The sequence below is a fragment of the Stenotrophomonas sp. 22DLJC03 genome (assembly GCF_056861405.1).
On the sequence record NZ_JBSPUG010000001.1, the window covers coordinates 903,611 to 960,068 of the forward strand.

Sequence of the window (56,458 nt, forward strand, 5' to 3'; positions counted from 1 at the left end):
GCGTTCGTAGATCTGGATGTTCCAGTCCGGCTGCAGTTCCTGCAGGTAGGTGGCCAGGGTGATGCTCATGATGCCGGCGCCGACCAGTACAACGTCGACGGGCTTGTCGTTGCTGGCGGCGGGCACCGAGCGCTTGGTCAGCGGCCAGTACAGGAACAGTGCGGCGGCCAGCAACAGCAGCACGAGCAGGGCGAGCAGAACCTTGCCAAATTTCTTCATGGGGGCGGGATCGTTGGCGGAGGGGAGGGGGTCAGGATGCGCGAGGGAACGCGAAAGGACGTGAAGAAACAAGGCGTTGCGCCATCCAGTCGCGGATTTTAACCGCTTCTGGTCCTTTTTTGATGCAACGCAGCATCCGGCGTTTCGCGGCACCTTCACCTGGTAGCGCCAGGCCATGCCTGGCGACGCCTTCAATCAGACCAGCTCCAGAATCTCGTCTCCGGCGTCGTCGATCTCACCGGTCGGGCGCCAGCCCAGGCGGCGGTAGAACCCGTGAGAGCGCGAACGCGGGTCTGCCGAACAGGCCAGGAACAGGCGCTGGTGGCCGGCGTCGCGGGTCAGGCTGACCACTTCCTGCAGCAGCTGCCGTCCGATGCCACGGCCTTCGTAGTCCGGCAGCAGGGCCAGTACCAGCACCTCGCCGCTGTCGCGGTCGGCGAAACAGTAGCCGGCCATGCGCTCGCCTTCCCAGGCAACACGACCGATCGAATCGCCTTCGGCGATGCCTGCGGCCCAGCTCTGCTCGGTGATGCCCAGTTCTGCCAGTTGAGCGGCACTGAAGGCGTTCTCGCGGGTACGCCCGCGCAGGTCGATGCAGGCGGCGGCATCGTCGGGGTGGGCATCGCGCACGGAGACGGGCATGCAGGACATCCTTGTAGTGATTGGCCGATCAGTATCCGCATCGCGCATGGACCGGATGTGGAGGTTTCGTGGAGATCCGATGGAGCAAAAAGGGGACGGAGGGGATTAAGTCGTCTTTGTCCCGGATGTCATTTGGGTCTTAAGCGACTTAGTTCCCTCCGTCCCCTTTTGGGTGGCTCTTCATCAGCGCTTGCGCCGCACCAGCGCCGACGACGCCTCCAGCACGGCGCGGGTCAGCAGCGCCATGGTCTGCACGTCACCCTTCCAGTGCTGCCAGTACAGTGGCACGTCCTCCCACGCGCGCTGGCGAACGTAGACCAGGCGTCCTGCGTCCAGATGCCGCTTCACCAGCGGCAGCGGATTCATGGTCCAGCCCATGCCGCCCAGGTTGGCCTGCACAAAGGCACGGGTGGAGGGAATCCACCAGGTCGGTGCGGTGCTGGGCAGGTCGTCGCCGGCCATGCGCCTCGCAAAGCGTGACTGCATATCGTCCTTGCGGTTGAACACCAGTACCGGTGCCGTGGCCAGGGCCTGGGCGGTCACACCCTTGGCAAAATGGCGCTCGCGGAACTCCGGGGTGCAGGTGGCGGCATAGCGGATGCTGCCCAGCGCATGGATCTGGCAGCCCTGCACCGGCTCGTCCAGGGTGGTCACCGCACCCAGCACGGTGCCCTGGCGCAGCAGTTCGACGGTGTGGTCCTGGTCTTCCACGCGCAGGTCCAGGGTGGTGCCGGTGCTCTGCGCGAACTGGAAGGCCGCCTGCGGGAACCAGGTTTCCAGGCTGTCATGGTTCACCGCCACCGGGATGCTGGCCTGCGGCAGGTCCTCGTCGGCCAGGCCCATCCGGTGCAGCGCATCGTGCTCAAGCAGGGCGGTCTGTTCGGCCAGCTGCACCAGCACCTGGCCCTCGGCGGTGGCGGTGGCCGGAGTGCCACGCTTGACCAGCAGGCGGCCGACTCTGTCCTCCAGTGCCTTGACCCGCTGCGAGATGGCCGACGGCGTGACATTCAGCGACTGCGCGGCGCGGTCGAAGCTACCTTCGCGGATCACTGCAGCCAAGGCGCGCAGCTGGGCATGGTCGATACGCATCGAATTAAGCTCCGCTAATGTTGGATTAGTAAGTTTAGCTCGTCTTTTTAATGTTGCGGCGCGACAATGGCGCCAGTTCCGGTGCTGTCCGCCTTCGCGAGGCACCGTCCCCCAAGCAAGTAAAGGCAGTGAATCCCATGTTCTCGGTCATCTCCGCCAGCACCGGCCTCGGTGCCTGGTTCTCTGGTGCAGCCACCGGCATCGGCCTGTTCGCCGTGGTCGGGGCCCAGAGCGCCTTCATTCTGCGCCAGGGCATCCTGCGCAAGCACATCGTGCCGGTGGTCGCCACCTGCGCGGCCATCGATGCCATCTTCATCTTCGCCAGCGTGGCCGGCCTGCGCACGCTGACCTCGGCGCTGCCGTGGCTGACCACCGCAGTGCTGTGGACCGGTGTCGCGTTCCTGGTCTGGTACGCGATGAAGTCGGCACGCCGTGCGATCGCGGGTGGCGGCGGCATGGGCGAGGCTGACAGCGACGACGGCAGCCGCCGCGCGGTGCTGATGGCCGCAGTCGGTTTCTCGCTGATCAATCCGCACTTCTGGCTGGACATGATGGTGATCGGTTCGATCGCCGAGAACTTCGGCAATGCCCGCATGGCCTTCGCGGCCGGCGTGGTCACCGCCAGCTGCCTGTGGCTGACCGCGCAGGGTCTCGGCGCGCGCCTGCTGGCACCGTTGTTCACCAAGCCCAGCACCTGGCGCGTGCTGGATGGCACCATCGCCGTGATCCTCAGCATCCTGGCCCTCACTCTGGCGGTGCGCGGGGTCCATTGACCCGGCGCACGCCCCCCGAACCCACGTCCTGACTCTCTCTCCAAGGTAGTGGTAACGACGGCACCGGCAACGGTGCCGTCGTTTTTTGTGGGGCCGCTTCGTCCACCTCTGGCGGGAAGCATCGGGGCCTGCCTAGAATCGGCGACCAGGACAAGGTGTCCGAAGGAGCAGGGGGAAGGATGCGCAGGACGATGTTGGCGGCTGCACTGGCCGCTCTGGGGTGCGTTGCCATGGGCAGCGTGGGTGCGGTGGATCTGTCGCAGTACGTGCGGCAGGAAGCCTTCACCGACATCAAGATTTCACCCACCGGCGAGTACGTCGCGGCGACCGTGCCGCTGGAGGATGCCACCGCGATCGTGGTGCTGCGCCTCAAGGACAAGCAGATGGTCGGCAATTTCCGGCCACCGGACAAGAATCACGCCTACCAGTTCGATTGGGTCAGCGACGAGCGCCTGCTGATCGGCCTGGCCCAGAAGTGGGGTTCGCTTGACCAGCCCAACCCGACTGGCGAGCTGTACGCGATCAATGCCAATGGCAACCGCGGCGAGCTCTTGGTCGGCTATCGGGTGGAAAGCAAGGGGCCGGGCACCCTGATCCAGCCGAAGAAGGTGGAGGCCGTTGCCGCATTCCTGGCCGATGACCTGCCAGGCGACGAGCGCAATGTGCTGGTTACCGTGTGGCCGCTTGCCGAAGACCCCTTCACCCGTGTCGATCGGATGGACGTGACCAGCGGCCGTCGCTCGCGGGTGGCGTCGTCGCCGGTACGGCGTGGCGAGTTCACCACCGATGGTGCCGGCGAAGTCCGCTTCGTGCACGGCGCCGGCAGTGACAACGTCAACAAGCTCTACTTCCGTGAGCGTTCCGGCGACAACTGGAAGCTGATCAATGACGAAGCGGTCAGCAAGCGCATCGAAACCGCCATCGGTTTCTCCGCTGGTGACGGCCTGGCCTATCTCAATGTCGAGCAGGCGCAAGGGCCCAACGCGATCGTCAGCTGGAATCCGCAGACCGGTGAGCGCGCGACGCTGCTGCGCGACGAGGTGGTCAATCCGTACCGGATCATCCATCGACCCGGGACCCATGTGCCCGTGGGTGCGCTGTACCTCGGGGACAAGCCGCGGACCCGCTTCTTCGACGACAGTTCGGCCGAGGCGCGCCTGTACCGCAGTCTGGAGGCGGCATTCGGAAGCGCGGTCTACATCACCTCCAGTACCCGCGATGGTCGCGTTGTGCTGGTGGAGACCTGGTCGGGCGCGAACCCCGGCGATTTCTATCTGTACGATACGGTGGCACGCAAGGCCGAGCACCTGATCAGCCGCAGTGAGTGGATCGATGTGGACCGCAGTGCCAGCGTGCGCCCGGTTGCATTGAAGGCTCGCGACGGACTGCCGCTGCATGGCTTCCTGACCCTGCCGGCCGGCAGTGATGGGCGCAACCTGCCGATGGTGGTGATGCCGCATGGCGGCCCCTTCGACATCTTCGATTCGGGCCAGTACGACCGCGAGACGCAGATGCTGGCCGCTGCCGGTTATGCCGTGCTGCAGGTCAATTTCCGTGGCTCCGGCAACTATGGCCGTGCGCATACCCAGGCCGGTGCGCAGCAGTGGGGCGCGGCGATGCAGGACGATGTCACCGATGCCACGCGCTGGGCGATCACCGAGGGCATCGCCGATGGCCGTCGCATCTGCATCTATGGCGCCAGTTACGGGGCCTACTCGGCGATGATGGGCGCTGCCCGCGAGCCAGGCTTGTACCAGTGCGCGGCCGGCTATGTCGGTGTCTACGACCTGCCGATGATGTACACCCGCGGCGATATCCAGGACCGCGGTTCAGGTGTGACCTACCTGCGCGAATGGCTGGGAGATCCGGCCAAGCTGGGCGCGGTCTCGCCGGTGAACCTGGCCGAGCGGATCAAGGTACCGGTGTTCCTCGCAGCGGGTGGCGAAGACAAGCGCGCGCCGATCCAGCACACCGAGCGCATGGAAGCAGCGCTCAAGCGCGCTGGTACCCCGGTGGAAAGCCTGTACTACAAGACAGAGGGCCATGGCTTCTACACCGAGGCCCACCGCAGCGAGTACTACGGCAAGCTGCTGGCCTTCCTGTCGCGCAGCCTGGGCGGCAAGACCGCGACCACCGCACCCGCGGCCGGCAAGGACAAGGCGCCCTGACGCAAAGGGCGGCGGATGCTCGATCCGCCGCCCTGGCTTTCCACACGCGCGGAAATTATTTCACCCCGTGCATCATCCGCTTCAGTAGTGGCGCAGCAATGAAGGCCAGCACCGCGCAGCCCAGGCCGATCCACATCAGCAGCCAGAACAGGTGGGCATAGGCGCCGGCCGCGGCCACCATGTCCAGCGATTCGCCTTCTGGCACCTCGATCGCGGCCAGCTTGCCGAACAGCGCGGCCAGCGTCTCCGAGAATGCGGTGGCCAGGAACCAGGTGCCCATCATCAGGCTCATCACCCGCGGCACGGCCAGCTGGGTCACCGCCGACAGGCCGACCGGCGACAGGCACATCTCACCGCTGGCCAGCAGGAAGTAGGCCAGCACCAGCCACCACACGCTGGCCATCTCGCCGGTGGCGCCGACCTGCTGTGCGGCCAGCGCCAGTGGCACGAACGACAGCGCGCCGATCACCAGGCCCCACGCTGATTTCACTGGCTTGCCCGGCTCCCAGCCGCGGCGGTCCATCCAGGTCCACAACGCCGCGAAGGCCGGTGCCAGCAGCACCAGGAACAGGCCGCCCAGGTAGGTCAGCGAACCGGCGGTCTGCGGAATCACCAGGCAGTCGCGCACCAGCAGCACCAGCATCAGCGCAACGATGCCGATGAAGAACGCACGCGGTGCGGTCGAGCCGGGGCGCTGTTCGGAAAGGCGCGCGCTGACCACGAAGCCCAGCGGCGCCAGCAGCAGCGAGATGATCGACCACGGCAGCGGCGTGCCGCCGGTGATCACCAGCGAGGGCACGATGTCCTTGGTCAGCAGGCGGTCGGTGAAGGTCACCCACGAGCCGTAGGACTGCTCGTACATGGTGAAGAACACCAGCGCCATGAAGATCAGCACCATCAGCGCGATCATCTGCTGGCGCTGTACCGGCGTGCACTTGCTGCCGGTGAACCAGGCGAACCAGACCAGTACGCCGCCCAGCACCACCAGCATCAGCATCAGCGCCAGGCTGATTTCACCGCCCAGCGCGAACGCGCCGTTGCCGGCCGCCCACATCAGCCACGCGACCGGCAGCACACCGAGCACCGCGCACAGATAGATGAGCCATTCGCGCGGCAGGCCCAGCACCTTCTGCTTCAGCGCGGCCGGCTGCGGCGGTTCGGCATGGCCCTGCAGGTACTTCTGGCCCCACAGGAACATTGCCAGGCCGGCCAGCATGCCGATGCCGGCTGCACCGAAACCGTACTTCCAGCCGTAGGCCTCGCCGAGGAAGCCACACACCAGCGACGAGAACAGCGCGCCAAGGTTGATGCCGGCGTAGAACAGCGAGAAGCCCGAATCACGGCGCGGGTCGTCCTTGGCGTACAGCTTGCCGACGATGGTGGAGATGTTCGGCTTGAGGAAGCCGACGCCCATGATGATCAGCGCCAGCGACAGGTAGGTCACCCCCAGTGCCGAGGTATCGCGCACCACTTCGCCGTTGACCCGATAGGCGGCGTGACCCTCGAAGGCCATGCCCAGATGGCCGAGCACCAGCAGGATGCCGCCGAACAGCACTGCCCGGCGCATGCCCAGCCAGCGGTCGGCCAGCATGCCGCCGAACACCGGAATGCAGTACACCAGGCCGCCATAGGCACCGAGCAGGTCCAGGCCGGCCTTGTCGCCGAACAGGTGGTACTTGGTCAGATACAGCAGCAGCAGCGCCTTCATGCCGTAGAAGGAGAAGCGCTCCCACATTTCGGTGAAGAAGCAGACGTAGACGCCCTTGGGATGGCCCAGGAAGTCGTTGGAAGCAGTAGCGGCAACGGTCATCGACGGCAGGGACAGCAGGAAAGGGCGCGATTATAGGCCCGTAACCGGCGCCGCACCCGGTAGCGCCGGGCCATGCCCGGCGAACGGAGTCACAGGTACCGCAGCCACGCCAGATCGCGCCTTCGTGCCTTGAACCGCGCGAACGCCCGCGTCGGCGGATACATCACCACCGCCAGTGCACAGGCCACCAGCAGCAGGCCGCTGACCGAATCCAGCGCATACAGCTCGCCGTGGGTCGGGCCCCAGGCCGCCAGCGCCGCCAGGTACAGCCCCTTCAGTACATACAGATGCAGCAGGTAGAAGAACATCGGTGCTGCACCAATATCGGCCAATGGCTGCAGCGCACGTGCCAACGGCGGCCATTCGTACAGGCGCAACAGCAGCAGGCCCACGCCCAGCGTCAACAGCAGGAACTGCAGCGACGGCGGGTACTTGGTGACGTTGAAGATGCTCAGCCAGGTACGCAGCGCGGTGGTCTGGTACTGCCAGGGGGAATCGCCGTATTCGTTGGCGAAGCGCAGCAATGCGAACAGGGCCAGCGCCCCCGCACCGGCCCAGAACAGCCAGCGCCGCCGCTGCTCCGGCGCGCGCTCGCGGGCGAACCACGGTCCCATCAGGTAACCCAGGGCGATCACCCCGATCCACGGCAGCACCGGGTAGGAGGTGCGCAATCGCAGTGTCCCGGCCTCGATCCAGTCGCGCTGGTGCAGCACCTTCCACAGTACTGCCAGCGCGCCATTGCCTTCCACGCGCACGCCGTCGAGCAGGTCATGGCCGGCCACCAGCGCAATTGCCAGCACCAGCAAGGCCGGGCGCGGCAGCCATAGCAGGCCGGCCAGCGCGATCATGCTGAGGCCGATAGCCCAGATCACCTGCAGGTACAACGTGTCCGGCGGCAGCTGGAAGGTCCAGGCGAAGTTGACCAGGGTCAGTTCCAGCACCACCAGGAACAGGCCGCGCTTGAGCAGGAAGGCGGCCGTGGCCCGTCGTGGATCCGGCTGGCGCTGGCCGTACAGCCAGGCCGACAGGCCGGTGAGCAGCACGAACGCCGGCGCGCACAGGTGGGCCAGCAGGCGGCAGGCGAACAGGGCGGGAGAGACCGTGGACGCATCCATCGGGTCGCTGACCTGGTACTGCAGGAAGAAGGTCTCGCGGACGTGGTCGAGCAGCATCAGCAGCATCACGGTGCCGCGCAGCTGGTCGATGGAGGCCAGGCGCGGGGCGGGGGAAGGGGGCATGCGATGCAGGATGTGAAGGGGCAACAGAAAGATATAACATATCAATTGAGTTCATGCCCACTCCGGCTTTGCTGCATCGGTCGGTTGCCCGTGCACGTGCGGGTCCATCGCACCGCAGCATCGGGCCCCATCCTTTGGCACGCTGGACTTGCCGGAGCCTGAACGCTAGCGTGGCAGGGATTTTTTGCCAGCAGGGGCTTTCATGAACCATGACGCTGCGCCCAAGCAGCTCACTTTCCGCGCGGTGGTCCTTGCCATCGTGCTGGCGGTGGTGCTGTCGGCCGCAAACGCCTACCTCGGTCTGTTCGCAGGCCTGACCATCGCCACCGCGATTCCCGCCGCGGTCATTTCCATGGGCGTGCTGCGCCTGCTGGGTGGCGGTTCCATCCTTGAAAACAACATCGTGCAGACCGGTGCCTCGGCTGGCTCGTCGATCGCCGCCGGTGTCATCTTCACCATCCCCGCGCTGGTGATCATGGGCTACTGGCCGGACTTCAAGTACTGGTGGGTGCTGGGCATCGCCGGTCTCGGCGGCCTGCTGGGCGTGCTGTTCTCGGTGCCGCTGCGGCGCTCGATGATCGTTGAAGACCCGCTTCCGTTCCCGGAAGGCAAGGCCGCGGCCGAAGTGCTCAAGGCCGGTGAGAACCCGGGCCCGGGCCTGAAGATCCTCGGCCTGTCGGCGGTGATCGGTGCCTTCGTCAAGCTGGCCGCGGAAAGCGGCATGCGCCTGATTCCCGATGCCTGGGCTACCTCGGCCTACGTCGGCAGCTCCAAGGTCACCGCCTTCATCGGCACCAACCTGTCGCCGGCGCTGCTGGGCGTGGGCTACATCGTCGGCCTGAACGTCGGCATCGTGGTGGTGTCCGGCTCGATCCTGACCTGGCACATCGCCATTCCGATCTACCAGGCGTTCTTCATGAACACCGATCCGGGCCTGGCCGCCTCGGTCGCTACCGCATCCTCCACCGAGGCGGCGTTCGCCATCTGGGGCGCGAAGATGCGCTACCTGGGTGTCGGCGCGATGCTGATCGGCGGCATCTGGACCCTGATCTCGCTGCGCAAGTCGCTGCTCAACGGGGTCAAGAGTGGCTTTGCCGCTGCCCGCAAGAGCGGTGGTCCGGTACTGGCGCACACCGAACGCGACCTGCCAATGAAGTGGATGCTGGTGGCCCTGGTGGTGTTCACCCTGCCGCTGCTGGCGCTGTACCAGGCCATCGTCGGCCAGTGGCACGTGTCGATCCCGATGACCCTGATCATGATCGTCGCCGGCTTCCTGTTCGTGTCGGTGTCGGCCTATCTGGCCGGCCTCATCGGTTCGTCCAACAACCCGGTCTCGGGCATCACCATCTCCACCATCCTGTTTGCTTCGGCGGTGCTGGTGCTGCTGCTGGGCAAGGATGGCCTGCAGCCGGTGGGTGCCTTCGGCGCACCGCTGGGTGCGGTGGCCGCAATCATGATCGGCGCGGTGGTGTGCTGCGCCGCCGCCGTCGGTGGCGACAACCTGCAGGATCTGAAGGCTGGTTACATCGTCGGCGCGACCCCTTGGAAACAGCAGTTGATGCTGGGCATCGGTGCATTCTCGTGCGCGCTGATCATGGCCCCGGTGCTGAACCTGCTGGCCACCGCCTATGGCATCGGCGTCAAGTCCGAGCTGCACCCGAACGCGCTGGCCGCGCCGCAGGCCAACCTGATGGCCTCGGTCGCAAAGGGCCTGTTCGGTGGTGAACTGCCGTGGACCTTCATCGGCATCGGTGCAGTGGTCGGTGCGGCCATCATCGCCTTCGACAGCTGGCTCAAGTCGCGCAACGCGCGCTTCCGCGTGCCGGTGCTGGCCGCCGCGATCGGTATCTACCTGCCGCTGGAGCTGATGGTGCCGATCTTCCTCGGCGGCCTGATCTCCTACCTGGTCGAGCGTTTCCACAAGGTGCGCGCCGATGATGAAGAAGGCCGCGACCGCGTGCACAAGCCGGGCGTGCTGTTCGCTGCCGGCCTGATCACCGGCGAGGCACTGATGGGTATCGCCATCGCCGTGCCGATCGTGGTCAGCAGTCGCGCCGACGTGCTGGCCGTGCCGTTCCACCTGCCGGCCGCGCAGTGGATCGGCCTGGCCGTGCTGTTTCTGGTCGGCTGGCTGATCTATCGCACCGGCAAGCGCGCCGTGGCGTAAGGGCCATGGGGTCGGATCCCTTCCCGCAGGGAAGGGCTCTGACCCCATGCTGGCAGCGTCTGGGGTCAGAGCCGATTCCTCCGGAATCGGATCCGACCCCGGCGTCCCCCCACAAACCCCGCCTCGGCGGGGTTTGCTCGTTGTGGCGGCGCGGCCAACCGCCGCCGGCGGCCATGACCGATGGCCTTGGCAGCCCCGCCCGCACGGGCCTAACATCGGTTTTTTGCCGTCCTGCGGAGACCCCGATGAAACTGCGTCATGCCCTGCTGCCACTGAGCCTGCTGGCTGCCCTGCCCAGCGTTGCCGCTGCCCGTGGCCTGGAAGTCCGCGACATGGTGGCCATGGACCGCGTTTCCGCGCCGGTACTGACCGCAGACGGCGGCACCGTGGTGTTCGCCAAGCGCAGCGTGGACGCCAACCTGAAGGCCTCTACCGCACTGTTCGCGCGCAACCTGCGTACCCGCGATGCAGCGCCGCCGAAGCAGATCACCCCGGCCGGCTGGAACGTCAACTCGGCGTCGCTGTCGGCCGATGGCCAGACCGTGTACTTCCTCAGCGCCAAGAACGGCAGCCAGCAGCTGTACGCGCAGCCGATCAGCGGCGGCACCCCGCGCCAGCTGACTGACTTCCCGGTGGACGTGGACAGCTACCACGTGTCGCCGCAGGACGACCGCGTGCTGTTCAGTGCCGGCGTGTTCCAGGCCTGCGCCTCGGACCTGGCCTGCACCGAAAAGAAGCTGAAGGAAAAGAAGGACGCCAAGGCCAGCGGCCAGGTGTGGGATTCGCTGTTCGTGCGCCATTGGGATACCTGGAACGACGGCCGCCGCAACACGCTGTTCGTGGCGCCGCTGCCGGCAGGCAAGGCCGGTGCGGTCAAGGGCGCCTCGGCGCTGAGCGCGACCATCGATGGTGATGCGCCGTCCAAGCCGTTTGGTGGCAACGATGATTTCGCGTGGTCGCCGGATGGCGCCAGCGTGGTGGCCAGCATCCGCGTGGCCGGCAAGCAGGAGCCGTGGTCGACCAACTTCGACCTGTACCGCTTCGACGCTGCGGGCAAGCAGGCACCGGTCAACCTGACCGCCTCCAACCCCGCCTGGGATGCCGGCCCGGTGTTCAGCGCCGACGGCAAGACGCTGTTCTACCGTGCGATGAAGCGCCCGGGCTTCGAGGCCGACCGTTTCGGCCTGATGGCGATGGACGTGTCCAGCGGCAAGACCCGCGAGATCGCGCCGCAGTGGGATCGTTCGGCGGGCGGCATCACCCTGTCCGCCGATGGCAGCAGCATCTACACCACCGCCGATGACCTCGGCGAACACCCGCTGTTCCAGATCGACGTGGCCAGCGGCAAGGCCACCAAGCTGATCGGCGACGGCAGCGTGACCTCGGTGGACGTGGCCGGCACCAGCGTGGCGATCACCCGCAACAGTCTGAAGAGCATCGACCAGGTGCTGGTGGGTCTGCTGCCGACCGCAGGCGAAGCCATCGGTGAACTGCGCGCGCTGACCCCCGCCGCCGGCGAGGTGCTGAAGGACGTGTCCTTCGGCGACTACGAGCAGTTCGAGTTCAAGGGCTGGAACAACGACACCGTCCACGGCTATGTGGTCAAGCCGCACAACTACCAGGAAGGCAAGTCCTACCCGGTTGCGTTCCTGATCCACGGCGGCCCGCAGGGCAGCTTCGGCAACGGCTGGAGCTACCGCTGGAACCCGCAGACCTACGCCGGCCAGGGCTACGCCGTGGTGATGATCGACTTCCACGGTTCCACCGGCTACGGCCAGGCGTTCACCGATGCGATCAGCCAGCATTGGGGCGACCGCCCGCTGGAAGATCTGCAGAAGGGCTGGGACGCCGCGCTGAAGAAGTACTCCTTCCTCAACGGCGACAAGGCCTGTGCACTGGGCGCCAGCTACGGCGGCTTCATGGTCAACTGGATCGCCGGCAACTGGAACAGCCCGTTCAAGTGCCTGGTCAACCATGACGGCGTGTTCGACCAGCGCATGATGGGCTACGCCACCGAAGAACTGTGGTTCACCGAGTGGGAGCAGGGCGGCACGCCGTACCAGAAGGCCGCGAACTACGAGAAGTTCAACCCGGTCAACCACGTGGCGGACTGGAAGAAGCCGATCCTGGTCATCCACGGCCAGCAGGACTTCCGCATCCCGGTCGAGCAGGGCCTGGCCGCGTTCACCGCCGCCCAGCGCCAGGGCATCGAATCGAAGTTCCTGTACTTCCCGGATGAAAACCACTGGGTGCTGAAGCCGAACAACAGCATCCTGTGGCATGACACCGTCAATGCCTGGCTGAAGCAGCACATCGGCAACTGATGACTGCAGCGCCGCCCTCCGGGGCGGCGCTCTGCTTTCTGGTAGTGCCGGCCGCTGGCCGGCAACCGCTTGCTGCTTCCCACCTGAACGAGATTGCCGGCCAGCGACCGGCACTACCCAGAGCACCTGCATGATCCAGAACGACATCGTCGTCTTCGGTTTGATCGCCGCCACCCTCGGCGCCGTGTTCTGGACCGCCTCGCGCGAGCAGGGGCTGTGGAAGCGTTTCTACACCTTCGTGCCGGCACTGCTGCTGTGCTACCTGATTCCCGGCATCTACAACACCGTCGGCCTGATCGACGGCCAGAACACCAAACTCTACAACCCGATCGCGCGCGACATCCTGTTGCCGGCGGCGCTGATCCTGCTGACCCTGGCGGTGGACATCAAGGGCATCCTGCGGCTCGGCCCGAAGCTGGTACTGATGTATCTGGGCGCTTCGGCCAGCATCATGCTCGGTGCGGTGGTGGCCTTCCTGCTGATGCGCGCCGTGCATCCGGAAACCGTGGCCGGCGATACCTGGGCCGGCATGGCCGCGTTGGCGGGCAGCTGGATCGGCGGCGGTGCCAACATGCTGGCGATGCGCGAAGTGTTCGACGTCAACGCCACCACGTTTGGTCAGTTCGCGGTGGTCGATGTCGGCGTGGGCTATGTGTGGATGGCGGCGCTCATTTTCCTTGCTGGGCGCGCGGCGAAGATCGACGCGCGCAGTGGTGCCGATACCTCGGCGATCGATGAGCTGAAGGAGCGCATCGCGCGCTTCCAGGCCGAGCACGAGCGCATTCCCAGCCTGACCGACCTGATGCTGATCGTGGCGGTGGCTTTCGGCGGCGTCGGCCTCTCGCATGCGATCGGTGCGCCGTTGGCGGCATGGTTCAAGCTCAACGTCAGCTGGGCCTCGCAGTTCAGCCTGGACGCACCGTTTGTCTGGGTGGTGGTACTGTCGACCACGCTGGGCCTGAGCCTGAGCTTCACCCGCGCACGCACGCTGGAAGGCGCGGGTGCCTCGCGGCTGGGCTCGCTGCTGCTGTATTTCCTGATCGCCTGCATCGGGATGCAGATGGATCTGCTGGCGTTGCTGGACCGCCCGTGGCTGTTCCTGCTTGGCATCATCTGGATCAGCGTGCACATCGTGCTGCTGTGGTGCCTGGGCAAGCTGCTGAAAGTGCCGTTCTTCTACTTCGCCATCGGTTCGCAATCGAATATCGGCGGACCCGCGTCGGCGCCAGTGGTGGCGGCCGCGTTCCATCCGGCGTTGGCACCGGTGGGTGTGCTGCTGGGCACGATGGGCTATGCCACCGGCACTTACCTGGCCTACATCGTCGGCATCACCCTGCGCGCGCTGGCGGGGCAGGGTTGATGGGTAGTGCCGGCCGCTGGCCGGCAACCAGGTGATGCTTCACTGGTTCATGAGGTTGCCGGCCAGCGGCCGGCACTACCGATGATTCAGGACGAAGGGATCTGACCCCGGTTCACGGTGGTTCACGCTACCGGCAACCCGCGTTCGATCAACCAAGCTTTCGCGTCTTCCGCGTCCTGCTCGAACCACGCCTTCGTAGATCCCAACCGATACGTATACCCCCACGCATCCATGTCAGCCATCAGCTGTTCGCTGCCGACACCGGGCAGGTGGCCGGCCAGCACGATCTGCAGGTAGCAGGTGGCGTCCTCTTCGGGCACCGAGTCGGTGGCATCGGTATGCACCTGTGCGCGGCGCTCGGGCGGCAGCACGATAAGGTGGCAGGCCTCGTGCAGCATCGAGTGCACAGGCGTGTCATCGCGCACGTACACGTCGCTGGCGATGATGCCGGCCTCGGGCTCGCCCCAGTAGCTGCCGGGAATCGGCGCGCCGGCGGCGACCCGGTGCAGCCGCAGGTCGTGTGCGGCGAGCAGGCGCTGCGCATCGGCGAAGGCGATATCGCCGACGCGGGTGACGTTCGGTTCGGGCGTGGTGTCGGTCATGCAGGTCATGCAGCCCCGCCCATGCAGGCACGGGCGGGGCAGGGGTCAGGGTTTGTCCGGGCCTTCCGGCAGCGCCACGGAGATGTCCAGCACATCGTGCTGGCCATCCTTGACCAGGTCGACCTTCACCGCATCGACGTCGATGTTGACGTACTTCTTGATCACTTCCAGCAGCTCGCGCTGCAGCAGCGGCAGGTAATCGGGACCGCCGCGGTTGCTGCGTTCCTGCGCGATGATGATCTGCAGGCGGTTCTTGGCGGTTTCGGCGGTGGTCTTCTTCGCTTTGAGGAAATCAAACAGGCCCATGCTTACCCTCCGAACAGCTTGCTGAAGAAGCCCTTCTTCTCGACGTTGGTGAAGCGCATCGGGCGTTCTTCGCCGAGGATGCGCGCGACGGCGTCGTCGTAGGCCTGGCCGGCAGCGGACTCGACATCCAGGATGACCGGCTCGCCTTTGTTGGAGGCGTTGAGCACGTCACCCGACTCGGGGATCACGCCGATCGCCTTCAGTCCAAGCACTTCCTCGACGTCGGCGATGCTGAGCATCTCGCCGCTTTCCACGCGCACCGGGGTGTAGCGGGTCAGCAGCAGGAAGGCCGGCACGTCCTGGCCGGACTCGGCCTTGTGGGTCTTCGAGTCGAGCAGGCCGATGATGCGGTCCGAGTCGCGTACCGAGGACACTTCCGGGTTCACCACGACCACGGCGCGGTCGGCGAAGTACATCGCCAGGAAGGCGCCCTTCTCGATGCCGGCCGGGGAGTCGCAGATGATGTAGTCGAAGCCGTCGGCGGCCAGGTCCTTCAGGACCTTGCCCACGCCTTCCTGGGTCAGCGCATCCTTGTCGCGGGTCTGCGAGGCAGCCAGCACGTACAGATTGTCGAAGCGCTTGTCCTTGATCAGGGCCTGCTTGAGGGTCGCTTCGCCGTGCACGACGTTGACGAAGTCGTACACCACGCGGCGTTCGCAGCCCATGATCAGATCGAGGTTGCGCAGGCCGACGTCGAAGTCGATCACCGCCACCTTCTTGCCGCGCCGTGCCAGGCCGCAGGCCAGGCTTGCGCTGGAAGTGGTCTTGCCGACGCCGCCCTTGCCGGAGGTGACTACGATGATTTCAGCCAAAGGACTTCTCCTGATGATTCTGTTTGGGTGCTGCGTCAGTCCAGCGCAGCGATCTTGATCTGGTCCTGTTCCAGCCACACCTGCACGGCCTTGCCGCGCAGGGTGTCCGGGACATCGTCCAGTACCTTGTAGTGGCCTGCAATGGCGACCAGTTCCGCATGGAAATCACGGCAGAAGATGCGTGCCGCGGTGTTGCCCTGGGCCCCTGCCAGCGCGCGGCCGCGCAGGGTCCCGTAGATATGGATGCTGCCGTCGGCGATGACTTCGGCGCCAGCGCCGACGGTGGCCATCACGGTCAGGTCGCAGTTTTCCGCGTACAGCTGCTGGCCCGAGCGCACGTTGCCCAGCTGCATGCGGCCCGGTTGCGGTGCGGCCGCATCGGCGACCTTGGCTACCGGCGTGGCCGGTGCCGGCTTCGGTTCGGCGCGCGCGGCCCGGCGCGGTTCCGGTGCGGGCGGTGGCGGAGCCGGTTCGGCCTCGGCACGTTCGTACTGGGCGCGGAACTTGGCCAGCAGCGGCAGTCCGAGCTGCTGCGAGAGCAGGTCGACCGCGCTGGTGCCATAGGCCAGTGCCACCGGCAGCACGCCGGCACTGCGCAGGCCATCGACCAGCGCCTGCGCGGTGGCCACGTCCGGCACCTGGCTGAGGCCGCCGAAGTCGAGGATCACCGCCGCGCGGCCGAACAGCTTCGGCGCGCGGGTCACGCGCTCGTGCATTTCCTGTACGAGGCGCTCGACATCAAGGGTGCGGATGCGCAGGTTGGCGATGCCCACCTGGCCGATCTTCAGTTCACCGGCCTGTTCGTAATCGAAATTCACCGCCACGCTCAGGTCCCCGTCGGCCGCTGTGCCTGTGCCGGCAGCTGCCGGGCACGTGTCCATGCCACATCCGGCAGCTTGTCACCGTAGGTCTCCTGGACCCACGGGTAGCTGCACAGTTCCTTGGCCAGCATGCTGGCGCGCACATCGACGTGCGGCATGGTGTTCTGGCCCAGCTCGCGGAAGCCGAAGCTGCCGTGGAAGAGCAGGGCGGCATCGGCGCCGTGGTCGAGGAAGACCTCGCAGGTCATCTGCGGATAGCGCAGCTCGGCGAAGCTCTGCGCGTCGGCATAGAACGCACGGCCGACGCCACCGCCGCGACGGCGGCTGGCGACCACGATGCGGTCGATATAGAAGAACGGGGTGTCCAGTTGCTGCTTGAACCAGGCGAAGTTGCTGCTGTCGTGCTGGCTGTCGCTGCCGAAGCCGATCAGGAAGCCGGCCAGGTTGCCGTCGCGCTCGGCGACGCGGAAATATTCAGCGGTTTCATAGAACAGGCGCAGGCGTGCCGCATCCAGGGGAAGGATGGCCAGGCCAGCGTTGTTGTTCAAAGCCAGGACGGAATCGAGCTCGTGCTCGCGCACGTCGCGGATGACAATCGACATTGTGACTCCGTGGGGTAACGCGGTTGGTCCATCAAAGGACCCTGCGCACGATTATTGCATGCCCGGGGTGGGCTGCGGCATGAACAGGCGACCGGGCGGGCATGACTTCCGTGGGGTGCGGGACGCAGGCTGGGCCCGTAGAGTGCTGGCATGTTGGGAGTCCTCAGCCATACACGCGTCCTCCGCCTGGCCGGCCTGTTCACCTGGGTCATGGTCGGACTGCCGCTGGCGTATTCGCAGTTCGAGAACCTGCACAGCCGCAACGACATGGGCGGTTGGGCGATCCTGCTGTTCGTCGCCTATCTGTCCTTCGGCACCGCCTACTACTGGCTGACCCGCATTCTGCGCAGCGACAGCCATACCACCTGGCTGGACCGCGGGCTGCTACTGCTGTTGACCGTCTCGGCGCTGGCGGTGAGCTTCCTGAGTGGCTCGGGCCTGGGCAGCATCCTGATGATGGTCGCCGCCGGGGTCATTCCCTGGATGCTGTCGGTGCGGCTGGGCGTGCTGTGGCTGCTGGTCAGCCAGCTGGCGGTGGCCCCGGTCTACTACATGCTGCTGCGCTTCCCGCTGTTCGAGGCGGTGATGCAGTCGCTGCTGTACGGCGGCTTCTCCATGTTCATCTTCGTGACCAGCCTGGTCGCCCGGCAGCAGACCGAGGCCCGCGACGAGCAGCGCCGGCTGAACGCGGAGCTGCGCGCGACCCGCGCCCTGCTGGCTGAAAGTGCCCGGGTCAACGAACGCACCCGCATTTCGCGCGAGCTGCACGACCTGCTCGGCCACCAGTTGACCGCGCTGACCCTGAACCTGGAAGTGGCCAGCCACCTGGCCGAGGGCCAGGCACTGGAGCATGTAAAGCGTTCGCATGGCCTGGCCAAGCTGCTGCTGGGCAACGTCCGCGAGGTGGTCAGCCAACTGCGCGAGACCGGTGCCATCGACCTGGCTGCCGCGCTGCGGCCGCTGACCGAGAACGTGCCCTCGCTGGACATCCAGCTGGAGATCGAGGACTCGCTGAACGTGGAGGACCCGCAGCGGGCCCACGTACTGCTGCGCTGCACCCAGGAGATCATCACCAACGCCGTGCGCCATGCCGGTGCGCGCCACCTGTGGATCAAGGTGTACCGTGAAGCCCCCGACCGGGTCGTGATCGAGGCCCGCGACGACGGTGTCGGCGCGGAAATGGTCAATGTCGGCAATGGCTTGCGCGGCATGCGCGAGCGCCTGCAACAATGTGGTGGCCAGCTGCAGGTCGAGACCCGTCCCGGCGAAGGCTTCCGCCTGCGGGCGACGGTGCCGGCAACGGTGCTGGTGGCCGCCCTTACCAAGGTTCCTGAAGGAGTGCGTTGATGATTCGCGTCTGCCTGGTCGACGACCAAACCCTGGTGCGGCAGGGAATCCGCTCCCTGCTGGCGCTCGACGACGGTATCGAAGTGGTGGCCGAAGCCGGCGATGGCCGGCAGGCGGTTGAGCTGATCCCGCAGGTGCGCCCGGACGTGGTGCTGATGGACATGCGCATGCCGGTGATGTCCGGGCTGGAGGCGCTGCAGATGCTGTCCCGGCAGGAACAACTGCCGCCGACCATCATCCTCACCACCTTCGATGACGATCAGCTGGTGCTGGCCGGGCTCAAGGCCGGTGCCAAGGGCTACCTGCTCAAGGACGTGACCCTGGCACAGCTGGTCGGCGCCATCCGCACGGTGGCCGACGGGGGCTCGCTGGTGCAGCCGGCGGTGACCCAGCGCCTGTTGTCCGGCCTGGAGCACATGCGCAACGACTTCGTCAGCCTGGATCGCCCGGATCCTTTGACCGACCGCGAGACCGAGATCCTGCGGCTGATGGCCAGTGGTTTCTCCAACAAGGAGATCGCCAATTCGCTGGGCGTGGCCGAAGGCACGATCAAGAACCACGTGTCCAACATTCTCTCCAAGCTGGGCGTCCGCGACCGTACGCGTGCCGTACTGAAGGCGTTCGAACTGCAGCTGGTCTGAGGAAAATCGTTCCCGGACAACGACTTGGACCGCAACCCCGGACCCTGGCCGGGGTTGACCCCTACATGCCGGGCACCGGTATGCGTTACCCTTCGAATTCTTTGTCCATACAAATACGCAGCCGGCAGGGAAACCGGTGCGCCAATCCCGATAAACAATGCCCGCGAAGCCTGCTAGGATTGGCGCTTCGCTTCAATCAACCCGGCCGTGGGATCGGCCCCGGAGACTCTCTGAATGACCCGTATTATCGAGTTCCTGATCGCCTTGGGGATCGTGGCTGGCCTGTTCGTCATCATTGGCGTATGTCTGCCGGGCGAGCGTCACATCACCGAAAGCATCGAGACCAACCGCAAGATGACGATCGTGTACGACACGGTCAGCAGTCTGCGCCGCTTCAAGGACTGGAACCCGCTGGTACTGCGCGATCCCGCCGTTGAACTGAAGCTGTCCGGCCCGGTCTCCGGTACCGGTGCCACCCTCGACTTCACCTCCAAGGACCTGGGCACCGGTTCCTGGAAGATCACCGAAGCCGAGGAAAACAAGCGTGTTGTGATCAACATCGACGACGCCACCAAGGGTCACGACAAGGTCACCACCTTCACCCTGGAGCCGACCGGCAAGGGCGGTCGCAACGTCAAGATCACCCAGGACTACTCGGTGAAGTACGGCTTCGACCTGTTCGGCCGTTACGCCGGTCTTTATGTCAGCCGCCAGATCGGCGACGACATCAAGATGGGCCTGTCGCGCATGGCCAACATGCTGGCCAGCGTTCCGAACGTGGACTACCGCACCCCGGAAGCCCCGCTGACCGATCTGGCCATTGTTGAAGTTCCGGCCGAAGACCTGCTGGTCGTCAACGCCGGTAACGTGGACCGCGGCCAGGACAGCATCACCAAGTCCATCAAGGACAACCAGGAGTGGATCAAGCGCGTGATGGAGGCCAATGGCCTCGAAGCCGCCGGCCCGTTCCGCATCATCACCACCGACTTCGGTGCTGAGAAGTACGCCTTCGACATCGCCCAGCCGGTGAAGAAGAAGGGTGCTGAAGGTGCCACTGCTGAAGCCCTGACCGTCAAGATCGACGGTGGTGCTCCGGTCAAGTACGTGCACGTTGCTCCGCACCGTTCGGCACATGCGGCCTACACCGGCCACATGGCGGGTCTGGACGTGGCGCGCAGCGGCCTGCGTGCCTGGGCCGTGACCTCGGGCAACGAAGTCATCGACCGTCCGTACGAAACCTGGAAGGACGGCCTCGACAAGTCGTTCACTCCGGAAGCCACGTACGACATCTACTGGGCCGTCAAGTAAGCCTCGGCTGACCCATGTAGTGCTGGACACGAAAACGCGCCGCTTCCTGCGGCGCGTTTTTTTTCATCCCGCGCCCGGCATCGGGCGCTGCGCAAGGAGCAGTCATGTTCAATGTTGAACGACGCGCACGTAAGCCCTCGCTGCTGGCCTGCCTGGGGGCGTTGCTGGCGGCGGCTTCGATCGGTCTGTCCGCCTATGCTTCGCACGGTGTTGCCGATCCGCTGGCGCAGCAGCATCTGAACATGGCGGCGTTGTATGCGTTCGCGCATGGCGCGGTGCTGGTGGCGCTGGGGCCACGTGCGCAGGGCGCGATCGCGCACCTGGCGCTGTACGTGCTGCTGCTGGGCGTGCTGCTGTTTTCCGGCAGCCTGGTGGGCGGCGCGTTGTGGCAGTGGCCGACGCGGCTGGCGCCGATCGGTGGCACCAGCATGATGGCCGGATGGGTGCTGCTGGCGATCAATGCGTTGAGGCGGTAACTGAGTCGAGATTGTCGCTTCAATCCATGCTGATGCGATCTGCACCGTTCATGGGCGTTACTTTTCTTTTCGCGCGAAAAGAAAAGTAACCAAAAGAAGCGCGCCGCCGGCCGCGAGCCGGTGCTGCGCACCGGTGCCCTGTGCTCCTCGGCCCGTCGAGGGGCGGTGCGGGAACTCGCTGCGCTCAGACGCCCGCACCTCTTCGCCCTCACCGGACCTGCGGTGCTCGGCTCGCTTGAAGGCGGACCCAACAGCCGCGTGCTGATCCGTTATAGAGGCTTCGAGCAAGGCGACCCGCTTCTGCCTGTGCTCTCTTGTTCCATTCCGTGGCGGACGCACGCGGAATCTGTCCGTGGCCGGGCGGGTGGGTTGCGCAGGAGCGTAAGCGCCATGGATGGCGCGCCCGAGCCTACAGAGACGTATTGACTGCGTCTCCTGTGCAGCCCACCCGCTCGGATAGCTCCATGGAGTTCGCCTTGCGGCCGCCACGAGGGGCTCAGCCGTTGGCCGGTCCCCAGCACCAATGCCACGGTTCGTAGACGATCCCGTGCGGGTTGTCGCGCGGGTAGCTCAAGTGGAAGCCATGCTCGCCGGCATGTGCCTGCAGCCACGCGAACGCGTCGGTGGCTTCGAACGATTCTTCGGCCGGCGCATCGCCCGGTGTGCCGATGTCCAGCGCGTGGCCGCTGTGGTGTTCGCTGAAACCCGGCGCGGCGTTGACCTTCAGAATCTCCGCCACGCTCAAGCCGCGCGCCAGCTTCCGTTCGAAGATGCCCAGCTGGTAAGCATGGCTGCGGAAGCCGGAGATCGCGTCCAGCGCAATGCCGTCCCGCGCGGCGTGCAGGCGCATGCGACGCCAACCCTGCGCGGCACCGCGGCGCAGCCACAACGGACGGGCGAAACGATCACGGCCGGCGAAGTGCAACAGGCAGGGCTCGGGTTCCAGTGGAAGGCCGCTGTCGTCTGCATAGCGCTGTGCATCCAGACCCAGCTGCTGCAGGCGATGCTGCAGCCCGGCCAGCGGCAGCCATTGCTCTTCCAACGCAGCGCCGAACGGGCGTGCCACTGCCGCGTCCAGCAGCGCCAGCGCTTCCTCGACCCCGGGCTCGCGCGGCAGGCTCGGCACCAGCGAGTGCACGCCATGCGCCAGTACCGCCGCAAGGTAGCGGCCATCGCGTTTGCGTCGCAGCACCCAGCGCGCACGCGCCAGCAGGCGTGCATCGAGGTTGCTGCGCGCGCGCAGCAGGTTGGCGGGCCACAACTCGATGGCTTCGATATTGATCAACAGCGGCGTGGTGCGGTGCATCGATCCAGCTTACTGCGGCAGCGCGGTGGCGGCCACCTTGCGCAGGGCATCGAGCAGCACCTGCGGCCGGTCCAGGCTGAGCAGCAGCGTGCTGCCATCGCTGACCGGAAGAGCGAGAACACGTGCACGGTCGGTGACCAGCGCGAAACCCTTGCCACCGCCCTGCAGGCGGAAATGGCCGGAATGGAAGCCGGGCATCGAATAGCCGTTGGTCTTGAAGCGGATGCCATAGCGACGATCACGGCTGAGATCGACCACCTCGGCCTGGTCCAGCCGCAGCTGTGCCACCGGCACACGCCGACGGTACATCGTCGAGCGCACATCCAGCACGTCACCGGCCAGTTCCACCCGGCGCCGGAAGAAGGCCGTGCCCAGCCCGATGCCCATCAGCGCGATCACCACCAGGCTCCACGCTGCGCTGCCACCCATCCGGAACCAGGGCGGGGAGAGCGTCACTTCGATCCAGGGCGCAGTGGCCGGTGCCTTGTACAACTGCGCATACACGCAGGCCACGAACGCCACCAGCAATGGAAGGAGCACCCAGAGCACGCGCAGCGGCGAGCTCTCGGCCACTTCAAACGGTTTCGGATCGCTGCCGATCATGGCTCAGGATTCCTTCTTGAACACCAGCATGGCCGGGCGCATCGGCGCGGGGATGATGATGTTGACCAGTTCCCAGCCCAGCTGGCCCTGCCGGCCCAGCTCGGCCTGGACATCCTCGGCCTTGAGTACGCCCATCATGGAGGTCTTGACCTCGATCGTCTGGTAGCTCCAGCGCTTGCTCATTCCTTGTCCTCCGGCGATGCCTTGGGTTTGGGCAGGCGTCCTGCCTTGCGCAGCGCGTCGCGCAGCACGTATTCGATCTGAGCGTTGAGGCTGCGCAGTTCGACATCAGCCCAGCGCTGCGCCGCGGCCAGGACCTCGGCATTGATGCGCAGCGGATAGGCTTTCTTCTCACTCATGGGGGCTCCTGGCGGGGCGGTGGGGCGCCCCGTTGCGAGGGTGGCTCAGTACAGCGAGCCGGCGTTGACGATCGGCTGGGTGCCGCGGTCCGAGCACAGCACGGTCAACAGGTTGCTGACCATGTGCGCCTTGCGTTCCTCATCCAGCTGCACCACGCCATTCTTCTGCAGTTCGGCCAGTGCCATCTCCACCATGCCGACCGCACCGGCAACGATGCGCGTACGTGCGGCGATCACCGCATTGGCCTGCTGGCGCTGCAGCATCGCCTGGGCGATTTCGGCGGCGTAGGCGAGGTGGCTGATGCGTGCGTCGATCACCTGCACGCCGGCATCGGCCAGGCGCTCGGCCAGTTCGTTCTTCAGGTGCTGGGAGATCTCGCTGGCATGGCTGCGCAGCGCGAGCTGGCCTTCTTCGTGCTGGTCGTAGGGATAACTGGTGGCCATCGCACGCAGCGCCGATTCGGACTGGATGTGCACGAAGCTCTCGTAGTCGTCCACGTTGTAGACCGCTTCAGACGCATCGACCACCTGCCACACGATCACCGCAGCGATCTCGATCGGGCTGCCATCGAGCTCGTTGACCTTCAGCTTGCCGCTCTCGAAATTGCGCACGCGCTGGCTGACCCGGCGCTTGCTGTAGAAGGGGTTGTTCCAGCGCAGGCCGTTGTCCTTCACCGTGCCCACGTATTTGCCGAACAGGCTCAGCACGGCCGCCTGGTTGGGCTGGACCGTGTACAGGCCGGCCAGAGCGAAGATCGCCAGCGCCGCCACCAGGATGCCGACCAGCATCAGCAGCAGGTTCGGGGAGCCGGTGCTGGCCTTGGCTGCCACCCCCAGTACGAACAGGGCGCCGCCGGCGAGGGCGACAAGCAGGGCGCCGGCCAGCGTGCCGAGGCCGTTGAGGGAAGACAGCGACTTCTCTTTCATGGCGGTACGTCCTTGAGGGTTCGAAATGAAGATATCAAAGTGATATCACATAAGGGCGACCGTTCGTCGGATGCCATGGCCTGGGTGCCCGGCCAGCTAGAATGCCCACCCGCCTTCACATTGCTGCTGGAACCGCCATGGCCAAGCTTGGAACTCCGTTGTCCCCCTCTGCCACCCGCGTGCTGCTGCTGGGCTCGGGCGAACTCGGCAAGGAGGTGGCCATCGAGCTGCAGCGGCTGGGCGTGGAAGTGATCGCCGCCGACCGCTATGCCGATGCCCCGGCCATGCAGGTGGCGCACCGCTCGCACGTGATCGACATGCTGGATGCGATGGCCCTGCGTGCGCTGATCGCCCAAGAGCAGCCACACCTGGTGGTGCCGGAGATCGAGGCCATCCACACCGAGACCCTGGTGCAGCTGGAACAGGAGCAGGGCCTGCGGGTGATCCCGACCGCACGCGCCGCACGCCTGACCATGGACCGCGAGGGCATCCGCCGCCTCGCCGCCGAAACCCTGGGCCTGCCGACCTCGCCGTACCGCTTCGTCGATACCGAAGCCGAGTACCGTGCAGCCGTGGCTGCCATCGGCCTGCCGTGCGTGGTCAAGCCGGTGATGTCGTCCTCGGGCAAGGGCCAGAGCACCCTGCGCAGCGAGGCGGACATCGCCCCAGCGTGGGGGTACGCACAGACCGGTGGTCGTGCCGGTGCCGGTCGCTGCATCGTGGAGGGCTTCATCGACTTCGATTACGAGATCACCCTGCTGACCGTGCGCCATGCCGGTGGCACCTCGTTCTGTGCGCCGATCGGCCATCTGCAGAAGGACGGCGACTACCGCGAGAGCTGGCAGCCGCAGCCGATGTCGAGCAAGGCGCTGGCGCGTGCCGAAGAGATCTCGCGTGCGATCACCGATGACCTCGGCGGCTGGGGCCTGTTCGGCGTCGAGTTGTTCGTGAAGGGCGACGAGGTGTGGTTCAGCGAAGTGTCGCCGCGCCCGCACGACACCGGCCTGGTGACGCTGGTATCGCAGGAACTGAGCGAGTTCGCGCTGCACGCGCGCGCCATCCTCGGCCTGCCGATTCCGGTGATCCGCCAGAGCGGACCGTCGGCCTCGTGCGCGCTGCTGGCGCATGGTGAGGGCGTGCCGTACTTCAACAACGTCGCCGCCGCACTGCAGGTGCCGGATACCGCCGTGCGCCTGTTCGGCAAGCCGAGCGTGCATGGTCACCGCCGCGTGGGCGTGACTCTGGCGCGCGCGGAAACCATCGACGAAGCGCGCGCCATCGCGCGTGACGCCGCCGACGCCATCGGCGTCGAACTTCGCCCGTAAAACGGTAGCGCCGGGCCATGCCCGGCGACCGCATTTCGGTGGGTACCGACCGTTGGTCGGTACCCCATCGACACCGGTTACGGCTTCACATCCATCCACACCAGGTGGTGGTCGCTGCCGTGGGCGATCTTCGCTTCCGGGCTTTCATTGGCCGGCCAGAACACGCCGCTGCCGATGTACTCGAAACCGGTCGAGGGCAGCACGTAGTCCAGGCGCATGGTGCCGGACTTCGGGCCGAAATCGCCGGTGGCGTGGAATGGTGCGCCCTTACGCTCGATGCCCTTGGCCGCATAGGCCAGGCTGGTCTGCTCGGCGCCGACGCTGCGCGGGGTGGGGTAGCGCAGCACGCGGGCGTTCTCGATCAGTTCGACGATCGCCTCATGGCGGCCATCGCCGTCGACGGGGTCGTTGTTGAGGTCGCCGAGGATCACGAAGCGCGCGTCCTGCGCCAGGCCGCCGCACTGGCCCTTGTCGTCGCACAGCCACGGCTTGTCACCCTTGGACAGGTATTCCTGCCACAGGCGCAGTTCGTCGTGGTTGCGCGCCGCGTTGCGCTTTTCCGGGCCGTCGAACACCGGCGGGGTCGGGTGCGAAACCAGTGCATGCACCACACCGGCCGGGGTCTTCACCGGCACGTCCCAATGCGACTTCGACGACAGCCGCAGCTGTGACCACACGTGGTCGTTGTAGAAGCTCTTGCCGGTGCGCGGGTCGACCGGACGGATCGCGCCCGGCATCGCGCTCCACTTCAGCAGCTGGAAGCTGCGCACCTTGGCTTCATCGATCGGGTAGCGCGACAGCACCAGCATGCCGTACTGGCCTGGGTGCAGGCCGTAGCCCCACGCATCGTTGCCGCGGCTGCGGCCTTCGCCGCCGACCACGCCGTTGTTGTCCAGGTCCAGGCCGCTGGGCACGCCGGTGTTGACCGGGGCCAGGTAGCGGTAGGCGAAGTGCAGCGGCTTGCCGCCGCCGGGCTGGGCCACTTCCAGGTAGCGTTTCTGGAACAGGTCGGCGGCGCGGTGGGCGTCGTCGAAATCGAATTCGTTCAGCAGCACCAGGTCCGGGCGCGCCTGCTGCAGCACCGCGGCGATCTTGCGCGCGTGCTCGCTGTCGCCTTCCAGCTCCTTGATCAGGCCACCGGTCTCATCGGAGTACAGCGAGGTGTTGTAGGTGGCCAGGCGCAGCGCAGCGGACGGCTTTTCGGTCATCGCAGGGGAAGTGGCGAAGGCGGGGGCGGTGGCGCCGCAGAGCAGGGCCAGGGCGAGGATCTGGGGTCGGAGGTTCATGCGCCGTATTGTGCACCCGGCCCGGTGTCAGTGGTTTGTCAGCGTCCGTCCAGTTCGTCGTCGAAATCGTGCCAGCGGCGGCCGTCGTAGGCTTCCAGCGGTCGATAGCGCCGTTTGTAGTCCATCTTCTGATGCCCGCGGATCCAGTAGCCCAGGTACACGTGCGGCAGGCCCTCGCGGCGGGCCCATTCGATCTGCTGCAGGATCGCGAAGGTGCCCAGCCCACGCGCGGCATGGTCCGGGTCGAAGAAGGTGTAGACCGCCGACAGGCCATGCTCGGTGACGTCGGTCACCGCCACCCCCAGCAGCTGGCTGGGCTGGCCATCTTGGCCCGGCAGGCGCATTTCCATGAAGCGGGTGTGTGACCAGCTGCCGATCAGGAACTGCTCGAACTCGTGCGGGCCGTGGTCATCCATGCCGCCATTGGCGTGGCGATGGGTGAGGTAGCGGTGATACAGCGCGAACAGGTCGTCGCGGGCGGTGGCGGCGGTGATCCGCACTTCCAGGTCTTCATTGCGGGCGGCACAGCGGCGCTGGCTGCGGTCGGGGGCGAAGCGAGCCACCGGAATACGCACCGCCACGCAGGCCTGGCAGTGTGCGCAGTGCGGGCGGTAGACCAGGTCGCCGCTGCGGCGGAAGCCCCAGCTCAATGCCAGCGGGTACAGGCCGCCGAGACGACGGTCGTGCGGGTCCAGCACCAGGTCGCGTGCCACCCGGTCCGACCAGTACCCGCAGGGGTGCTCGCCGGTCTGGAAAAGTCGCAGTTCGTCGTCTCTGTCGCCGTGAATCGCCATGGGCACAGCATAGCCCCAGCCTGTCGCAGTGGCGGCGACTGTCCGCCGGATGAATGGAATCGGCAGCGGCGTCAACCGATGTCGCGCCCGGGCGTTGTTGTCTCCCGAGGGTGAAGTGATCACCCCGACGCAATCCCCATCCCCAGGAGTGACCCCATGATCCGTACCCCCCTGCTGCTGGCCCTGCTGCTCGGCACTTCCGCTACCGGTATCGCGCTCGCGGCCGACACCCCGACCACGCCGGCGCAGCGCCCGGCCAAGCTGGACACCAACGGCGACGGCGTCATCGACCGCAGCGAGGCCGCTGCCAACCCGCGCCTGGCCGCGAAGTTCGACGAGCTGGACAAGAACAAGGACGGCAAGCTCTCGCGCGATGAGCTGCCGCGCTGGCAGCATGGTCGCCGTGGTGGCCACGGCGGTGAGCGCTGGGCCAAGCTGGACGTCAACAAGGACGGCCGCATCAGCCGTGAGGAAGCCAAGGCCGATCCGCGCCTGGCCGCGCGCTTCGACCAGCTCGACCTCAACAAGGACGGTTACCTGGACAAGGCTGACCGCGAGCTGCGCATGAAGCAGCGTCGTGATGCCTGGTTCGCCGCCGCCGACACCAACAAGGATGGCCAGCTGAGCAAGGCCGAGTTCGATGCCGCCAAGGGCCCGATGCACGGTGGCCCGCGCCACGGCGGCCCGCGTGACGGTGCCGCGCCGAAGCCGCAGCGCTGAGTTTCATTGCAATGATCGACGACAACGCCGGCGCACTGCCGGCGTTGTCCGTTACAGGCGGCCGCTGCGTGCCAGCGAATACAGCACCAGCGCGATGACCATCAGGTTCATCGCGATGATGCCGGTGCGGCCATACATGGATTCGTACTTCCAGTTGGTCCCGGTGCGCCCGCGCCGTGCCGAATCGCGCGCGATCATCGGTGCCATCACCCGTTGCAGCGGCACCAGGCACTGGTAGTTGACCACCCCCAGGCCCACGGCCAGTACCGTCAGCTGTGCCCAGACCGGTGTCTGCAGCAGTACCGCAAGCAGGATCGCCAGGCACCAGAACATGCCGGTGATGATGTTGAGGTAGAGGAAGCGGCGCACGTCGGCGCGCTCGGACGCTGTTTCGGTGTACGACATCAGGAAGCGTCCGCCCAGATAGCTGCCGATCGCACCACCGACCACACCGCCAATGACCGCCCCCCAGCTTTCGGCCGGCAGCACGTGCAGTTGGCCCAGCGTGGCGGTCAACGAGCCCATCGCGGTTCCGCCCGCAGCGCTGGCGCCGCCGAGGCCAAGCTTGCTGCCGCCGATGCCGACGCCGGTGCCGAGCAGGATCGCGGCGCTGGCCGTGCCGGGCGCGGCGACCAGCACCATCGACACCACGGCGGTGGCGAATGCCGCGCTCGGCGCACTGCTGCGGGCGAATTCGCCGAAGCGCTGCAGCAGGCCATCGCGCACCAGCGCGCGGGCGCGTGACAGGCGCTTGCGCACGGCCGCATCACTGAGCCCGAGCAGGTCGGCCACCTGCTGCGAACGCTGGCCTTCACGGTAGTACAGCAGCAGCACTTCGCGGCTGTCGGCCGGCAACGCGGAAATGATGTCCTCGGCGGCGATCTCTTCTTCCACCCGCTGCAGGCGGTCGGCTGCCCCCGGGGTTGGATCGGCGGCCATGCCCAGTGCCACTTCGGCCGCCTCGCCGGTCAGTGGCCGGCCGCGCTGCGCGCGCAGCCAGTCGCGGGCGAGGTTGCGGGTGATCTGCCGCAGCCAGGGCAGGAAGCTGGTCGAGCTGCGCAGCTGATGCAGCTGCTGCCAGCCCTTCACGAACGCTTCCTGGGCGATGTCCTCACTGGCCTGGCGGTCGCGGGTAATGGCCAGCGCGATGGCGGTGACCGTGTTCTGGCAGGCCAGCACGATGCGGCCATAGGCATGCTGGCAGCCGCCAGCGGCCGCAGGCAGTTCGCGTTCCAGGGTCTGGTCGATCAATGCGGCGAAGGTCGTCATGGCGGCGGCTCTCCTGCTGGGATTGTGTCCCATGACGGAGCCGCGTGCCGGTTTGTGACCGGTCATTTGTCACGGTAGCGCCGGGCCATGCCCGGCGGCCCTTCTACAGGGCGACACGGCTGCTGATGCAGGCCGCTGCGCTCGCCGGGCATGGCCCGGCGCTACCGCACCCGGTTACTTTGCGGGCTGGATCCGGACCCGCACTTCTTCCTCTTCCGGTGCCGCCTGCGGGGCCGGTTGCGTCGGCTGCGGCTGGGCCTGCGGGGCAGCGGCCGGTGCGACCGGCGCCGGGGCGCCCCGATGGCGCAGGCCGATCACCAGCGCCACGCCGGCGATGATCACCAGCAGGCCGATGCGGATGCGCCAGGCCCAGCCGCGGCCGCCGCTGGGGGCGGCGACGTCATCGCGGAAAGCGAACTCGGCGGTGGGATGATCGCGGCGGGTGGTGTCGAGCAGGCGTGCGTCGCGCAGGATCTCGCGGGCGCGCGGCTGGTCGTCGGCACGCACGATCCACACAGCGGGGTAGGCGTTGGCGTTGCCCAGTTCGGTATAGCTGAACTGGCCACGTCGACGGGTCTTGTACGAGCGCCCATTGGTCACCTTGACCTCGATGCCATGCTCGCGCAGGAGCTCGGCGACGCCTTCGACGGTTTCCACGCGCTGGCTGCTGAAAATCTGACGCATCGGATCAATCCTTGGCCGGCACGGCGGCCGCTGCTGCCTGGTCGGGAACGACGCGGATCAGGCCTTCCTGCGCGGTACTGGCGACGAGTACGCCGTTGCGGGTGAAGAACTGGCCGCGGGCCAGACCGCGCGAATCCTGCGCGCTGGGGCTGTCCAGCGAGTACAGCAGCCAGTCGTCGGCGCGGAACGGGCGGTGGAACCAGATCGCGTGGTCGAGCGAGGCCATCTGCACGTGCGGGTGGTAGTAGCTGATGCCGTGCGGGAACGTGGCGGTGCCCAGCAGGTGGAAGTCCGAGGCATAGGCCAGCAGTGCCTGGTGCAGCTCGGGCGCATCGCCGACCGGCTCGCTCAGGCGCAGCCACACCTGGTGGTAGGGCGGGCGCTTGGGCGGATTGAGTTCATCGCGCGGATAGACATGGCGGAACTCGAACGGGCCGCCGCGCGACAGCCAGCGCTGCACCTTGATCGGCAGCCGTTCCAGCACTTCAGCCGGCAGCGGGCGGTTCGGCTCGATGTCTTCCGGCTGCGGTACTTCGGGCATCTTGTGCTGATGCTCGGCACCGGTTTCGGCCTGCTGGAACGAGGCCGCGCAGAAGAAGATCACCTTGCCGTGCTGGATCGCAGTGACCCGGCGCACCGAGAAGCTGCCGCCGTCGCGGGTGCGGTCCACGTCGTAGACGATCGGGTGGTCGATGTTGCCGGCGCGCAGGAAGTAGGCGTGCAGCGAGTGCACGTGGCGGCCGTTGTCGACCGTGGCCTGCGCCGCAGCCAGCGCCTGGCCCAGCACCTGCCCGCCGAACACGTACTTGGTGCCGATGTCGCGGCTCTGCCCGCGGAACAGGTTGTCCTCCAGCCGCTCCAGGGTGAGCAGGTCGATCAGCTCGGAGACGACGGGTTCGGGCGTGTCGTTCAAGGGGGCGGCCACAGCAATGAAGAAGGCCCGATTATACCGGTCAGGGGTCAGATCCCTTTCGCATTGCGAAAGGGATCTGACCCCGGGCGCCACCCCGGGCGCGGGCGACCGTTACTTGCCCAGCCGGGCGACCAGCGCCTGCAGGGCGTTCTGCGCATCCGGGGCGAACCAGGCCTCGACGAAGCGGTCGAGCTGGATCAGGTCCGGTTGCAGCGCCACGTGCAGGTCGGCACGGGCAATCGCGCGGGTCAGCAGCATCGGCTGGCGCGGTTGCTTGAGCAGGTTCTGCAGCCAGGCCACCGCACGTGCCACCACCAGGTCGCCCTCGGCCAGTTCATCGACCAGACCGATCTGCACGGCCTGTTCGGCAGGCACCAGCGAACCGGTGGTCAGCAGGACGCCGGCGCGGTGCACGCCGACTGCGCGGCGCAGCAGGCGCTGGATGCCCTCCGGCGCGATCAGGCCCACCTGCACTTCGTTCAGGCCGATCGCATACGGGCGCGACGGATCGGCGCTGCGCGCCATCACCCGGTAATCGCAGCACAGGGCCAGCACGCAGCCACCGGCCGGCGCGTGGCCGGTGATCGCCGCGACCACCGGAATGCGGCTCTCGGCCAGCGTGCGCACGGCGCCGAAGAAAGCGTTCCAGGTGTCCAGAAGCTTGTGCTTGTCATCGCCATGCGAGAGCAGGTGCGGCACGTCCATGCCGCCCGTGAAGACGCGCTCGCTGCCCGACAGCACGATGCCGTGCGCGTCTTCAGCCATGGCCAGCTCGATGGCATGGATCAACTGCCGGCACAGTTCGGTGTCCAGCGCGTTGACCGGCGGCCGCGCCAGGCGCAGTTCGCGGATGGGGCCATGGTTGATCACCTCGATGAGCGTCGTCATGCTGCGGTCTCGTTGCGAAGAAGGAACCTGGGCGATGATAACCAAACCATTCGTTGGCGTACTGTTGGTTCTGTGTGCGGCCGCAGCATCGGCGTCGGCGGCGGAACCGGACTGCGTCAAGGTGGAGCAGGGCTGGGCGCGGCTGCCGCCGAACCCGGCGATGCCGATGACCGCCGGCTACGGCGTGATCCACAACGGCTGCAGCAAGGCGGTGGCGATCACCGGGGCGACCAGCAGCGGCTTCGCTGATGTGTCGCTCCACGAGACCACGATTGTCGATGGCGTCAGCCGGATGCGCGCGATCGAGCGCCTGCCGCTGGCACCGGGCGCGCGCGCTGAACTCAAGCCCGGTGGCCTGCACCTGATGCTGATGCAGGGCAAGGGCCCGTTGAAGGAAGGCCAGGCGCTGCCGCTGCGGCTGCAACTGGAAGGCGGCAGTGAAGCGAGCGCGACGCTGACCGTGCGCAAGGCTGCCCCGTGAGGCACTGCCCGTTCCGCCGGGCCATGCCCGGCGAGCGCGTAGCGCGGTGAGGCTTTACGACCAGTCGTACGAGAACAGCACCGTGCGGCTTACCGGCTCGTACAGCATCACGATCGCATCGGCGCCAGTAGCGCACCAGTTGTAGCCGGCCACTTCGGCCACTGCGAAGAACGTGTTGCCATCGCGGCGGATGATTGCCAGCTCCGCATCATCCGGCGCATGCCGGTCGTTGGCGGCGTCGGTGAATTCCAGAGTGAAGGCGTTCGGGATGTCAGCCGTCTCGATCCAGTTGCCGCAGGAAATCTGTCCCCCCAGCGTATCCAGATAATCGCGCTCGCTGGGCTCACCCTTGCCGTAGCGCGAGTAGCAGGCGAGGCGACCGTGCGTGGCATGGTAATCGCGGGCCTTGGCGTAGCTCTCGCGCATCTGCGCGATGTGCTCCTGCGCATCCTTGTCCTGCACCGCATCGCCGATGAAATAACCCTCGTTGCCGAGGAAGCGCATCTCGTTGCAAGCGGTCAGCTCGAAGGCGATCCAGTTGGTGCCGGTGAACGCGTTGTGGTGCTCTTCGGTGGTCTCGCCGATGCAGCCGTCATACGGCTCGATCGGGCACAGCATCGTTGCCACCTGGCCGGCCAGTTCCGGGCGCAGTACGCCCAGGTCGATCTTCAGCAGCGGCAGCAGGTGCTGGCCGAGCCAGGCCTGGTCGGCAGTGAAGACGTCGACGGGGAAGGGGACCATGCCGGGCAGCAGGTCGCGCAGTTCAGTCTGGTGGATCATGTCAGTCCTTTGAACGGGATCGGTAGCGCCGGCCGCTGGCCGGCAACCTCATTGCCGCCGAAGCGTGCCGACCAAGGTCGGCACCTACCAGGGCATTTCAGCTGGAGGCGCTGCGGATCGCGTCCGGCAACGGTGCGCTCTTGCCGGTCTGCGTATCCATCCACACCACCACCACGTTGCCATCCGAATACAGCTTCGACTCGTCCTGCTGGTCGACGATGCGGTGGCCGATGGTCACGCTGCTGTTGCCCAGGCGCTCGACGAACAGTTCGACCAGGATGTCGTTGGGCCATACGATCGGCAGCCGGTAGTTGACGTTGGTCGCGGCCACCACCGGTGCGATGCGGTCGGTCATCGACACGCCTTCCACACCCAGCATCCAGCGCACGCGCGCTTCTTCCAGGTAGGAGATGTACTTGGCGTTGTTCACATGGCCCATGCTGTCCATGTCACGCCAGCGCACGCTGATCGGAACGCGTGCCAGGATCTTGTGCTCGTTGCTCATCAGGCATCCTTCTTCTTGCGGGGCGAAGCGGTCTTGCTGGCCTTGCCGGTGCTCTTGGCAGCGGCCGCCTTCTTCGCCGGCTTCTCCGGCTTGACCTTGCGCGGCGGGCGCGCATCGGGCTTGTTGGCTACAGCGGCGGGCTGGTCCGGGCGCGCGCTGGTGGAGGGCAGCATGCGGGCCAGGAACTGGCCGGTATACGACTGCGGGCAGGCCGCCACGTCTTCCGGCGTGCCAGTGACCAGGATGGTGCCACCGCGATGGCCACCTTCCGGACCGAGATCGACGATCCAGTCGGCGGTCTTGATCACGTCCAGGTTGTGCTCGATCACCACCACCGTGTTGCCTTCGTCGCGCAGCTTGTGCAACACGCCCAGCAGCGCTTCGATGTCGTGGAAGTGCAGGCCGGTGGTTGGCTCGTCGAGGATGTACAGGGTGCGCCCGGTATCGCGGCGCGACAGTTCCTTGGACAGCTTCACGCGCTGCGCTTCACCGCCGGACAGCGTGGTCGCACTCTGGCCCAGCTTGATGTAGCTCAGGCCGACGTCGACCAGTGTCTCCAGCTTGCGCGCGATCGACGGCACGGGCTCGAACAGCTTCAGTGCATCCTCGACGGTCATTTCCAGCACGTCGCTGATGTTGAAGCCCTTGTAGACGATCTCCAGCGTCTCGCGGTTGTAGCGCTTGCCGTGGCAGACATCGCAGGGCACATACACGTCCGGCAGGAAGTGCATCTCGACCTTGATCAGACCATCGCCCTGGCAGGCCTCGCAGCGGCCACCGCGCACGTTGAAGCTGAAGCGGCCCGGCGAGTAGCCGCGTGCACGTGCTTCGGGCACCTGGGCGAACAGTTCGCGCAGGGGGGTGAACAGACCGGTGTAGGTGGCCGGGTTCGAGCGCGGGGTGCGGCCGATCGGCGACTGGTCGATGTCCACCACCTTGTCGAACAGGTCCAGGCCATCGATCTCCTTGTAGGGAGCGATCGGGTGCGAGGCACCGTTGATCTCGTTGGCAGCCAGCGAGAACAGGGTGTCGTTGATCAGGGTCGACTTGCCCGAGCCGGACACGCCGGTCACGCAGGTCAGCAGGCCCGATGGAATCGCCAGGTCCACGCCCTTCAGGTTGTTGCCGCTGGCGCCGCGCAGGTGCAGCGTCATCTTCGGGTTCGGCTTGTGCCGGCGCGCGGGGATCTCGATCGCACGCTTGCCGGACAGGTACTGGCCGGTCAGCGAGCGCGGTGCCTCCAGGATGTCCTGCAGGGTACCCTGGCCGACGATCTCGCCGCCATGCACGCCCGCGCCCGGACCGATGTCCAGCACGTAGTCCGCCAGGCGGATCGCGTCCTCGTCATGCTCGACCACGATCACCGTGTTGCCCAGGTCGCGCAGGCGGGTGAGCGTACCGAGCAGGCGTTCGTTGTCGCGCTGGTGCAGGCCGATCGATGGCTCGTCGAGCACGTACATCACGCCGACCAGGCCGGCACCGATCTGGCTGGCCAGGCGGATGCGCTGTGCCTCGCCACCGGACAGGGTGTCGGCCTTGCGCTCCAGGGTCAGGTAATCCAGGCCGACATCGACCAGGAAGCCGAGGCGTTCGCCGATCTCCTTGACGATCTTCGCGGCGATCTCGCCACGCCAGCCCGGCAGGCTCAGTTCACTGAAGAACTTCAGTGCCTCGTCGATCGGCAGCACCACCAGCTCGGGCAGCGGGCGGTCGGCCACGAACACGTTGCGCGCGGCCTTGTTCAGGCGCGCGCCGTTGCATTCCGGGCACGGCCGTTCGCTGATGTACTTGGACAGCTCCTCGCGCACCGCCGGCGACTCGGTTTCCTTGTAGCGGCGTTCGAGGTTGGGAATGATGCCCTCGAAGCGGTGCTTGCGCTGGGTACGGCCACCGGCTTCGGTGAAGTAGGTGAAGGTGATCGCTTCATCGCCGCTGCCATACAGCACGGCTTGCTGCACGCTGTCCGGCAACGAATTCCACGCCGCGTCGACATCGAACTTGTAGTGCTTGGCCAGCGAGGCGATCAGCTGGAAGTAATAGGCGTTGCGACGGTCCCAGCCACGCACGGCGCCGGCGGCCAGCGACAGCTCCGGGTGCACGACCACGCGCGAGGGATCGAAGAACTCGGCCATGCCCAGGCCATCGCAGCCGGGGCAGGCGCCCATCGGCGCATTGAACGAGAACAGGCGCGGTTCCAGCTCAGGCAGCGAGTAATCGCAGACCGGGCAGGAATACTTGGAGGAGAACAGCGTCGGCGTGCTGTCGGCGGTGTCCAGGCTCTGCACCGAGGCCATGCCGTCGCCCAGCTTCAGCGCAGTCTCGAAGCTCTCGGCCAGGCGCTGCTTGATGTCCTCGCGCGGGCGGAAGCGGTCGATCACCGCTTCGATGGTGTGTTTCTGGCGCAGTGCCAGCGCTGGCACCTCGTCGATCTCGTACAGCTCGCCATCCACGCGCACGCGCACGAAGCCCTGCGCGCGCAGCTGGTCGAACACCTGGGCGTGCTCGCCCTTGCGGTCGCGGATCACCGGCGCCAGCAGCATGTAGCGCTGCTCCGGATCCAGCGTCAGCACGTGGTCGACCATCTGGCTGACCGTCTGCGCTTCCAGCGGGTAGCCATGGTCCGGGCAGCGCGGAGTGCCGACGCGGGCATACAGCAGGCGCAGGTAATCGTAGATCTCGGTGATCGTGCCGACCGTCGAACGCGGGTTGTGCGAGGTCGACTTCTGCTCGATCGAGATGGCCGGGGACAGGCCTTCGATGTGGTCCAGGTCTGGCTTTTCCATCACGCTCAGGAACTGGCGCGCATAGGCCGACAGCGACTCGACGTAGCGGCGCTGGCCTTCTGCATAGATGGTGTCGAACGCCAGCGAGGACTTGCCCGAACCGGACAGGCCGGTGATCACGATCAGCTTGTCGCGGGGCAGGTCGAGGTCGAGGTTCTTCAGGTTGTGCGTCCGCGCGCCGCGGATGCGGATGAAATCCATCGCCATGGGGGATCCGGTTGTGGGGGCGTTGGCTGGATGCCGGGCCAGCAGGGAACGGCAATCGGTCAGCCTACCGAGGTGACCAGATGGGGGCAATGGGCGACAATGCCAGCCCGGAGTCTCACCTGCTGAGACCGCCCGACAGGCGGGGGTCAGATCCCTTTTCACACGGTGAAAAGGGATCTGACCCCGTTCCGGCCCGGCCTCCAGAGCCGTTCAGGGGTTGACTTGACCCGTCCCCGGTGGTCCACGTACAATTCCGCTCCTGTCCGCCCTCGATGGCGGCAGTCCATAGACCACAATAACTACAGAGGAAGTCTGGTCATGTACGCAGTACTGGTCACCGGCGGTAAGCAATACCGCGTGGCGCAGGGCGAAAAGCTCCGCATTGAAAAGCTCGAAGTCGAAGTCGGCAGCGAGATCAAGTTCGACAACATCCTGCTGCTCGGCGACAGCGATGGCATCAAGATCGGCGACGCCCTGAGCGGCGCTGCGGTCACTGCCACCGTCCTGTCCCAGGGTCGTGCTGACAAGGTCCGGATCATCAAGTTCCGTCGCCGCAAGCACCACATGAAGCGTCAGGGTCACCGTCAGTACTACACCGAAATCGAGATCACCGGCATTGCCGGTGGCAGCAAGTAAGGAGATAGGTCATGGCACATAAAAAAGGCGTAGGCTCTTCGCGCAACGGTCGCGACTCCAACCCGAAGTACCTCGGCGTCAAGATCTTCGGTGGCCAGGCCATCGAAGCCGGCAACATCATCGTGCGTCAGCGCGGCACCCAGTTCCACCCGGGTTCCGGCGTTGGCCTGGGCCGTGACCACACCCTGTTCGCCCTCGTGGACGGCAAGGTGGAGTTCTCGGTCAAGGGCGCCAAGAAGCGTCGCACCGTCAGCGTCGTGTCGGTCGAAGCCTGATAAGGCTTGGCTGGCTGCCATGCCCCGGCATGGTGTTGCTGGTCGAATCGCACGCTGCATGAAGAGCCCCGCTTCGGCGGGGCTTTTCGTTGGAATCAGTGGTACAACGGGCACGGCCCGATCGCGGGGCGCAGCCCCGGCAGCCGGAGCACATCCGGCCCGACATTCAAGCAAGGCGGCGGCACGCAGGCCGCGCCCATCGCAGGCATCGAAACAATGAAACTGGTAGACGAAGCAGAAATCGAAGTGTTCGCCGGCAACGGCGGCAACGGCTGCATTGGCTTCCGTCGCGAGAAGTTCATTCCGCTCGGCGGCCCGGACGGCGGCGACGGCGGTGCGGGCGGCAGCGTGTACATCCGCGCCGACGAAAACCTGAACACCCTGGTCGACTTCCGCCATGACCGCATCTTCAAGGCGCAGCGCGGCGAGAACGGCATGGGCCGCCAGGCCTATGGCAAGGGTGGCGAAGACCTGACCATCACCGTGCCGGTTGGCACCGTGATCATCAATGTGGCCACCGACGAAGTCATCGGCGACCTGACCCGGCATGGCGATCGCCTGCTGGTGGCGCAGGGCGGTCGTGGTGGCCTCGGCAACATGCACTTCAAGAGCTCGACCAATCGCTCGCCGCGCCAGGCGCTGCCGGGCGAGCCGGGCGAAGAGCGCACGCTGAAGCTGGAGCTGAAGCTGCTGGCCGATGTCGGCCTGCTCGGCTTCCCCAACGCTGGCAAGAGCACCCTGATCCGTGCCGTTTCGGCGGCGACGCCTAAGGTGGCCGATTACCCGTTCACCACGCTGTACCCGAACCTGGGTGTGGTGAAGGTGGAGAACTACCGCAGCTTCGTGATTGCCGACATTCCGGGCCTGATCGAAGGCGCCGCCGACGGTGCCGGCCTGGGCGCGCAGTTCCTGCGCCATCTGCAGCGCACCCGCCTGCTGCTGCACCTGGTGGACATTTCCCCCATGGAAGGCGGCGTGGAAGGCATTTCCCCGGTCGAGCAGGTACGTGCCATCGAGCGTGAGCTGGAGAAGCATGACCCGGAGCTGCTGCAGAAGCCGCGCTGGCTGGTGCTGAACAAGGCTGACCTGATGTTCGAGGACGAGGCCAAGGCTGCGGCCGAGCAGATCGTCGCTGAGCTGGGCTGGAAGGAGCCGTGGTTCCTGGTTTCCGCGCTGGGGCGCGAAGGCACCTTCCCGATCATGAGCCGGATCATGGCGTTCTTTGATCGCCAGAAGGAAGATGAGCTGGAAGCTGCCCGCAACGCGTAACGATGACGTTGTGGTTCCGCGTGAAAAACCCGGCTTCGGCCGGGTTTTTTTGTTGTTGGGGTCAGATCCCTTTTCCGCTGGAAAAGGGATCTGACCCCGGGCGTGCAGGCAACAAAAAACCCGGCCGAAGCCGGGCTTTTGCGTGCTGCCGGAACCGAAGCCCCGGCAACCAACCGGATCAGGCGGCCGCGAGGGCCTTGATGCGGTCATTCAGGCGGCTCTTGTGGCGGGCAGCCTTGTTCTTGTGGATCAGGCCACGCGCGCTGAAGCGATCCAGGATCGGCTGGGCAACGGCGAAGGCGGCTTGGGCGCCGGCGGCATCGTTGGCGTCCAGCGCCTTGATCACTTTCTTGACAGCGGTGCGCAGCATCGAGCGCTGAGCCACGTTGCGCGCGTTGCGCACGACGGTCTGCTTGGCGCGCTTCTTGGCGGACTTGATATTGGCCACGGTGGTGGTTTCCTGAAAAAATCGGTGTTATGGGAACAGCTAGCTAGCTAGTATGATGGCCCGAGAAATGCACGTCAAGTCGATTGTCAAGAGGGACGCTGAGTGAGTTCACCGAAGATGTTGCGAGGCCTGCTGTCGTTCAGCAGCATGACCATGGTCTCGCGGGTGCTCGGACTTGTCCGTGACCAGGTGATCACCACCACGTTCGGCACCAATGCGGTTACCGATGCGTTCTGGGTTGCCTTCAGGGTACCCAATTTCCTGCGGCGATTGTTCGCCGAGGGCTCCTTCGCCACCGCATTCGTGCCGGTGTTCACGGAAGTGAAGGAAACCCGCAGTCACGCCGAGCTGCGCGAGCTGATGGCCCGCACCGCCGGTACCCTGGGCGGCATCCTGATGCTGGTGACCGCGCTGGCGCTGATCTTCGCCCCGCAGCTGGCCTCGGTCTTCTCAAGTGGCGTTGATACCGACCCGGTGAAGCAGGGCCTGCTGGTCGACCTGTTCCGCCTGACCTTCCCGTTCCTGCTGTTTGTCTCGCTGACCGCACTGGCCGGTGGTGCGCTGAACAGCTTCCAGCGCTTCGCCATGCCGGCGCTGACCCCGGTCATCCTCAACCTGTGCATGATCGCCGGTGCGCTGTGGCTGGCCCCGCGGTTGGGCGGTACCCCGGAAAAGCAGATCCTGGCCCTGGGCTGGGCGGTGCTGGCCGCAGGCATCCTGCAGCTGCTGTTCCAGCTGCCCTCGCTGAAAGGCATCAACCTGCTGACCCTGCCGCGCTGGGGATGGACCCATCCGGGCGTGCGCAAGGTGATGACGCTGATGGTGCCGACCCTGTTTGGTTCCTCGGTGGCACAGATCAACCTGCTGCTGGACACCGTCATCGCCGCCAAGCTGACCGACGGCTCGCAGTCCTGGCTGTCGCTGGCCGATCGCTTCCTGGAGCTGCCGCTGGGCGTGTTCGGCGTGGCGCTGGGTACGGTGATCCTGCCGGCGCTGGCTCGTCATCACGTGAGCACCGACCGCGAGGGCTTCTCGCGCTCGCTGGACTGGGGCCTGCGCATGACCCTGCTGATTTCGGTGCCAGCCATGCTGGGCCTGCTGCTGCTGGCTGAACCGCTGATCGCGACCATCTTCCAGCACGGCCAGTTCAGCGCCTTCGATACCCGCATGACCGCGCTGTCGGTGTACGGCTTGAGCTTCGGCCTGCCGGCGTTCGCCTTGCTGAAGGTGGTGCTGCCGGCGTTCTATGCGCGCCAGGACACCAAGACCCCGGTGCGCGCCGGCGTGGTCGCACTGGTGGCCAACATGGTGTTCAACTTCGCCCTGCTGGCGGTGCTGTACCAGGTGATGGTGCCCGACGAACTGAAGGCGCAGGGCGTGATGGCCGCCATCGGCAAGCAGCCGGGCCTGCACCTGGCGCTGGGCATTGCCAGCGCGCTGTCCAGTTACCTGAACCTTGGCCTGCTCTGGTACTGGCTGGGCAAGACCGATGTCTACCAGCGTCGGCCGGGTTGGGGCGGCTATCTGGTACGCCTGCTGCTGGCCTGCGCGGCCATGGTCGGCGTACTGCTGGCCCTGCTGTACTGGCTGCCGGGCTTCTCGGCAATGGGTGCATGGGAGCGGATCGGCGCACTGGCACTGCTGGTCGGTGGCGGTGGCGCGACCTATGCGGTGGCCATGGTGGCGATGGGCTTCCGCCCGCGCGACCTGCGCGGGCATTGATCACGGCCCGTGGCGGCTATACTTCAGGGTTACACCATTGAAGCGGCGGCCCCGGTTGGGCCGGAACGAGAGTTGATGAGCAGGCTGTTCAGAAGCGTCGAGGGCGGGGAGCTGTTCCCCAACGGAAGCGTGGTCTGTATCGGTGCATTCGACGGCCTCCATCTGGGCCATCGTGCGCTGGTCCGCCACGCGGTTGCCCGCGCGCGCGCCTTGGGCGTGGCCGCGGTTGCCGTGGCGTTCGAGCCGTTGCCGCGTGAATTCTTCGCCCAGGGCACGCCGCCGCCGCGGCTGACCCTGGCGCGCAGCAAGGTCGAGATCCTGCGCGAGCTCGGCGTCGATGCGATCGGCCTGCTGCGTTTCGACGCAGCGATGGCGGCGATGCCGGCCGAGACGTTCGTGCGCCAGCTGCTGGTCAATCGCCTGAGTGCGCGTGAGGTCTGGATCGGTCCGGAGTTCTGTTTCGGCAACCGCCGTCGCGGCGACCTGGCCCTGCTGCAGAAGCTCGGCGCCGAGCTCGGTTTCAGCGCTGGCGAGATCGAAGCGGTCGACCTGCATGGCGAGCGCATTTCCAGCACCCGCATCCGCCAGCTGCTGCAGGACGGCGACTTCGCCCGTGCGGGCGACCTGCTCGGCCGCCCGTATGCGATCAGCGGCCGGGTGGTGCGTGGGCGCCAGCTTGGCCGTACGCTGGGCTTCCCCACTGCCAACCTGCGTTTCCCGAAGACCCCGGCGTTGTCGGGCATCTACGCAACCTGGGTGCACGGCGTGTTCGACCAGCCGTGGCCTTCGGTATCCAGCTTCGGCACGCGGCCGACAGTGGAGGGTGTGGAGCCGTTGCTGGAAGCCCACCTGTTCGATTTCCAGGGCGATCTGTACGGGCGCCACATCGAAGTCGAATTCGTCGCCAAGCTGCGCGACGAAGAAAAATTCAATGATCTGGCGGCGCTGACCGACCAGATGCACCGTGACGCCGAACAGGCGCGCGCCATCCTTTCCGAACATAGATTGCGAGCCACTGCGTGAGCCAGGACTACAAGACCACCCTGAACCTGCCAGCCACCGAATTCCCGATGCGCGGCGACCTGCCCAAGCGCGAGCCGGGCATTCTGGCGCGGTGGGAAGAGCAGGGGCTCTACCAGCAGCTGCGCGACAACGCCGCCGGCCGCCCGCTGTTCGTGCTGCACGACGGCCCGCCGTACGCCAACGGCCGCATCCACCTGGGCCACGCGGTCAACAAGATCCTGAAGGACATCATCGTCAAGTCGCGCTACCTGGCCGGCTTCGATGCGCCCTACGTGCCGGGTTGGGACTGCCACGGCCTGCCGATCGAGATCGCGGTCGAGAAGAAGTGGGGCAAGGTCGGCACCAAGCTCGACGCCGTCGAGTTCCGGCAGAAGTGCCGTGAGTTCGCCGAAGAGCAGATCAACATCCAGCGCGTGGACTTCAAGCGCCTGGGCGTGACCGGTGACTGGGACAACCCGTACAAGACCCTGAGCTTCGACTTCGAAGCCAACGAGATCCGTGCGCTGGCCAAGGTCGTGGCCAACGGCCACCTGCTGCGTGGTGCGAAGCCGGTGTACTGGTGCTTCGACTGTGGCTCGGCGCTGGCCGAGGCCGAGATCGAGTACCAGGAAAAGGAATCGCCGGCGATCGACGTGGCCTACACCGCGCGCGACGCGCAGGCCATCGGCCAGGCGTTCGGCGTGAGCGTGCCGGCCGATGTCGAAGTGGCTGTGCCGATCTGGACCACCACGCCGTGGACGCTGCCGGCTTCGCTGGCCGTTTCGCTGGGCGCGGACATCCGCTACGTGCTGGCCGAAGGCCCGGCCAACAACGGCAAGCGCCGCTGGCTGGTGCTGGCTGCCGCCCTGGCCGAGCGCGCACTGCAGCGCTACGGCGTGGAAGCGGTGGTGCTGCACGGTGAGGCGGACGGTTCGGCGCTGGAAAACCAGCTGCTGGCGCACCCGTTCTACCCGGAGCGCGGGATCCTGGTGCTCAACGGCGAGCATGTGTCCGATGAGGACGGTACCGGTGCGGTGCACACCGCCCCCGGCCACGGCCAGGAAGATTACGTGGTCAGCCAGAAGTACGGCCTGCTGGACAAGTACAACGCCGGCCAGGTGACCCCGATCGATGGCCGTGGCGTGTACCTGGAATCGACCCCGCCGGCCGGTGACGTGGTGCTGGCCGGCCAGCACCTGTGGAAGGCGCAGGAGGCCATCGTCGGCGTGCTGCGCGACAACGGCGCGCTGCTGGCCTTCCACCCGATCCGCCACAGCTACCCGCATTGCTGGCGCCACAAGACGCCGGTGGTGTTCCGCGCCACCCCGCAGTGGTTCATCTCGATGGACAAGGCCAACCTGCGCAACGATGCGCTGGCCGCCATCGACAACGTGGGCTGGTTCCCGAGCTGGGGCAAGGCACGCATCCAGAGCATGGTCGATGGCCGCCCGGACTGGACCATCTCGCGCCAGCGCACCTGGGGCGTGCCGATCGCACTGTTCACTCATCGCCAGACCGGCGAGATCCACCCGCGTTCGGTGGAGCTGATGCAGCAGGTCGCCGACCGCGTCGAAGCCGAGGGCATCGACGTGTGGTATTCGCTGGATGCCGCCGAACTGCTGGGCGCTGAAGCGGCCGACTACGAGAAGGTCACCGACATCCTCGATGTCTGGTTCGACTCGGGCGTGACCCATGAAGGCGTGCTTGCGGCGCGTGGCTTCGGCAAGCCGGCCGACCTGTACCTTGAAGGTTCCGACCAGCACCGCGGCTGGTTCCAGTCCTCGCTGCTGACCGGCGTGGCGATCGACAAACGCGCGCCGTACAAGCAGTGCCTGACCCACGGCTTCACCGTGGACGAGCACGGCCGCAAGATGTCCAAGTCGCTGGGCAACGGCATCGAGCCGCAGGACATCATGAACAAGCTGGGCGCGGACATCCTGCGCCTGTGGATCGCCTCGGCCGACTACAGCAACGAGATGTCGCTGTCGCAGGAAATCCTCAAGCGCAACGCCGACGCCTACCGCCGCCTGCGCAACACCGCGCGCTTCCTGCTCGGCAACCTGGACGGTTTCGATCCGGCCCAGCACCTGCAACCGCTGGACCAGATGGTCGCGCTGGACCGCTGGATCGTGCATCGCGCGTGGGAGCTGCAGGAGAAGATCAAGGCGGCCTACGACGGCTACAACATGGCCGAGATCGTGCAGCTGCTGCTGAACTTCTGCAGCGTGGACCTGGGCTCGCTGTACCTGGACGTGACCAAGGATCGCCTGTACACGATGCCGACCGATTCCAGCGGTCGCCGTTCGGCACAGAGCGCGATGTACCACATCGCCGAAGCATTCACCCGCTGGGTCGCGCCGATCCTAACCTTCACCGCCGACGAGCTGTGGGGCTACCTGCCGGGCGAACGCGCCGAGCATGTGCTGTTCACCACCTGGTACGACGGCCTGGCGCCGCTGCCGGCCGATGCCCAGCTCAACGCCGCCGACTTCGACCAGCTGCTGGCCGTGCGCGAGCAGGTGGCCAAGGTGCTCGAGCCGATGCGTGCCAACGGCGCCATCGGTGCCGCGCTGGAAGCGGAGATCACCATCGCCGCCAGCGAAGAGCAGGCCGCGCGCTGGCAGCCGCTGGCCGATGAACTGCGTTTCCTGTTCATCAGCGGCGACGTGCAGGTGCGCCCGGCAACCACCGACGAGGTATTCGTCAGTGCCCAGCCGACCACCAAGGCCAAGTGCGTGCGCTGCTGGCACCACCGCGCCGACGTCGGCAGCAACGCCGACCATCCGGAACTGTGCGGCCGCTGCGTGAGCAACATCACCGGCGCCGGTGAAGTGCGGAGCTGGTTCTGATGGCCGCGCCCCGTCCGCATCCGAACGCCCTGGTCTGGCTGCTGCTGTCGGCGGCCATCATCGGCCTGGACCAGTGGTCCAAGGCGTGGGTCCTGTCGAGCCTGCCGGAGTTCCAGCCGGTGGTGGTCATCGACGGCTTCTGGAACTGGTACCGCACCTACAACACCGGTGCGGCGTTCAGTTTCCTGAGCGACGCCGGTGGCTGGCAGAAGCACTTCTTCACCGTGCTGGCGATCGCCATCAGTGGCCTGATGGCCTGGTGGCTGCGCGGCACCGCCCGTGGCAACTGGAAGGCGGCGGTGCCGTATGCGCTGATCATCGGCGGCGCCATCGGAAACGTGATCGACCGCCAGGTGCACGGCCACGTGGTCGATTTCATCCAGTGGTACGTGGGCAGCTACACCTGGCCCTCGTTCAACATCGCCGATTCGGCCATCGTGGTCGGTGCCGTCGGCATCGCCCTGTTCGGCCTGTTCGACGGCAAGTCCGCCAAAAAGGCGGATAATGCCAATCCGAAACCGTAAGCCGGCCGCTGCCGGGAGACTGAACTGATGGATGTGCTGCTCGCCAACCCGCGTGGATTCTGTGCCGGCGTCGATCGTGCGATCGAGATCGTCAAGCGCGCGATCGAAACGCTGGGCGCGCCCATCTATGTCCGCCATGAGGTGGTGCACAACCGCTTCGTGGTCGATGACCTGAAGCAGCGCGGCGCGATCTTCGTCGAAGAACTCGACGAAGTGCCGGACAACAACACGGTCATCTTCAGTGCGCACGGCGTGTCCCAGGCCGTGCGCCAGGAAGCCGAACGCCGTGGCCTGAAGGTGTTCGACGCCACCTGCCCGCTGGTGACGAAGGTCCACTTCGAAGTTGCCCGCCACTGCCGTGCCGGCCGTGACGTGGTGCTGATCGGCCACGCCGGTCACCCCGAAGTGGAAGGCACCATGGGCCAGTGGAACCGCGAAGCCGGTACCGGCCAGATCTATCTGGTGGAAGACGTGGAGCAGGTTGCCACGCTGCAGATCAAGCAGCCGGAAAACTTCGCCTACACCACCCAGACCACGTTGTCGGTGGACGACACGCGCGGCATCATCGATGCGCTGCGCGAGCGCTTCCCGGCAATGCAAGGGCCGAAGAACGACGATATCTGCTACGCCACGCAGAACCGCCAGGATGCCGTGCGCGACCTGGCCAAGCGCTGCGATCTGGTGCTGGTGGTCGGTTCGCCGAACAGCTCCAACTCCAACCGCCTGAGTGAGCTGGCCCGCCGCGAAGGCGTGGAGTCGTACCTGATCGACGGTGCGCACGAGATCGACCCGGCGTGGGTGGTGGGCAAGCAGCACATCGGCGTGACCGCTGGTGCCTCGGCGCCGCAGGTGCTGGTCGATGGCGTGCTGGCGCGGCTGGCCGAGCTGGGTGCCAACGGCGTCGGTGAGCTGGATGGCGAGCCGGAATCGATGGTGTTCGCACTGCCGAAGGAACTGCGCCTGCGCCTGGTCGACTGACCGGGCCTGACTCTGGTGGGTGCGAACCTTGGTTCGCACTGCCGGATGGCGTTTTGCCACATCAGGCCGGAGCGCCACCGACCATGACCTTCGGCCATGGGGCCGCGCACTCGACAGGCCTAGCATCAAAGGTTCTACCGCTGCTGGAACCTGCCCGATGAAGATCCGTGCCCTGGTGATGTCCGTGCTGTTCGCGCTGGCCGCCACGCCTGCGCTGGCGCAGACCTCGCCACAGGCGAACGCGGCGGCCCCCGGCCTGCTGCGCATCGATGTGGACGCGCGCGATCTGGCCCGGCGCATCTTCAAGGTGACTGCCACGGTGCCGGCCAAGCCCGGCCCGATGACCCTGCTGTACCCGCAGTGGATTCCAGGCAACCATTCGCCGACCGGCCCGATCGACAAGCTGGCCGGCCTGCGTGTGACTGCCAACGGCAAGCCGCTGGCCTGGCAGCGCGACCAGTTCAACGTCTATGCGTTCAAGGTGAACGTGCCCGAGGGCGTGAGCGAGATTGTCGCCCACTTCGATTTCCTGTCCTCGCAGGGCGGCAGCCAGGGCCGGGTGGTGATGACCCCGGAAATGCTCAACCTGCAGTGGAACGCCAACTCGCTGTATCCGGCCGGCGTCGATGCGCGGCAGCTGCAGGCGCAGGCCAGCGTGACCCTGCCCAAGGGCTGGTCGTTCGCCACCGCGTTGGAGACTGCGCGCCGCGACGGTGACACCGTGGTGTTCAAGCCGATCTCCTATGACCACCTGGTCGATTCGCCGCTGTTTGCCGGCGAGCACCACCAGCGCATCGACCTCGACCCCGGCGCGAAGGTGCCGGTGCATCTGAACGTGTTCGCCGACGACGCCAAGTCGCTGAAGCCGACCGACGAACAGATCAAGCTGCACCGCGCGCTGGTGCAGCAGGCCGACAAGCTCTATGGCGCGCGCCATTACAACCACTACGAGTTCCTGCTGGCGTTGACCGACCGCCTCGGCGGCATCGGTCTGGAACACCACCGTTCCAGCGAAAACAGCGCCGAGCCGGGCTACTTCACCGAGTGGGAAAAGAGCGCGTGGATGCGCGATCTGCTGCCGCACGAATACACCCACTCCTGGAACGGCAAGTACCGCCGCGGCGCGGACCTGGCCACTGCCAACTTCAACGTGCCGATGGGCGACAGCCTGCTGTGGGTGTATGAGGGGCAGACCCAGTTCTGGGGACAGGTGCTGGCCGCACGCTCGGGGCTGTGGTCCACCGACCAGGCACGCGACATGCTGGCCAACGTGGCCGCGACCTACGACCGCGGCCGTCCGGGCCTGGCCTGGCGCCCGCTGCAGGACACCACCAACGACCCGACCATTGCTCAGCGCCGTACGCTGCCTTATCGCAACTACCAGATGAGCGAGGACTACTACTCCGGCGGCCAGATGCTGTGGCTGGAAGTGGAGGGCAAGCTGCGCGAACTGAGTGGCAACCGGCGCAGCCTGGACGACTTCGCACGTGCGTTTTTCGGCGTCGGTAATGGCGATTGGGACGTCAATCCGTACACCTTCGATGATGTGGTCGCGACCTTGAACGGCATCGCGCCGTATGACTGGGCGACGTTCCTGCGTGGGCGTCTGGACGGCCATGGTTCGTTGACCGGCGGCCTCGAACTGGCGGGCTGGAAGCTGGTCTATCGCGATGCCCCGAACGATGCCTACAAGGCGCAGGAGAAGCGCGCCAAGGCCGCGTTGCTGGCCTATTCGCTGGGCGCGACCGTGCTCGACAACGGCACGGTCGGTGACGTGATCTGGGACAGCCCGGCGTTCAACGCCGGTCTTGCACCCGGCATGAAGGTAATCGCGGTTGGTGGCCGCGAATACAGCAGCCAGCGCTTGAAGGATGCAGTGGCGGCCGCAGCAAAGGACAAGGCGCCGATCGTGTTGCTGGTGAAGCAGTTCGATCGCATCGAAACGATGAGCATCGCCTACCACGGTGGCCTGCAGTATCCGGTGCTGGAGCGCATTGCCGGCAAGGCTGACCGCCTCGCAGAGCTGTGGAAGGCGCGATGAAACCGCGCGCCCGCGATGGTCTGATCCTGCTGATGGCAATCCTCGCCATCGTCGGGGCCTTCCTGCAGGGTGATGGGCGCTGGCTGCACTGGCTGGCCAAGCCGGCCACCACGCTGCTGATCGCTGCCATCGCCTGGCGCGTGCACGATCCCGCACAGCCGTTCTACCGCCGCGCGGTGCTGGCCGGCATGCTGCTCTCGTGCGTGGGCGACATCGCGCTGATGCTGCCGGTGGACGCGTTCGTGCCGGGCCTGGTCGCCTTCCTGCTGGCGCATGTCTGCTACATCGTCGCCTTCCGGGACGGCCTGCACGCCGGTCGTAGCCTGGCCAGCGCCAGTGTACTGCTCGGTGCGTTTGCCGTGCTCAACGTGCTGGGCCTGTGGCCGCACCTGCCGGCGCCGATGCGCATTCCGGTACTGGCGTATGTGGTGGTGCTGGCGTCGATGGCGGTGCTGGCCCTGGCACGGCAGTGGCGCAGCCCGCAGCCCGATGCCGTGGAAGCCCGAAGCGCCCGCTGGGCCGCGGCAGGTGCATTGCTGTTCGTGGCCAGCGATTCACTGCTGGCCTGGGACCGCTTCGCCGGCGGCCTGCCGCTGGCCAGCCTGCTGGTGTTGTCCACGTACTACGGCGCGCAGTACGCCATCGCGCGCTCGGTGAAGTAGCAGAAAGGGGACGGAGGGGATTAAGTCGTATGTGGCATCAGGTCGTATGCGACTTAATCCCCTCCGTCCCCTTTTTTTGCGTCGGCTACCGGCGGCTCACACCGCGCAGGGCACCCTGCGCATCGAACTGCAGGCGCACCGATTCGCGGTCTCCGGCGATTTCATCCGGCAGCCACACCAGCTTGCCCGCCTTGCGTACGACCACGTAGACATGGCCGACTTCGGAGGCTGGGTTCTGCAATGCGTTGCGTTTTTCCTGAAGCGCCTGGGCTACGCGTGGCACCGCATCGAAATCGATGTGGGCCAATGGCGCGCTGCTGCGCTGCAGGCTGATGGTCGGCGCGAACTGCTGCGGGTTGACCGGGTTGCCCTTGCGCCACTGGCCGCGTTCGAAATGGTAGCTGTCGACGTGGGTTGGCTGTTGGGGGTCGACCAGATCGAGGTTGATGCGCCCGTCGTCGTAGAAGTGGATGCTGTGGAACACGGTCAATCGCTGTCCGGCCAGCGCCGGCAGCTGCTCCAGCGCCTGGCGTGCGGCCTGCAGGTAGTCTGCATCGAACAGACGGTTGCTGCGTTCGGGAATGGAAATCGGCCGTGAATCGGGAATCGGCGCAAGCGATGCGGGATTCTCGCGCGACGGCTGCGTACCGGTGGGGGCTGGCAACCGGTCGCGCTGCACCGAATACCCCAGCGTTTCGCTGATCGTCTGCAATCCGCCGCCAGCAACGGCCACGCCCGCCAGTACCAGCAGCACCAGCGAGAACACCAGTCGGGTGGGGGGAGGCTGTTTCATACCTCCTCCATGCGTACGTTTCCACGATCATCCGGGTCGTACAGCAGCGTCACGTGCTCGCGCGGGATGTTGGCCAGTTCGATCAGCGGGATGAAGCGACGCACGCTGGCCTGCCGCACAGCGCCTTCGCGGTCGGTGTACTCCAGCTGGAATTCCACCTGCGGCTGTTCGTTGAGATAGGTGCCGGTCTGGCGCACCTTCAGCACCCTGGCCTCCACACCGATGCCACGGTACTTCAGCGCATCGCCACGTGCATCGGCCTGCAGCAGTCGGCCGAGCAGGCGCAGGCCCAGTGCGTAGCCGCACAGCACCAGCGGGCACACCAGCAACGGGTGGCCGAACGACAGGAAGGTCCAGCCCAGGCCTTCGCTCTGCAGCCGGTAGGTGAATACATAGGCACTGGCAACCACCACGATGGCGATGCCACCGCCGATCCCACGCCGCCACAGGCTGGCAACATCCAGCTCGGGATGGGCGCCGTCGAGCACCACGTTGGGGAATTCGCCTGGCGTGCGGCTCAGGCGTGCATCGAGGTGATTGCCGACGACGAAGCGCTGCAGCTGGGGTTTGCTGTCGACCACCAGCATCTGCTCGCTGATCGGCGTGCCGGACAGGTTCTGGAAGGCCAACTGCAGCTTCCACTGCGCGAAGCCACGCACATGCACGCCAGTCTGTTCGGCCTGCTTGATCAGTGTAGTGCGTGGCTCACCGTTGGCGAGGATCGAGCGCACCCGATGCAGGGCACGTGGTGGGCCGAGCAGCAGGTAGTGCAGGAAGGCGAGCAGCAGGACCAGCCACAAGGCCAGCGACAACGCCAGCAGCAGCACTGCCAGCCACGGTGCACTGCGATCAGCCAGCGCCACCGGCCATGACGTGCCGAAATAGAGGATGCAGGGAAAAGGCAACGCGAAGAACAGCAGGAACGCGCCCCAGAACCAGAGATAGGCCTTCATGGGGTGGAGGTGGCAGACCGGTGGAGCAGGGCGCGTAGGTTACTACGCTTCAGCGGAATTGCAGGGTCAGCAGATAGTATCGGCCGAGTGGGTCGTCCAGCCCCGGCATCTGTCCGCCGTTGCCGACCAGATAGTTCACCGGCTGCGTGTCGAGCACGTTGTGCACATCCACCGCGGCGACAATGCGGGGGCCCAGCCGGCGTGCGAGGTGCAGGTTCCAGCGAAGCTGCCGCGGGTTCATGCAGTGGCTCAGTTCGATCTGCTCCTGCGGGCACTCGGCACCGGGCAGCCACGCACGCGTGCGTCCGGTCTGGTTGCCACGCAGCGCGATATCCCAATTGCTGTTCTGCCATTGCACGTTCAGTACGGCGGCGATCTCCGGCGTCACATGGCCGCGCAGGTCCACCGCAGGCTCATGGTCGCGGCGACGACGCAGTTCCTGCTGCTTCAATGCATCGAGCGAGAACAGCCACTGGCCGTTGCTGCCGGCATCGATACGGTACTCGCCGCGCAGCACCCAGTTGCGGGACGTGGTGCGCCCGATGTTGTCGAAGGACAGGCGCAGGCTGCGCAGCTGGCCGTCTTCGTCCAGCTGCCAGGTGCTGCGGTTCCACGCTGCGTCGGATGGCTGCAGGGCCAGGATCTCGTTGCGCAGTTCGACGATGTTGTGGGTCAGCGACAGTGAGAAGGTGTCGTTGGGTGTCCAGGTGGCGGCCAGCGAATGACTGCGCGAGCGCTCGGCTTTCAGTGCGTCGTTCTCCACCACCTCGGCGGTGACGCTGCAACGACCATCACTGATGGTCATCGCGCATTCCGGCAGCGCGCTGGAGGCGGGCAGCGTGATCGAGCCGAAGTAGCCGGGCGGTCGCCGCTGTTCAAACAGGCTGGGAGCGCGATAGCCGCGTCCACTGGCCAGCAGGAACGACCACTGCGGCGTCGGGCTCCAGCGCAGGCCGGCCCGGGGCGAGAACGCCATGAAACCGCCATCACGATCCCAGCGAGCGGCCAGATCCGCGCGCAGCGTGGGCGCAAGCGGCAGGCCGAGCTCGGCGTAGACGCCGCTGCTCTGCCGCGACAGGCGACGTTGCTGCTGTGGCAGCCCCAATGCGAGGTCACCCTGGCTGAGCAGCGCGTCGGGACGCGATGTCCAGCGCTCATGGCGCAGGTCGATGCCGGTGGCCAGCTGCGCAGGGCCACCGGGCAGCGGCATCAGTTCGCGCTGCATACCCCACCAGCCCTGCCATTGTTCGGTACTGCCGCGGTTGCGGATCGATGGGAACAATGTCTCTGCTTCGGCGGCAGGTGGTGCGTCGAAGCCGGGCAGGAACCGTCGCGACTGCGTGGCTTCCAGCAACCGGGTCGCACGTACGGTGCCTGCGGTGGACAGCGTGACTCCGCTGCGTTGGCCGCTGATTCCCGCTTCCCAGCTGCGCCGGCCCTGGTCGCGGCCGATGCCGAAGGTGACATCCGTATCGGTGGCGCGAACGCTGGGGCGCACATTGCCGGCTTCATGCATGACGCTGTTGAAGGTGATTCCGCGCGCGACCACGGCGATGGCGGTTGGACCCAGGTCGAAGCGCTGCCGGTTGTGGCTGGCGCGTGCTTCGACATAGGCATAGCGTCCTTCACCGCGTTCGTGCCGGTAATGCAGGTAGGCCGATGCGGTATCCGAGGCCGGTTGCAGCGAGCGCGGGCGGGCACTGTCGAACCAGCAGCCATCCTCGCGGCGCTTCAACGGGGGCTCGCAGCGCCGGGCCGGCACGTACCAGTTGCCGAAGATCGCGCCGATCGGATACAGCGAGGTTTCCGCATGCCAGTCGCGGCGATCACCGGCCACATGCTCGACACGATGCAGGTCAAGGCCCGCAAACCAGCGGTCGCCGTTCTCGCGCAGGCTACCGGTGGCTGCCTGCACCCGGTACTGCCCGGCATCGCCGCGGCTGCTGAGCCCGGTCTGCAGCATGGCTTCGGGACCATCGGCCTGATCGCGCAGGATGATGTTGACCACGCCGGACATCGCGTCGGCACCGTAGATGGCGGAGGCGCCACCGCGGACCAGTTCGATGCGATCGACGAAGCTCAGCGGAATACCGCCCAGGTCGGTCAGCCCGCCTTGTTCCAGCGACACCATTGGATAGCGGGGCAGGCGCCGGCCATTGACCAGGAACAGCGTCGCTCGCGGCCCCATGCCGTCGAGACTGGTTGTCGCGGCCGCTCCCACTGGCAGGTACTGCGAATCGCCGCTGCGCGAGGTGCTCATGGCCGGATGGCCGTTCATGCCCGGCAGGTGCCGCAACAGGTCGAACAGGTTGCCGTAGCCGCTGCGCAGGATGTCGTCGCGGTCGATGGTGGTGACCGGCAGCGTTGTCTGCACCGAGGTGCGCGGCAGGCGGCTGCCGGTGACGTGGATCGGTGCCAGTTCCACCTGCGGTGCTGCATCGGGCGCGTTGGGCACGGTGCGTATGGCGTGGGCCGCTGCCGGGGCTTTCGATACCTTGGCCGGTAGTTCGGCGTGAACGCGGCGGATGACAAAGGCGCCTGAGGATGTGCGCAGGATGTTCACCGGCAGGCCGCCGACCAGCTGTTTCAGCGCGGTTGCCGTATCACGCTGGCCATGGCTACCGTTGGTGCGCAGCCCCTCCAGCTCACGTGCATCGAACAGCAGGGCGGTACCGCTCTGCCGTGCCCATTGCTGCAACGCCGGGACCAATGGTCCGGCGCCCACATCGATCTCCAGCGTGCCGGCAGGCTCGCTGGCATCGGCCACCGGTAATGCCGCTATACCCACTGCCAGATAAAGCAAGGCGCGGAGCAGCCCCCACTGCAGCGCACCCGGACCTGCCTTCACTGCCGGCCTCCTCAGTACGTGCGGCGCAGTTCCAGCGCGCCATCCGGGCGCGTCTGGCCAGCAACGGACCAGCCCAGTTCCAGTGCGGACAGCAGCTCCTGTGCATCCCCCGCGCGGAACGTGCCACTTACCGCCAGATCGGCGATCTCCGGATCGGCGATCACCAGCGGCGTGCGGCCATAGCGGTTCATGCGCTCGACCACGATGGACAGTGGCGTGGCATCAAAGACCAGTTGCCCGTGCAGCCACCCTTCGGCGGCCGCGTTGGATGACAGCGCTGGGCCAGGCTGGATGCGCCCGGAGGGCAGCACCTGCAGCTGCTGGCCAGGTGCCAGCATGTGCTGGGCCGTGCCGCTGCTGACTTCCACTGCGCCCTCCAGCAGTGCGACCTCGACCAGGCCATCGTGCAGGCGCTCGACCTGGAAGGTGGTGCCGATGTCGCGGATCGTGCTGTTGCCAGCCTGCAGCCGCAGTGCCTTGCTCGATGGCGCCACCTGCAGCTGCAGGCGTCCGCGCTCCAGATCCAGTTCGCGATGTCGCCAGCCAAAGCTGGCGCGCAGCGTGGTGCCAGCATCAAGCGTGGCCACGCTGCCATCGGCCAGGGTCAACTGGCGCGGCAGGCGGGTGTCATTGGCGTACAGCTGCGGTGTCGGATTGCCATCCACCGCAACCATCCAGCCGATGCCGATGGCCAGGCAGATGCCGGCGGCCGCGGCCAGGCCGGGCAGCAGGCGACGGCGGGCAGGTCGCGCGGCGCGCGCTGCGGCGGTCCGCAACCAGGGGTCGGTGGCCAGCCCTTCGCCCTGCTGGAACAGGGTCTCGGCCTGTACCCAGGCTTTGACATGGGCAGGGTCCTCAGCCAGCCAGTCTTCGAACGCTTCACGCTCGTCCGCTGTGCAGTCCGGGGCTTCCAGCCGCGCCACCCAGGTGCTGGCGCGTTCGAACACCGAGGCGTCTTCCATGTGCCGGTGGCGGCTCATTCAGCGTCCCTGTCGTTATGCAGTGGATCCGGCCCCAATTCCTGGCGCAGGCCCTGCAGGGCGCGGGCAATATGTTTTTCCACGGTCTTGGCAGTGATTCCACAGTGCCGCGCAATCTGTGTATAGCTCATGCCGGTGATCCGGTTGAGCAGGTACACCTCGCGCGCGCGCTCGGGCAGTTTGAACAGGGCCTGCCGGAGCAGGGAAAGCATCTGCCCGGACTCGGCCTGGCGCAATGGATCGGGCGAGGTACTGGAAGGCTCGTCGCTGCCATCGTGCTCGGCCAGCGGCAGGTGCGGCCGCGACTGCGGCGAACGGCCGCGGTCTGCCAGGCGGTTGCGGGCGATACGATACAGCAGCAGGCGCAGTTCGTCCGGGCCCTGCGCGCGATAGCGGATCAACCGCTCCATGCAGTCCTGTGCGATGTCCTCCGCATCTTCCGGCCCGACCCCTCGCGTGCGCAGGAACGCGCACAGCGGCGCGCGTTCTTCGCGTATGAACGCGATGAAGGCATCCGCAGGCGCAGGCAGCTGCGGCGCGCGATGGAGCAGGGGGGACGGGGTGGACAGGGCAGGCCTCGCGTGTCGGTGGCAGATGCGTCATCGAGTTTTACGCGACGATGACCGGATGGGGAAGAGTGTGCATCGATCGAATTCTCATTGTGAATATATTCATCTTTCGGCGCCGGATCCACTGGGGGAGATCGCCCCGCTGCGGCGTTGATCGTTCTACCCGCGTGTTGCGGGTGGAGAGAGAACACATGAAGTATTCGAAGTTGAGCCTGGCCCTGGCCGGGCTGATGGGTGTCGCCACCATGTCCGTGGCTGATGACGTCATGGCAATGAATTATCACGTGCTGGGCGATCGCATCTTCCTGAGTGGCGACGTGACCTACGCCGACGTGGTGTCCCTGCCGGCACTGCTGGCCAAAGCGCAGGCCGAAGGCCGGCCGATCCGCGAAGTGGTATTGCGCACCTCCAATGGTGGCGCGTTGATCGCCGGCGAGTGGCTGCAGGGAGTGATCCGCACCTCCGGCCTCAACACCATCGTGTCCGGCAACTGCATTTCATCCTGCTCGATCATGCAGTCCGGTGGTGTCGAGCGGTATCTGGCCGGCGACCTGCCGATCATCGACTCGGTGCAGATCCACGCGGCGAGCAGCGGTGGCAAGGTGATCTACACGCCGTCGCCGCGCATGACCCAGATCTACACCGGCAACTATGGCGGCGGCATGGATGCCGGCCTGCTGCACAAGGCCATGTATGAAGTGGTACAGCCGAACGGGCTGCTGGTGTTCCGCGATCCAGCCCGCAGCACGGGGGCCTCCATCACCTTTGATCCGGATGGCAGCGGCAGCAAGCTGGAATCATTCCCGGGCCAGGACATCTACAGCAACAGGATCATCACCGCCAACGGGTACCGCGATCCGGGCGACACGTTGAATGTGAGCGCGAACGTGAGCGGCGATATCAATCCAGGCTACCTGCGTACCGGACGCCAGCTGCAGGCCTTCGTCGATGATGATTTCGCGCGCTGGAATACCGACTGGCAATCCACCTACATCAACCTTGCGCAGAGCATCTACAACGCTTCGAGCCGCGGCCCGCAGGGCATCGGCCCGCTGTCGGTGCAGGGTTACCTGAATGACCCGGATATCCAGGACCTGCTGCTGTCCAAACTGCGTCTGGCGGATCTGGATGCCTCTACGCTGGACAACGCCATGGGTGTGATCCGCGTGACCAATGGCGCCACCTGGCGCACGTCCGCTACCACGGGTGCGGACTTCATGCTGGTGGACAACGGCACCATCGCCCTGGAAGGCGGTGCCCTGCGCGCCTCGGAAGTGCGCGTGCTCGGGGCTGGCATGCTGGTTGGCCACGGCGACGTTGCCGGCACGGCGATGGATCTCAATGCACTGGGCGAAGGCACTGGCCCTTCCTACC

At 66.3% G+C, this 56,458-nt stretch carries 53 protein-coding genes (2 of these 53 cut by a window edge); 23 read left to right on the top strand and 30 right to left on the bottom strand.

Going from position 1 to position 56,458, the window contains the following annotated elements; translation table 11 throughout:
* From mqo to AC13GA_RS04225, 3 genes are all read right to left on the bottom strand, one after another.
* Window positions 1-219, bottom strand: the 5' portion of a protein-coding gene (gene mqo, locus AC13GA_RS04215) for a malate dehydrogenase (quinone) (protein WP_426354024.1). The gene continues 1,482 nt to the left of window position 1, outside the view; only the first 219 of its 1,701 coding nucleotides appear in the window; its start codon is at window positions 217-219; the stop codon falls past the left edge of the window.
* Between the two features lie 195 nt (window positions 220-414).
* The gene (locus tag AC13GA_RS04220; protein WP_046985232.1) at window positions 415-861 is read right to left on the bottom strand and encodes a GNAT family N-acetyltransferase; all 447 of its coding nucleotides are present in this window, start codon (window positions 859-861) and stop codon (window positions 415-417) included.
* Window positions 862-1,044: 183 nt separating this feature from the next.
* Window positions 1,045-1,950 (bottom strand): LysR family transcriptional regulator ArgP, encoded by a 906-nt coding sequence (locus AC13GA_RS04225; protein WP_046985233.1) that lies wholly within the window; start codon window positions 1,948-1,950, stop codon window positions 1,045-1,047.
* Window positions 1,951-2,087: 137 nt separating this feature from the next.
* Here AC13GA_RS04225 and AC13GA_RS04230 point away from each other — a divergent pair, with 137 nt between their 5' ends.
* Both AC13GA_RS04230 and AC13GA_RS04235 read left to right on the top strand, forming a co-directional pair.
* A complete protein-coding gene (locus AC13GA_RS04230; RefSeq protein ID WP_099480437.1) occupies window positions 2,088-2,723 on the top strand; it encodes a LysE/ArgO family amino acid transporter in 636 nt (211 codons plus the stop codon).
* A 179-nt stretch (window positions 2,724-2,902) separates the two neighbouring features.
* Window positions 2,903-4,891, top strand: a complete 1,989-nt coding sequence (locus AC13GA_RS04235) for an alpha/beta hydrolase family protein (protein WP_136638365.1) — start codon at window positions 2,903-2,905, stop codon at window positions 4,889-4,891.
* Between the two features lie 55 nt (window positions 4,892-4,946).
* Here the strand turns inward: AC13GA_RS04235 and AC13GA_RS04240 are convergent, their stop codons facing one another.
* Window positions 4,947-6,701: a peptide MFS transporter gene (locus AC13GA_RS04240; protein WP_426354021.1), complete on the bottom strand. Its 1,755-nt coding sequence runs from the start codon at window positions 6,699-6,701 to the stop codon at window positions 4,947-4,949.
* An 89-nt stretch (window positions 6,702-6,790) separates the two neighbouring features.
* Entirely contained in the window at window positions 6,791-7,939 is a 1,149-nt protein-coding gene (locus AC13GA_RS04245) for an acetyltransferase domain-containing protein (protein WP_482997585.1), read from the bottom strand.
* Window positions 7,940-8,141: 202 nt separating this feature from the next.
* On the opposite strand from AC13GA_RS04245, the gene AC13GA_RS04250 reads away from it, so the two are divergent.
* From AC13GA_RS04250 to AC13GA_RS04260, 3 genes are all read left to right on the top strand, one after another.
* Window positions 8,142-10,106, top strand: a complete 1,965-nt coding sequence (locus AC13GA_RS04250) for an OPT family oligopeptide transporter (RefSeq protein ID WP_004148011.1) — start codon at window positions 8,142-8,144, stop codon at window positions 10,104-10,106.
* Between the two features lie 245 nt (window positions 10,107-10,351).
* Entirely contained in the window at window positions 10,352-12,430 is a 2,079-nt protein-coding gene (locus AC13GA_RS04255; RefSeq protein ID WP_482997586.1) for a S9 family peptidase, read from the top strand.
* A 130-nt stretch (window positions 12,431-12,560) separates the two neighbouring features.
* Entirely contained in the window at window positions 12,561-13,790 is a 1,230-nt protein-coding gene (locus tag AC13GA_RS04260; RefSeq protein ID WP_136638364.1) for a DUF819 family protein, read from the top strand.
* Between the two features lie 122 nt (window positions 13,791-13,912).
* Here AC13GA_RS04260 and AC13GA_RS04265 read toward each other — a convergent pair whose 3' ends face one another.
* The 5 genes from AC13GA_RS04265 to AC13GA_RS04285 are packed head-to-tail and all read right to left on the bottom strand — an operon-like array spanning window position 13,913 to window position 16,933.
* Window positions 13,913-14,392, bottom strand: coding sequence for a hypothetical protein (locus AC13GA_RS04265; protein WP_295377483.1), 480 nt, complete (start codon window positions 14,390-14,392; stop codon window positions 13,913-13,915).
* Window positions 14,393-14,437: 45 nt separating this feature from the next.
* On the bottom strand, window positions 14,438-14,698 hold the full coding sequence (gene minE / locus AC13GA_RS04270; RefSeq protein WP_004148073.1) for a cell division topological specificity factor MinE: 261 nt from the start codon (window positions 14,696-14,698) through the stop codon (window positions 14,438-14,440).
* A gap of 2 nt (window positions 14,699-14,700) precedes the next feature.
* A complete protein-coding gene (gene minD, locus AC13GA_RS04275; protein WP_004148075.1) occupies window positions 14,701-15,510 on the bottom strand; it encodes a septum site-determining protein MinD in 810 nt (269 codons plus the stop codon).
* A 35-nt stretch (window positions 15,511-15,545) separates the two neighbouring features.
* Window positions 15,546-16,391: a septum site-determining protein MinC gene (gene minC, locus AC13GA_RS04280; protein ID WP_046985239.1), complete on the bottom strand. Its 846-nt coding sequence runs from the start codon at window positions 16,389-16,391 to the stop codon at window positions 15,546-15,548.
* A complete protein-coding gene (locus tag AC13GA_RS04285) occupies window positions 16,337-16,933 on the bottom strand; it encodes a GNAT family N-acetyltransferase (protein ID WP_004148078.1) in 597 nt (198 codons plus the stop codon). Before AC13GA_RS04285 ends, minC begins: the two co-directional genes overlap by 55 nt.
* Window positions 16,934-17,083: 150 nt before the next feature.
* Here AC13GA_RS04285 and AC13GA_RS04290 point away from each other — a divergent pair, with 150 nt between their 5' ends.
* From AC13GA_RS04290 to AC13GA_RS04305, 4 genes are all read left to right on the top strand, one after another.
* Window positions 17,084-18,280: a sensor histidine kinase gene (locus tag AC13GA_RS04290; RefSeq protein WP_046985240.1), complete on the top strand. Its 1,197-nt coding sequence runs from the start codon at window positions 17,084-17,086 to the stop codon at window positions 18,278-18,280.
* Complete coding sequence (locus AC13GA_RS04295) at window positions 18,280-18,921, top strand: response regulator (RefSeq protein ID WP_004148082.1); 642 nt, start codon at window positions 18,280-18,282, stop codon at window positions 18,919-18,921. The genes AC13GA_RS04290 and AC13GA_RS04295 overlap by 1 nt, the downstream gene beginning before the upstream one ends.
* Before the next feature lie 234 nt (window positions 18,922-19,155).
* A complete protein-coding gene (locus tag AC13GA_RS04300) occupies window positions 19,156-20,229 on the top strand; it encodes a polyketide cyclase (RefSeq protein WP_253078420.1) in 1,074 nt (357 codons plus the stop codon).
* A 104-nt stretch (window positions 20,230-20,333) separates the two neighbouring features.
* On the top strand, window positions 20,334-20,705 hold the full coding sequence (locus AC13GA_RS04305; RefSeq protein ID WP_046985242.1) for a DUF423 domain-containing protein: 372 nt from the start codon (window positions 20,334-20,336) through the stop codon (window positions 20,703-20,705).
* A 496-nt stretch (window positions 20,706-21,201) separates the two neighbouring features.
* On the opposite strand, the gene AC13GA_RS04310 is transcribed toward AC13GA_RS04305, so the two are convergent.
* Genes AC13GA_RS04310 through AC13GA_RS04330 form a run of 5 tightly spaced genes read right to left on the bottom strand, consistent with a single transcriptional unit; the run spans window position 21,202 to window position 23,900 of the window.
* On the bottom strand, window positions 21,202-22,011 hold the full coding sequence (locus AC13GA_RS04310) for a M15 family metallopeptidase (RefSeq protein WP_482997587.1): 810 nt from the start codon (window positions 22,009-22,011) through the stop codon (window positions 21,202-21,204).
* 9 nt (window positions 22,012-22,020) lie between these two features.
* Window positions 22,021-22,614 carry a PH domain-containing protein gene (locus tag AC13GA_RS04315; protein ID WP_482997588.1) on the bottom strand — a complete coding sequence of 198 codons (594 nt, stop codon included), beginning with the start codon at window positions 22,612-22,614 and terminating at the stop codon, window positions 22,021-22,023.
* 3 nt (window positions 22,615-22,617) lie between these two features.
* Complete coding sequence (locus tag AC13GA_RS04320) at window positions 22,618-22,797, bottom strand: DUF4177 domain-containing protein (RefSeq protein WP_004148133.1); 180 nt, start codon at window positions 22,795-22,797, stop codon at window positions 22,618-22,620.
* Complete coding sequence (locus AC13GA_RS04325; protein ID WP_482997589.1) at window positions 22,794-22,973, bottom strand: type II toxin-antitoxin system antitoxin; 180 nt, start codon at window positions 22,971-22,973, stop codon at window positions 22,794-22,796. The genes AC13GA_RS04320 and AC13GA_RS04325 overlap by 4 nt, the downstream gene beginning before the upstream one ends.
* A 45-nt stretch (window positions 22,974-23,018) precedes the next feature.
* Complete coding sequence (locus AC13GA_RS04330) at window positions 23,019-23,900, bottom strand: SPFH domain-containing protein (protein WP_004148136.1); 882 nt, start codon at window positions 23,898-23,900, stop codon at window positions 23,019-23,021.
* A 137-nt stretch (window positions 23,901-24,037) separates the two neighbouring features.
* Between AC13GA_RS04330 and purT the strand changes: the two genes are divergently transcribed.
* Window positions 24,038-25,225 (top strand): formate-dependent phosphoribosylglycinamide formyltransferase, encoded by a 1,188-nt coding sequence (gene purT, locus AC13GA_RS04335; RefSeq protein ID WP_482997590.1) that lies wholly within the window; start codon window positions 24,038-24,040, stop codon window positions 25,223-25,225.
* Window positions 25,226-25,302: 77 nt separating this feature from the next.
* Here the strand turns inward: purT and AC13GA_RS04340 are convergent, their stop codons facing one another.
* Both AC13GA_RS04340 and AC13GA_RS04345 read right to left on the bottom strand, forming a co-directional pair.
* Window positions 25,303-26,511 (bottom strand): endonuclease/exonuclease/phosphatase family protein, encoded by a 1,209-nt coding sequence (locus AC13GA_RS04340; protein WP_482997591.1) that lies wholly within the window; start codon window positions 26,509-26,511, stop codon window positions 25,303-25,305.
* A gap of 38 nt (window positions 26,512-26,549) precedes the next feature.
* Entirely contained in the window at window positions 26,550-27,305 is a 756-nt protein-coding gene (locus AC13GA_RS04345; RefSeq protein ID WP_482997592.1) for an arginyltransferase, read from the bottom strand.
* Window positions 27,306-27,461: 156 nt separating this feature from the next.
* Between AC13GA_RS04345 and AC13GA_RS04350 the strand changes: the two genes are divergently transcribed.
* Window positions 27,462-28,025 (top strand): EF-hand domain-containing protein, encoded by a 564-nt coding sequence (locus AC13GA_RS04350; protein WP_253079758.1) that lies wholly within the window; start codon window positions 27,462-27,464, stop codon window positions 28,023-28,025.
* 51 nt (window positions 28,026-28,076) lie between these two features.
* On the opposite strand, the gene AC13GA_RS04355 is transcribed toward AC13GA_RS04350, so the two are convergent.
* The 4 genes from AC13GA_RS04355 to AC13GA_RS04370 form a co-directional block, all read right to left on the bottom strand.
* Entirely contained in the window at window positions 28,077-29,294 is a 1,218-nt protein-coding gene (locus AC13GA_RS04355) for an RNA polymerase sigma factor (protein WP_482997593.1), read from the bottom strand.
* A gap of 174 nt (window positions 29,295-29,468) precedes the next feature.
* Window positions 29,469-29,978 carry a pathogenicity-like protein gene (locus AC13GA_RS04360; RefSeq protein ID WP_046988009.1) on the bottom strand — a complete coding sequence of 170 codons (510 nt, stop codon included), beginning with the start codon at window positions 29,976-29,978 and terminating at the stop codon, window positions 29,469-29,471.
* 4 nt (window positions 29,979-29,982) lie between these two features.
* Window positions 29,983-30,903, bottom strand: a complete 921-nt coding sequence (gene tesB, locus AC13GA_RS04365; RefSeq protein ID WP_004148214.1) for an acyl-CoA thioesterase II — start codon at window positions 30,901-30,903, stop codon at window positions 29,983-29,985.
* 99 nt (window positions 30,904-31,002) lie between these two features.
* Complete coding sequence (locus AC13GA_RS04370; RefSeq protein WP_012510409.1) at window positions 31,003-31,779, bottom strand: enoyl-CoA hydratase/isomerase family protein; 777 nt, start codon at window positions 31,777-31,779, stop codon at window positions 31,003-31,005.
* Window positions 31,780-31,813: 34 nt separating this feature from the next.
* On the opposite strand from AC13GA_RS04370, the gene AC13GA_RS04375 reads away from it, so the two are divergent.
* On the top strand, window positions 31,814-32,260 hold the full coding sequence (locus tag AC13GA_RS04375) for a copper chaperone PCu(A)C (protein ID WP_136638359.1): 447 nt from the start codon (window positions 31,814-31,816) through the stop codon (window positions 32,258-32,260).
* Between the two features lie 54 nt (window positions 32,261-32,314).
* On the opposite strand, the gene AC13GA_RS04380 is transcribed toward AC13GA_RS04375, so the two are convergent.
* The 3 genes from AC13GA_RS04380 to uvrA all read right to left on the bottom strand — a co-directional run bounded on the left by AC13GA_RS04380 (window position 32,315) and on the right by uvrA (window position 36,535).
* Window positions 32,315-33,040 carry an enolase gene (locus AC13GA_RS04380; protein WP_482997594.1) on the bottom strand — a complete coding sequence of 242 codons (726 nt, stop codon included), beginning with the start codon at window positions 33,038-33,040 and terminating at the stop codon, window positions 32,315-32,317.
* A gap of 97 nt (window positions 33,041-33,137) precedes the next feature.
* A complete protein-coding gene (locus AC13GA_RS04385; protein ID WP_136638357.1) occupies window positions 33,138-33,545 on the bottom strand; it encodes an acyl-CoA thioesterase in 408 nt (135 codons plus the stop codon).
* Window positions 33,545-36,535, bottom strand: coding sequence for an excinuclease ABC subunit UvrA (uvrA, locus tag AC13GA_RS04390; RefSeq protein WP_136638356.1), 2,991 nt, complete (start codon window positions 36,533-36,535; stop codon window positions 33,545-33,547). The genes AC13GA_RS04385 and uvrA overlap by 1 nt, the downstream gene beginning before the upstream one ends.
* A gap of 318 nt (window positions 36,536-36,853) precedes the next feature.
* Between uvrA and rplU the strand changes: the two genes are divergently transcribed.
* The 3 genes from rplU (at window position 36,854) to cgtA (ending at window position 38,715) form a co-directional block, all read left to right on the top strand.
* Window positions 36,854-37,171: a 50S ribosomal protein L21 gene (gene rplU, locus AC13GA_RS04395; RefSeq protein WP_004148331.1), complete on the top strand. Its 318-nt coding sequence runs from the start codon at window positions 36,854-36,856 to the stop codon at window positions 37,169-37,171.
* Window positions 37,172-37,182: 11 nt separating this feature from the next.
* Complete coding sequence (rpmA, locus tag AC13GA_RS04400) at window positions 37,183-37,446, top strand: 50S ribosomal protein L27 (protein WP_004148333.1); 264 nt, start codon at window positions 37,183-37,185, stop codon at window positions 37,444-37,446.
* A 216-nt stretch (window positions 37,447-37,662) separates the two neighbouring features.
* Window positions 37,663-38,715 carry an Obg family GTPase CgtA gene (gene cgtA, locus AC13GA_RS04405; RefSeq protein WP_482997595.1) on the top strand — a complete coding sequence of 351 codons (1,053 nt, stop codon included), beginning with the start codon at window positions 37,663-37,665 and terminating at the stop codon, window positions 38,713-38,715.
* Window positions 38,716-38,893: 178 nt separating this feature from the next.
* Here cgtA and rpsT read toward each other — a convergent pair whose 3' ends face one another.
* Window positions 38,894-39,163, bottom strand: a complete 270-nt coding sequence (gene rpsT / locus AC13GA_RS04410) for a 30S ribosomal protein S20 (RefSeq protein ID WP_004148449.1) — start codon at window positions 39,161-39,163, stop codon at window positions 38,894-38,896.
* A 117-nt stretch (window positions 39,164-39,280) separates the two neighbouring features.
* Here rpsT and murJ point away from each other — a divergent pair, with 117 nt between their 5' ends.
* From murJ to AC13GA_RS04445, 7 genes are all read left to right on the top strand, one after another.
* A complete protein-coding gene (gene murJ / locus AC13GA_RS04415) occupies window positions 39,281-40,885 on the top strand; it encodes a murein biosynthesis integral membrane protein MurJ (protein ID WP_046983303.1) in 1,605 nt (534 codons plus the stop codon).
* A 75-nt stretch (window positions 40,886-40,960) separates the two neighbouring features.
* Window positions 40,961-41,908 (top strand): bifunctional riboflavin kinase/FAD synthetase, encoded by a 948-nt coding sequence (locus AC13GA_RS04420; RefSeq protein ID WP_046983302.1) that lies wholly within the window; start codon window positions 40,961-40,963, stop codon window positions 41,906-41,908.
* Entirely contained in the window at window positions 41,905-44,736 is a 2,832-nt protein-coding gene (ileS, locus tag AC13GA_RS04425; RefSeq protein WP_046983301.1) for an isoleucine--tRNA ligase, read from the top strand. Before AC13GA_RS04420 ends, ileS begins: the two co-directional genes overlap by 4 nt.
* On the top strand, window positions 44,736-45,260 hold the full coding sequence (lspA, locus tag AC13GA_RS04430) for a signal peptidase II (protein ID WP_046983300.1): 525 nt from the start codon (window positions 44,736-44,738) through the stop codon (window positions 45,258-45,260). The genes ileS and lspA overlap by 1 nt, the downstream gene beginning before the upstream one ends.
* Window positions 45,261-45,287: 27 nt before the next feature.
* Complete coding sequence (ispH, locus tag AC13GA_RS04435) at window positions 45,288-46,238, top strand: 4-hydroxy-3-methylbut-2-enyl diphosphate reductase (protein ID WP_004148461.1); 951 nt, start codon at window positions 45,288-45,290, stop codon at window positions 46,236-46,238.
* 157 nt (window positions 46,239-46,395) lie between these two features.
* A complete protein-coding gene (locus AC13GA_RS04440; protein WP_482997596.1) occupies window positions 46,396-48,279 on the top strand; it encodes a M61 family metallopeptidase in 1,884 nt (627 codons plus the stop codon).
* Window positions 48,276-48,941, top strand: a complete 666-nt coding sequence (locus AC13GA_RS04445) for a lysoplasmalogenase (RefSeq protein WP_482997597.1) — start codon at window positions 48,276-48,278, stop codon at window positions 48,939-48,941. Before AC13GA_RS04440 ends, AC13GA_RS04445 begins: the two co-directional genes overlap by 4 nt.
* 85 nt (window positions 48,942-49,026) lie before the next feature.
* Here AC13GA_RS04445 and AC13GA_RS04450 read toward each other — a convergent pair whose 3' ends face one another.
* The 5 genes from AC13GA_RS04450 to AC13GA_RS04470 are packed head-to-tail and all read right to left on the bottom strand — an operon-like array spanning window position 49,027 to window position 55,045.
* Complete coding sequence (locus AC13GA_RS04450) at window positions 49,027-49,734, bottom strand: hypothetical protein (RefSeq protein ID WP_337302065.1); 708 nt, start codon at window positions 49,732-49,734, stop codon at window positions 49,027-49,029.
* Window positions 49,731-50,687, bottom strand: coding sequence for a hypothetical protein (locus AC13GA_RS04455; RefSeq protein WP_482997598.1), 957 nt, complete (start codon window positions 50,685-50,687; stop codon window positions 49,731-49,733). The genes AC13GA_RS04450 and AC13GA_RS04455 overlap by 4 nt, the downstream gene beginning before the upstream one ends.
* 49 nt (window positions 50,688-50,736) lie before the next feature.
* Window positions 50,737-53,535, bottom strand: coding sequence for a TonB-dependent receptor plug domain-containing protein (locus AC13GA_RS04460; RefSeq protein ID WP_482997599.1), 2,799 nt, complete (start codon window positions 53,533-53,535; stop codon window positions 50,737-50,739).
* A gap of 11 nt (window positions 53,536-53,546) precedes the next feature.
* Complete coding sequence (locus AC13GA_RS04465) at window positions 53,547-54,515, bottom strand: FecR family protein (protein ID WP_046983294.1); 969 nt, start codon at window positions 54,513-54,515, stop codon at window positions 53,547-53,549.
* A complete protein-coding gene (locus AC13GA_RS04470; RefSeq protein ID WP_447782961.1) occupies window positions 54,512-55,045 on the bottom strand; it encodes an RNA polymerase sigma factor in 534 nt (177 codons plus the stop codon). Before AC13GA_RS04470 ends, AC13GA_RS04465 begins: the two co-directional genes overlap by 4 nt.
* A gap of 230 nt (window positions 55,046-55,275) precedes the next feature.
* Between AC13GA_RS04470 and AC13GA_RS04475 the strand changes: the two genes are divergently transcribed.
* On the top strand, window positions 55,276-56,458 hold the 5' end (the start) of the coding sequence (locus AC13GA_RS04475; protein ID WP_482997600.1) for an autotransporter outer membrane beta-barrel domain-containing protein. Its footprint extends 1,691 nt past the window's final position; the window shows 1,183 of its 2,874 coding nt (coding positions 1-1,183); the start codon lies at window positions 55,276-55,278; the stop codon falls past the right edge of the window.

Coding starts and splice junctions, on each gene's coding strand:
- AC13GA_RS04220 (WP_046985232.1), bottom strand. CDS start 861: ATGCCCGTCTCCGTGCGCGATGCCCACCCCGACGATGCCGCCGCCTGC.
- AC13GA_RS04225 (WP_046985233.1), bottom strand. CDS start 1,950: ATGCGTATCGACCATGCCCAGCTGCGCGCCTTGGCTGCAGTGATCCGC.
- AC13GA_RS04230 (WP_099480437.1), top strand. CDS start 2,088: ATGTTCTCGGTCATCTCCGCCAGCACCGGCCTCGGTGCCTGGTTCTCT.
- AC13GA_RS04235 (WP_136638365.1), top strand. CDS start 2,903: ATGCGCAGGACGATGTTGGCGGCTGCACTGGCCGCTCTGGGGTGCGTT.
- AC13GA_RS04240 (WP_426354021.1), bottom strand. CDS start 6,701: ATGACCGTTGCCGCTACTGCTTCCAACGACTTCCTGGGCCATCCCAAG.
- AC13GA_RS04245 (WP_482997585.1), bottom strand. CDS start 7,939: ATGCCCCCTTCCCCCGCCCCGCGCCTGGCCTCCATCGACCAGCTGCGC.
- AC13GA_RS04250 (WP_004148011.1), top strand. CDS start 8,142: ATGAACCATGACGCTGCGCCCAAGCAGCTCACTTTCCGCGCGGTGGTC.
- AC13GA_RS04255 (WP_482997586.1), top strand. CDS start 10,352: ATGAAACTGCGTCATGCCCTGCTGCCACTGAGCCTGCTGGCTGCCCTG.
- AC13GA_RS04260 (WP_136638364.1), top strand. CDS start 12,561: ATGATCCAGAACGACATCGTCGTCTTCGGTTTGATCGCCGCCACCCTC.
- AC13GA_RS04265 (WP_295377483.1), bottom strand. CDS start 14,392: ATGACCGACACCACGCCCGAACCGAACGTCACCCGCGTCGGCGATATC.
- minE (WP_004148073.1), bottom strand. CDS start 14,698: ATGGGCCTGTTTGATTTCCTCAAAGCGAAGAAGACCACCGCCGAAACC.
- minC (WP_046985239.1), bottom strand. CDS start 16,391: ATGGACACGTGCCCGGCAGCTGCCGGCACAGGCACAGCGGCCGACGGG.
- AC13GA_RS04285 (WP_004148078.1), bottom strand. CDS start 16,933: ATGTCGATTGTCATCCGCGACGTGCGCGAGCACGAGCTCGATTCCGTC.
- AC13GA_RS04290 (WP_046985240.1), top strand. CDS start 17,084: ATGTTGGGAGTCCTCAGCCATACACGCGTCCTCCGCCTGGCCGGCCTG.
- AC13GA_RS04295 (WP_004148082.1), top strand. CDS start 18,280: ATGATTCGCGTCTGCCTGGTCGACGACCAAACCCTGGTGCGGCAGGGA.
- AC13GA_RS04300 (WP_253078420.1), top strand. CDS start 19,156: ATGACCCGTATTATCGAGTTCCTGATCGCCTTGGGGATCGTGGCTGGC.
- AC13GA_RS04305 (WP_046985242.1), top strand. CDS start 20,334: ATGTTCAATGTTGAACGACGCGCACGTAAGCCCTCGCTGCTGGCCTGC.
- AC13GA_RS04310 (WP_482997587.1), bottom strand. CDS start 22,011: ATGCACCGCACCACGCCGCTGTTGATCAATATCGAAGCCATCGAGTTG.
- AC13GA_RS04315 (WP_482997588.1), bottom strand. CDS start 22,614: ATGATCGGCAGCGATCCGAAACCGTTTGAAGTGGCCGAGAGCTCGCCG.
- AC13GA_RS04320 (WP_004148133.1), bottom strand. CDS start 22,797: ATGAGCAAGCGCTGGAGCTACCAGACGATCGAGGTCAAGACCTCCATG.
- AC13GA_RS04325 (WP_482997589.1), bottom strand. CDS start 22,973: ATGAGTGAGAAGAAAGCCTATCCGCTGCGCATCAATGCCGAGGTCCTG.
- AC13GA_RS04330 (WP_004148136.1), bottom strand. CDS start 23,900: ATGAAAGAGAAGTCGCTGTCTTCCCTCAACGGCCTCGGCACGCTGGCC.
- purT (WP_482997590.1), top strand. CDS start 24,038: ATGGCCAAGCTTGGAACTCCGTTGTCCCCCTCTGCCACCCGCGTGCTG.
- AC13GA_RS04340 (WP_482997591.1), bottom strand. CDS start 26,511: ATGAACCTCCGACCCCAGATCCTCGCCCTGGCCCTGCTCTGCGGCGCC.
- AC13GA_RS04345 (WP_482997592.1), bottom strand. CDS start 27,305: ATGGCGATTCACGGCGACAGAGACGACGAACTGCGACTTTTCCAGACC.
- AC13GA_RS04350 (WP_253079758.1), top strand. CDS start 27,462: ATGATCCGTACCCCCCTGCTGCTGGCCCTGCTGCTCGGCACTTCCGCT.
- AC13GA_RS04355 (WP_482997593.1), bottom strand. CDS start 29,294: ATGACGACCTTCGCCGCATTGATCGACCAGACCCTGGAACGCGAACTG.
- AC13GA_RS04360 (WP_046988009.1), bottom strand. CDS start 29,978: ATGCGTCAGATTTTCAGCAGCCAGCGCGTGGAAACCGTCGAAGGCGTC.
- AC13GA_RS04370 (WP_012510409.1), bottom strand. CDS start 31,779: ATGACGACGCTCATCGAGGTGATCAACCATGGCCCCATCCGCGAACTG.
- AC13GA_RS04375 (WP_136638359.1), top strand. CDS start 31,814: ATGATAACCAAACCATTCGTTGGCGTACTGTTGGTTCTGTGTGCGGCC.
- AC13GA_RS04380 (WP_482997594.1), bottom strand. CDS start 33,040: ATGATCCACCAGACTGAACTGCGCGACCTGCTGCCCGGCATGGTCCCC.
- AC13GA_RS04385 (WP_136638357.1), bottom strand. CDS start 33,545: ATGAGCAACGAGCACAAGATCCTGGCACGCGTTCCGATCAGCGTGCGC.
- uvrA (WP_136638356.1), bottom strand. CDS start 36,535: ATGGCGATGGATTTCATCCGCATCCGCGGCGCGCGGACGCACAACCTG.
- rplU (WP_004148331.1), top strand. CDS start 36,854: ATGTACGCAGTACTGGTCACCGGCGGTAAGCAATACCGCGTGGCGCAG.
- rpmA (WP_004148333.1), top strand. CDS start 37,183: ATGGCACATAAAAAAGGCGTAGGCTCTTCGCGCAACGGTCGCGACTCC.
- cgtA (WP_482997595.1), top strand. CDS start 37,663: ATGAAACTGGTAGACGAAGCAGAAATCGAAGTGTTCGCCGGCAACGGC.
- murJ (WP_046983303.1), top strand. CDS start 39,281: ATGTTGCGAGGCCTGCTGTCGTTCAGCAGCATGACCATGGTCTCGCGG.
- AC13GA_RS04420 (WP_046983302.1), top strand. CDS start 40,961: ATGAGCAGGCTGTTCAGAAGCGTCGAGGGCGGGGAGCTGTTCCCCAAC.
- lspA (WP_046983300.1), top strand. CDS start 44,736: ATGGCCGCGCCCCGTCCGCATCCGAACGCCCTGGTCTGGCTGCTGCTG.
- ispH (WP_004148461.1), top strand. CDS start 45,288: ATGGATGTGCTGCTCGCCAACCCGCGTGGATTCTGTGCCGGCGTCGAT.
- AC13GA_RS04440 (WP_482997596.1), top strand. CDS start 46,396: ATGAAGATCCGTGCCCTGGTGATGTCCGTGCTGTTCGCGCTGGCCGCC.
- AC13GA_RS04445 (WP_482997597.1), top strand. CDS start 48,276: ATGAAACCGCGCGCCCGCGATGGTCTGATCCTGCTGATGGCAATCCTC.
- AC13GA_RS04450 (WP_337302065.1), bottom strand. CDS start 49,734: ATGAAACAGCCTCCCCCCACCCGACTGGTGTTCTCGCTGGTGCTGCTG.
- AC13GA_RS04455 (WP_482997598.1), bottom strand. CDS start 50,687: ATGAAGGCCTATCTCTGGTTCTGGGGCGCGTTCCTGCTGTTCTTCGCG.
- AC13GA_RS04465 (WP_046983294.1), bottom strand. CDS start 54,515: ATGAGCCGCCACCGGCACATGGAAGACGCCTCGGTGTTCGAACGCGCC.